This window comes from Candidatus Lernaella stagnicola (assembly GCA_030765525.1).
GTDB classification, from domain to species: domain Bacteria; phylum Lernaellota; class Lernaellaia; order Lernaellales; family Lernaellaceae; genus Lernaella; species Lernaella stagnicola.
The window spans coordinates 1-57671 of the sequence record JAVCCK010000045.1 but is presented as its reverse complement, the minus strand read 5'-3'; the positions used below and the strand labels follow the sequence as shown (position 1 = coordinate 57671).

At 61.0% G+C, this 57671-nt stretch carries 54 protein-coding genes (1 of these 54 running past the window's edge); 25 read left to right on the top strand and 29 right to left on the bottom strand.

Translation table 11 applies throughout. The features are described from left to right. The 9 genes from nuoH to P9L99_21300 all read left to right on the top strand — a co-directional run. On the top strand, nt 1–306 hold the end of the coding sequence (gene nuoH / locus P9L99_21340; GenBank protein MDP8225920.1) for an NADH-quinone oxidoreductase subunit NuoH. 753 nt of this gene lie to the left of the window's left edge; only the last 306 of its 1059 coding nucleotides appear in the window; the start codon falls outside the window, past its left edge; it ends in the stop codon at nt 304–306. 9 nt (nt 307–315) lie between these two features. Then, the gene (nuoI, locus tag P9L99_21335; protein ID MDP8225919.1) at nt 316–747 is read left to right on the top strand and encodes an NADH-quinone oxidoreductase subunit NuoI; all 432 of its coding nucleotides are present in this window, start codon (nt 316–318) and stop codon (nt 745–747) included. A gap of 13 nt (nt 748–760) precedes the next feature. Continuing rightward, complete coding sequence (locus P9L99_21330; GenBank protein ID MDP8225918.1) at nt 761–1336, top strand: NADH-quinone oxidoreductase subunit J; 576 nt, start codon at nt 761–763, stop codon at nt 1334–1336. Next, nucleotides 1333–1635, top strand: a complete 303-nt coding sequence (nuoK, locus tag P9L99_21325) for an NADH-quinone oxidoreductase subunit NuoK (GenBank protein MDP8225917.1) — start codon at nt 1333–1335, stop codon at nt 1633–1635. Before P9L99_21330 ends, nuoK begins: the two co-directional genes overlap by 4 nt. Before the next feature lie 10 nt (nt 1636–1645). After that, a complete protein-coding gene (nuoL, locus tag P9L99_21320) occupies nt 1646–3577 on the top strand; it encodes an NADH-quinone oxidoreductase subunit L (protein ID MDP8225916.1) in 1932 nt (643 codons plus the stop codon). Between the two features lie 8 nt (nt 3578–3585). Further along, nucleotides 3586–5139 (top strand): NADH-quinone oxidoreductase subunit M, encoded by a 1554-nt coding sequence (locus P9L99_21315; protein MDP8225915.1) that lies wholly within the window; start codon nt 3586–3588, stop codon nt 5137–5139. A 13-nt stretch (nt 5140–5152) separates the two neighbouring features. After that, nucleotides 5153–6625: an NADH-quinone oxidoreductase subunit N gene (locus P9L99_21310; GenBank protein ID MDP8225914.1), complete on the top strand. Its 1473-nt coding sequence runs from the start codon at nt 5153–5155 to the stop codon at nt 6623–6625. Nucleotides 6626–6755: 130 nt separating this feature from the next. Beyond that, nucleotides 6756–7904, top strand: coding sequence for a deoxyhypusine synthase family protein (locus tag P9L99_21305; protein MDP8225913.1), 1149 nt, complete (start codon nt 6756–6758; stop codon nt 7902–7904). A gap of 217 nt (nt 7905–8121) precedes the next feature. Continuing rightward, the gene (locus P9L99_21300) at nt 8122–10665 is read left to right on the top strand and encodes an alpha-galactosidase (protein MDP8225912.1); all 2544 of its coding nucleotides are present in this window, start codon (nt 8122–8124) and stop codon (nt 10663–10665) included. Between the two features lie 74 nt (nt 10666–10739). On the opposite strand, the gene P9L99_21295 is transcribed toward P9L99_21300, so the two are convergent. Continuing rightward, complete coding sequence (locus P9L99_21295) at nt 10740–10958, bottom strand: hypothetical protein (protein MDP8225911.1); 219 nt, start codon at nt 10956–10958, stop codon at nt 10740–10742. 235 nt (nt 10959–11193) lie between these two features. On the opposite strand from P9L99_21295, the gene P9L99_21290 reads away from it, so the two are divergent. Further along, a complete protein-coding gene (locus P9L99_21290; GenBank protein MDP8225910.1) occupies nt 11194–12792 on the top strand; it encodes a VCBS repeat-containing protein in 1599 nt (532 codons plus the stop codon). A gap of 8 nt (nt 12793–12800) precedes the next feature. Here the strand turns inward: P9L99_21290 and P9L99_21285 are convergent, their stop codons facing one another. From P9L99_21285 to P9L99_21250, 8 genes are all read right to left on the bottom strand, one after another. Then, nucleotides 12801–14183: a sulfatase gene (locus tag P9L99_21285; GenBank protein ID MDP8225909.1), complete on the bottom strand. Its 1383-nt coding sequence runs from the start codon at nt 14181–14183 to the stop codon at nt 12801–12803. A gap of 25 nt (nt 14184–14208) precedes the next feature. Then, entirely contained in the window at nt 14209–14472 is a 264-nt protein-coding gene (locus P9L99_21280; protein MDP8225908.1) for a hypothetical protein, read from the bottom strand. A gap of 111 nt (nt 14473–14583) precedes the next feature. Further along, the gene (locus tag P9L99_21275; GenBank protein MDP8225907.1) at nt 14584–16044 is read right to left on the bottom strand and encodes a radical SAM protein; all 1461 of its coding nucleotides are present in this window, start codon (nt 16042–16044) and stop codon (nt 14584–14586) included. Nucleotides 16045–16176: 132 nt separating this feature from the next. Next, nucleotides 16177–17043 (bottom strand): HDOD domain-containing protein, encoded by an 867-nt coding sequence (locus P9L99_21270; GenBank protein MDP8225906.1) that lies wholly within the window; start codon nt 17041–17043, stop codon nt 16177–16179. A gap of 38 nt (nt 17044–17081) precedes the next feature. Beyond that, complete coding sequence (locus tag P9L99_21265) at nt 17082–18173, bottom strand: GDSL-type esterase/lipase family protein (GenBank protein MDP8225905.1); 1092 nt, start codon at nt 18171–18173, stop codon at nt 17082–17084. Continuing rightward, nucleotides 18170–19228 carry an SGNH/GDSL hydrolase family protein gene (locus P9L99_21260; protein ID MDP8225904.1) on the bottom strand — a complete coding sequence of 353 codons (1059 nt, stop codon included), beginning with the start codon at nt 19226–19228 and terminating at the stop codon, nt 18170–18172. The genes P9L99_21265 and P9L99_21260 overlap by 4 nt, the downstream gene beginning before the upstream one ends. Continuing rightward, nucleotides 19225–20196 (bottom strand): biotin synthase BioB, encoded by a 972-nt coding sequence (gene bioB / locus P9L99_21255; protein ID MDP8225903.1) that lies wholly within the window; start codon nt 20194–20196, stop codon nt 19225–19227. The genes P9L99_21260 and bioB overlap by 4 nt, the downstream gene beginning before the upstream one ends. Before the next feature lie 5 nt (nt 20197–20201). After that, nucleotides 20202–21713: a hypothetical protein gene (locus P9L99_21250; GenBank protein MDP8225902.1), complete on the bottom strand. Its 1512-nt coding sequence runs from the start codon at nt 21711–21713 to the stop codon at nt 20202–20204. A gap of 48 nt (nt 21714–21761) precedes the next feature. Between P9L99_21250 and P9L99_21245 the strand changes: the two genes are divergently transcribed. Then, nucleotides 21762–22502: a glycosyltransferase family 2 protein gene (locus P9L99_21245; protein ID MDP8225901.1), complete on the top strand. Its 741-nt coding sequence runs from the start codon at nt 21762–21764 to the stop codon at nt 22500–22502. A gap of 6 nt (nt 22503–22508) precedes the next feature. Here the strand turns inward: P9L99_21245 and P9L99_21240 are convergent, their stop codons facing one another. After that, a complete protein-coding gene (locus tag P9L99_21240) occupies nt 22509–23921 on the bottom strand; it encodes a coproporphyrinogen-III oxidase family protein (protein ID MDP8225900.1) in 1413 nt (470 codons plus the stop codon). Between the two features lie 157 nt (nt 23922–24078). Here P9L99_21240 and P9L99_21235 point away from each other — a divergent pair, with 157 nt between their 5' ends. The 3 genes from P9L99_21235 to P9L99_21225 are packed head-to-tail and all read left to right on the top strand — an operon-like array spanning nt 24079 to nt 26600. Next, nucleotides 24079–25020 (top strand): hypothetical protein, encoded by a 942-nt coding sequence (locus P9L99_21235; GenBank protein ID MDP8225899.1) that lies wholly within the window; start codon nt 24079–24081, stop codon nt 25018–25020. 10 nt (nt 25021–25030) lie between these two features. Next, nucleotides 25031–26104, top strand: a complete 1074-nt coding sequence (locus P9L99_21230; GenBank protein ID MDP8225898.1) for a CapA family protein — start codon at nt 25031–25033, stop codon at nt 26102–26104. Nucleotides 26105–26108: 4 nt separating this feature from the next. Then, the gene (locus P9L99_21225) at nt 26109–26600 is read left to right on the top strand and encodes a DUF4442 domain-containing protein (GenBank protein MDP8225897.1); all 492 of its coding nucleotides are present in this window, start codon (nt 26109–26111) and stop codon (nt 26598–26600) included. A gap of 22 nt (nt 26601–26622) precedes the next feature. Here P9L99_21225 and P9L99_21220 read toward each other — a convergent pair whose 3' ends face one another. From P9L99_21220 to P9L99_21210, 3 genes are read right to left on the bottom strand one after another with little or no spacing between them, the layout of a single operon-like run. Further along, the gene (locus tag P9L99_21220; GenBank protein MDP8225896.1) at nt 26623–27855 is read right to left on the bottom strand and encodes a GNAT family N-acetyltransferase; all 1233 of its coding nucleotides are present in this window, start codon (nt 27853–27855) and stop codon (nt 26623–26625) included. Further along, nucleotides 27852–28454 carry a hypothetical protein gene (locus P9L99_21215; GenBank protein ID MDP8225895.1) on the bottom strand — a complete coding sequence of 201 codons (603 nt, stop codon included), beginning with the start codon at nt 28452–28454 and terminating at the stop codon, nt 27852–27854. The genes P9L99_21220 and P9L99_21215 overlap by 4 nt, the downstream gene beginning before the upstream one ends. Nucleotides 28455–28474: 20 nt before the next feature. Further along, nucleotides 28475–30652 carry a response regulator gene (locus P9L99_21210; GenBank protein MDP8225894.1) on the bottom strand — a complete coding sequence of 726 codons (2178 nt, stop codon included), beginning with the start codon at nt 30650–30652 and terminating at the stop codon, nt 28475–28477. 294 nt (nt 30653–30946) lie between these two features. On the opposite strand from P9L99_21210, the gene P9L99_21205 reads away from it, so the two are divergent. The 3 genes from P9L99_21205 to P9L99_21195 are packed head-to-tail and all read left to right on the top strand — an operon-like array spanning nt 30947 to nt 33604. Further along, nucleotides 30947–32113 carry a hypothetical protein gene (locus tag P9L99_21205; protein MDP8225893.1) on the top strand — a complete coding sequence of 389 codons (1167 nt, stop codon included), beginning with the start codon at nt 30947–30949 and terminating at the stop codon, nt 32111–32113. Further along, nucleotides 32110–33477: an MBOAT family O-acyltransferase gene (locus P9L99_21200; protein ID MDP8225892.1), complete on the top strand. Its 1368-nt coding sequence runs from the start codon at nt 32110–32112 to the stop codon at nt 33475–33477. Before P9L99_21205 ends, P9L99_21200 begins: the two co-directional genes overlap by 4 nt. A 1-nt stretch (nt 33478) precedes the next feature. Next, nucleotides 33479–33604, top strand: a complete 126-nt coding sequence (locus P9L99_21195; protein MDP8225891.1) for a hypothetical protein — start codon at nt 33479–33481, stop codon at nt 33602–33604. Between the two features lie 32 nt (nt 33605–33636). Here the strand turns inward: P9L99_21195 and P9L99_21190 are convergent, their stop codons facing one another. The 5 genes from P9L99_21190 to P9L99_21170 are packed head-to-tail and all read right to left on the bottom strand — an operon-like array spanning nt 33637 to nt 40699. Continuing rightward, nucleotides 33637–35811: a hypothetical protein gene (locus tag P9L99_21190; GenBank protein MDP8225890.1), complete on the bottom strand. Its 2175-nt coding sequence runs from the start codon at nt 35809–35811 to the stop codon at nt 33637–33639. A gap of 42 nt (nt 35812–35853) precedes the next feature. Further along, a complete protein-coding gene (locus P9L99_21185; protein MDP8225889.1) occupies nt 35854–36597 on the bottom strand; it encodes an ABC transporter ATP-binding protein in 744 nt (247 codons plus the stop codon). Between the two features lie 9 nt (nt 36598–36606). Further along, nucleotides 36607–37713 (bottom strand): (Fe-S)-binding protein, encoded by a 1107-nt coding sequence (locus P9L99_21180; GenBank protein ID MDP8225888.1) that lies wholly within the window; start codon nt 37711–37713, stop codon nt 36607–36609. Continuing rightward, on the bottom strand, nt 37707–39143 hold the full coding sequence (locus P9L99_21175; GenBank protein ID MDP8225887.1) for an FAD-binding oxidoreductase: 1437 nt from the start codon (nt 39141–39143) through the stop codon (nt 37707–37709). The genes P9L99_21180 and P9L99_21175 overlap by 7 nt, the downstream gene beginning before the upstream one ends. After that, nucleotides 39140–40699, bottom strand: coding sequence for an FAD-binding oxidoreductase (locus tag P9L99_21170; GenBank protein MDP8225886.1), 1560 nt, complete (start codon nt 40697–40699; stop codon nt 39140–39142). The genes P9L99_21175 and P9L99_21170 overlap by 4 nt, the downstream gene beginning before the upstream one ends. Before the next feature lie 244 nt (nt 40700–40943). On the opposite strand from P9L99_21170, the gene P9L99_21165 reads away from it, so the two are divergent. The 5 genes from P9L99_21165 (at nt 40944) to P9L99_21145 (ending at nt 45245) form a co-directional block, all read left to right on the top strand. After that, nucleotides 40944–41441, top strand: a complete 498-nt coding sequence (locus tag P9L99_21165) for a Fur family transcriptional regulator (protein MDP8225885.1) — start codon at nt 40944–40946, stop codon at nt 41439–41441. A 20-nt stretch (nt 41442–41461) separates the two neighbouring features. After that, nucleotides 41462–42280 (top strand): formate dehydrogenase accessory sulfurtransferase FdhD, encoded by an 819-nt coding sequence (locus P9L99_21160; protein ID MDP8225884.1) that lies wholly within the window; start codon nt 41462–41464, stop codon nt 42278–42280. Beyond that, on the top strand, nt 42277–42555 hold the full coding sequence (locus P9L99_21155) for a hypothetical protein (GenBank protein MDP8225883.1): 279 nt from the start codon (nt 42277–42279) through the stop codon (nt 42553–42555). Before P9L99_21160 ends, P9L99_21155 begins: the two co-directional genes overlap by 4 nt. A 75-nt stretch (nt 42556–42630) precedes the next feature. Then, a complete protein-coding gene (locus P9L99_21150; GenBank protein ID MDP8225882.1) occupies nt 42631–43494 on the top strand; it encodes an HIRAN domain-containing protein in 864 nt (287 codons plus the stop codon). Nucleotides 43495–43907: 413 nt separating this feature from the next. Next, nucleotides 43908–45245, top strand: coding sequence for a Wzt carbohydrate-binding domain-containing protein (locus tag P9L99_21145; protein MDP8225881.1), 1338 nt, complete (start codon nt 43908–43910; stop codon nt 45243–45245). An 87-nt stretch (nt 45246–45332) separates the two neighbouring features. Here P9L99_21145 and P9L99_21140 read toward each other — a convergent pair whose 3' ends face one another. From P9L99_21140 to P9L99_21100, 9 genes are all read right to left on the bottom strand, one after another. Beyond that, the gene (locus P9L99_21140) at nt 45333–45707 is read right to left on the bottom strand and encodes a hypothetical protein (protein MDP8225880.1); all 375 of its coding nucleotides are present in this window, start codon (nt 45705–45707) and stop codon (nt 45333–45335) included. Then, nucleotides 45707–46135: a hypothetical protein gene (locus P9L99_21135; GenBank protein ID MDP8225879.1), complete on the bottom strand. Its 429-nt coding sequence runs from the start codon at nt 46133–46135 to the stop codon at nt 45707–45709. The genes P9L99_21140 and P9L99_21135 overlap by 1 nt, the downstream gene beginning before the upstream one ends. A 12-nt stretch (nt 46136–46147) precedes the next feature. Continuing rightward, nucleotides 46148–46912, bottom strand: coding sequence for a DUF4198 domain-containing protein (locus P9L99_21130; GenBank protein MDP8225878.1), 765 nt, complete (start codon nt 46910–46912; stop codon nt 46148–46150). Nucleotides 46913–46986: 74 nt separating this feature from the next. Continuing rightward, nucleotides 46987–47880 carry a metal ABC transporter permease gene (locus tag P9L99_21125; GenBank protein ID MDP8225877.1) on the bottom strand — a complete coding sequence of 298 codons (894 nt, stop codon included), beginning with the start codon at nt 47878–47880 and terminating at the stop codon, nt 46987–46989. Then, entirely contained in the window at nt 47880–48638 is a 759-nt protein-coding gene (locus P9L99_21120; GenBank protein MDP8225876.1) for a metal ABC transporter ATP-binding protein, read from the bottom strand. Before P9L99_21120 ends, P9L99_21125 begins: the two co-directional genes overlap by 1 nt. Then, on the bottom strand, nt 48628–49551 hold the full coding sequence (locus P9L99_21115; protein ID MDP8225875.1) for a zinc ABC transporter substrate-binding protein: 924 nt from the start codon (nt 49549–49551) through the stop codon (nt 48628–48630). The genes P9L99_21120 and P9L99_21115 overlap by 11 nt, the downstream gene beginning before the upstream one ends. Then, nucleotides 49551–50231, bottom strand: coding sequence for a hypothetical protein (locus P9L99_21110; GenBank protein ID MDP8225874.1), 681 nt, complete (start codon nt 50229–50231; stop codon nt 49551–49553). Before P9L99_21110 ends, P9L99_21115 begins: the two co-directional genes overlap by 1 nt. A 10-nt stretch (nt 50232–50241) precedes the next feature. Beyond that, nucleotides 50242–51468 carry a hypothetical protein gene (locus P9L99_21105; GenBank protein MDP8225873.1) on the bottom strand — a complete coding sequence of 409 codons (1227 nt, stop codon included), beginning with the start codon at nt 51466–51468 and terminating at the stop codon, nt 50242–50244. 464 nt (nt 51469–51932) lie between these two features. Further along, nucleotides 51933–52367: a thioesterase family protein gene (locus P9L99_21100; protein ID MDP8225872.1), complete on the bottom strand. Its 435-nt coding sequence runs from the start codon at nt 52365–52367 to the stop codon at nt 51933–51935. Between the two features lie 296 nt (nt 52368–52663). Between P9L99_21100 and P9L99_21095 the strand changes: the two genes are divergently transcribed. Next, entirely contained in the window at nt 52664–52840 is a 177-nt protein-coding gene (locus tag P9L99_21095; protein MDP8225871.1) for a hypothetical protein, read from the top strand. A gap of 153 nt (nt 52841–52993) precedes the next feature. Here the strand turns inward: P9L99_21095 and P9L99_21090 are convergent, their stop codons facing one another. Then, nucleotides 52994–55126: a C25 family cysteine peptidase gene (locus tag P9L99_21090; protein ID MDP8225870.1), complete on the bottom strand. Its 2133-nt coding sequence runs from the start codon at nt 55124–55126 to the stop codon at nt 52994–52996. A 106-nt stretch (nt 55127–55232) separates the two neighbouring features. Here P9L99_21090 and P9L99_21085 point away from each other — a divergent pair, with 106 nt between their 5' ends. Continuing rightward, nucleotides 55233–56345: an EFR1 family ferrodoxin gene (locus tag P9L99_21085; GenBank protein ID MDP8225869.1), complete on the top strand. Its 1113-nt coding sequence runs from the start codon at nt 55233–55235 to the stop codon at nt 56343–56345. A 67-nt stretch (nt 56346–56412) separates the two neighbouring features. Further along, nucleotides 56413–56862, top strand: a complete 450-nt coding sequence (locus tag P9L99_21080; GenBank protein ID MDP8225868.1) for a zinc ribbon domain-containing protein — start codon at nt 56413–56415, stop codon at nt 56860–56862. Between the two features lie 10 nt (nt 56863–56872). Here the strand turns inward: P9L99_21080 and P9L99_21075 are convergent, their stop codons facing one another. Continuing rightward, nucleotides 56873–57481, bottom strand: coding sequence for a hypothetical protein (locus P9L99_21075; GenBank protein MDP8225867.1), 609 nt, complete (start codon nt 57479–57481; stop codon nt 56873–56875). Nucleotides 57482–57671 lie beyond the last annotated feature (190 nt).

Here is a 57671-nt window from a genome sequence, read left to right as displayed (position 1 = left end):
AACCTGATCACCGTTTCGGCACTGATCGTCACCTTCTATCTGGGCGGCTGGCAGGGCCTGCCCTTCGTCGATGTGGGCATCCCGGAGACGCTGGCACCCTACTTGGGCCTGGTGTGGTTCGGCATCAAGACCGCGATTCTCGTAGCGAGTTTCGTGTGGATTCGCTGGACCTTTCCGCGGCCCCGTTACGACCAATTAATGGGCTTCGGGTGGAAGATTTTCTTCCCGCTGGCTTTGTTCAACGTGTTTTTGGCCGGGGCGCTGATGTACTTCGGTCAGTTTTTCGGGTTCAGCTACTTCGGGTAAGGAGCGCATTTGGGTTTCTGGCGTAAAGTGCTGCTCGTGGATTTGCTGCAGGGCCTGGCCCTGACGCTCAAGTACGCCTTTACGAAGCCCATCACGTACCAGTACCCGGAGAAACGCCGGCCGCTGGCGCCGCTGTACCGCGGTCGGCATCGGCTTACGGTGCACGAAGACGGCACGCTCAAGTGCGTCGCCTGCGGATTGTGCGCCGCGGTGTGCCCGTCGCGCTGCATTTACATCGAACCGGGCGAGCGTGAAGATGGCGAGCGCTTCCCGCAGGTTTACGAAATCGAAGTCACGCGCTGCGTGTTTTGCGGCTTCTGCCAAGAAGTCTGCCCCTTTGACGCCATCGTTCTGACCGAGGAGTACGAACTGGCGACGACCCACAAGGCGGCGTTGCTGTACGACAAGGACGCGCTCATCGAGCGCACAAGCGAGGAGTAACGACGAGATCATGTTGCTGAAGGCGATATATCTTTTGTTCGCGCTGGGCGCCGTGACGGGCGCGGCGAACGTCGTCTCGCGCCGCAACCCGGTTAACGTGGCGATCTCGCTGCTGTTCACCTTCCTTTGCGTGGCTTCGCTGTACATTCTGCACGGTTCGCCGCTGCTGGCGATGATCCAAATCATCGTCTATGCCGGGGCGATTCTCATCCTGGTGGTCTTCACGATCATGCTGTTGTCGCTGCGGGAGCCCGGCACCGGTCTGGACGACTTCTGGACCCGGCCGCAAAAACTCGCCGCCGCCGCGGCCGCGACGATCTTGGGCGGGCAATTGGTCTACATCGCCTATCAGGCGCTGGACCAAGCGACGCCCGGCTCGGGAGCCGACCTGCGGGAACTGGCCGCGCCCGCCACCTTGGCCCACGTGCTGTTCGACAAGTACCTCCTGCCCTTTGAGGTGGCCAGCGTGTTGCTGTTGCTGGCCATCGTCGGCACCGTCGTGCTCACGCGCCGCCCCAAGGGCACCGCGGCGGCCATCGACGCGGATCACGCCGACGAAATCGCGCCGCCGGAAGGGGGGGATTCATGATTCCGGTCAGTTTCCCGCTGATCACCGGCGCGTTCCTGTTCGCCCTGGGCGCTTTCGGGGTGATCGTGCGGCGTAACGCGATCGTCGTTTTCATGTGCATTGAATTGATGCTCAACGGCGTCAATCTAACGCTGATCGGCCTGGCCGGGCACCAGCAGGTGGTCGACGGACCGGTCTTTGTGTTGTTCATCATGGCCGTCGCGGCGGCCGAGGCGGCGGTGGGTTTGGCGATCATCATTTCGCTGTATCGCCGCAAGGGGACCGTGGACGTCTCCTCGTTTGATTCGTTGAAGGGTTAGGAGCCGGAACGTGGCTGACTGGCTGTTCCTCATTCCGCTTTTCCCGCTGATCGGCGTGCTGCTTAACGGCGTCGTCTCGCCCAAGCTGTGGCCGAAAAGCGAGAAATTCACCGGCGTCCTGGCCAGCGCCATGGTTCTTGCCTCCTTCGCGGTGGGCTTCGCGGCCTTCCTGGAACTGCGCGGCGAACACGCCGAGGCCCTGCACCAGCAACTCTACACGTGGATCGCCGTCGGCTCGCTGAACGTGCCGCTCGGTTTTATGGTCGATCACCTGGCGGCGGTGATGGTGTTGGTCGTCAGCGGCGTCGGCTTCCTGATTCACGTCTACGCCATCGGCTACATGCACGGCGACCGCGGCTTCCGGCGCTTTTTCACGTACATGAATCTTTTCGTGTTCGCGATGCTGCTGCTGGTGACCGCCGACAGCTTCCTGGTCATGTTCGTCGGCTGGGAGGGCGTGGGGCTTTGTTCCTACCTGCTGATCGGCTTCTTCTACGAAAAGAAAAGCGCCGCCGACGCCGGTAAGAAAGCCTTCGTGGTCAACCGCATCGGCGATTTCGGTTTCCTGCTGGCGATCTTCCTCGTGTTTTACAACTTCGGCACGCTGGAATTCGAGGGCGTGGCCAAGCATACGGCCGGGGTCGGTTCGGGGCTCATCACGGTGATCTGCCTGCTGCTGTTTTTGGGCGCGACGGGCAAAAGCGCGCAGATTCCGCTCTTTTTCTGGCTACCCGACGCGATGGAGGGCCCGACGCCGGTCAGCGCCCTGATCCACGCCGCGACCATGGTCACCGCGGGTGTGTATATGATCGCCCGCACGCACTTCCTTTACGATCTTGCTCCGCTGGCGCAGGCCCTGGTGGCGTCGGTCGGCATCTTGACCGCGTTCTTCGCGGCGACCATTGCCTTTGCCCAGCGCGACCTCAAACGCATCCTCGCCTACTCGACGATCAGCCAGCTCGGCTACATGTTCGTGGGCGTCGGCGTCGGCGCGTACGCGGCGGGCGTCTTCCACCTGATGACCCACGCCTTCTTCAAGGCGTTGCTCTTTTTGAGCGCCGGCAGCGTCATGCACGCGCTGCAGGGCGAACTGGACATCTACAAGATGGGCGGCCTGCGCAAGCGTATGCCGGTGACGTTCTGGACCTTCCTGATCGCCACGCTGGCCATTGCCGGGCTGCCGCCGCTATCGGGGTTCTTCTCCAAAGACGAAATCCTGTGGAAAGCCTTCTCCACGCACCTAAGCGGCGTGCCGCAAACGATCAACTACATCGTGTACGGCCTCGGCCTGCTGACCGCGTGCATGACGGCGTTCTACATGTTCCGCGCCCTCTTCCTGGCCTTCTTCGGCGAGAGCCGCATGGAACCCGATATCGAGGCCCATGTCCACGAAAGCCCGAAGGTCATGACCCTGCCGCTGGTGGCGCTGGCGTTGCTGGCGATGGTCGGCGGCCTAGTGGGGATCCCGCACGTACTGGGCGGCGGTGCGCACTTCGAGAATTGGATCGCGCAAACCGTCGGTCACGGCGAGGGGCACCACGCGCCCGCGGCGCTGGAACTCGGCCTGATGGCGCTGAGCGTGGGCGTGGCGCTGCTGGGCATTTTCCTGGCGTGGATATTCTATCGCAAGCGGGCCGAACTGCCCGCGAAGGTGGTCAACGCCTACCCGCGGCTGTACCGCTGGGTGTTCAACAAGTATTACGTCGACGAGTTCAACGACGCGGCGGTGGTGATGCCCATCAAACGGGTATCGACGCACTTCCTGTACCGCTTTATCGACGAGTTGATTATCGACGGGCTGGTCAACGGCGTGGGGCGGCTGGCCCGTTTTTGCGGCGGCGGCCTGGCGAAAATGCAGACCGGGCACGTGTACACCTACGCCTTTTCGGTGCTGTGCGGCGCGGTGGCGTTGGTGGCCTTCATGCTGTGGCGTTTGGGATGAGGTAAGCGATGAGTTTTCGGTTGATCTCGCTCGTGATCTTCTCACCGCTGATTACAGTGGTCGTGCTGCTGCTGTGGCGCGGCCTCGGCGATGAGAAGGTGCGGCGGATCGCCCTGGCGGGCTCGCTGGCGACCTTCGTGCTCAGCCTGCCGCTGTTTTTCTTGTACCAACCCGCCCAAAACCTCTGGCTGCTGGAGCCGGCGGTGGATTGGATCGCCGCCTGGGGCGTCCACTATGCGGTGGGCATCGACGGCATCAGCCTGTTCCTGGTTTTACTGACGACCTTCCTGACGCCGCTGTGCGTTTTGGCCTCCTGGAAATACATCCAACAGCGCGTCAAGGCTTACATGATCGCCTTCCTGCTGCTGGAAATGGCGATGCTCGGCACCTTCTGCGCCCTGGACGTGTTTCTCTTCTACGTGTTCTGGGAGGCGATGCTCGTGCCGATGTACCTGATCATCGGCGTCTGGGGTGGGCCGCGACGGATCTACGCGGCGGTGAAGTTTTTCCTGTACACGATGGTCGGCTCGGTGCTGATGCTGATCGCCCTGCTGGCCACCTACTTCGCCCTGCCCGAGCGTACCTTCGACCTGTTCGCCTGGTACCAGACGGGCCTGAGCCCCTCGCTGCAATTGTGGTGCTTCTCCGCCTTCGCCCTGGCGTTCGCCATCAAGGTGCCGATGTGGCCGCTGCACACCTGGCTGCCCGACGCCCACGTGGAAGCGCCCACCGCCGGGTCGGTGATTCTGGCCGGCGTGCTGCTGAAGATGGGCACCTACGGTTTCATGCGTTTCGCGATTCCCATCTACCCCGACGCCGCCCAAACCGCCGCCCCGGTGATGGTCGCGTTGGCGGTGATCGGCATCGTCTACGGCGCGCTGGTGGCGATGGTGCAAAAAGACGTGAAGAGACTCGTCGCCTACTCCAGCGTCAGCCACCTGGGCTTCGTGATGCTCGGCCTGTTCGCCTTCAACGCGCAGGGTGCGGCAGGCGGCGTGCTGCAAATGGTCAACCACGGCATATCGACCGGCGCCCTCTTCCTGTTGGTCGGCGTGCTTTACGAGCGCCGTCACACACGACTGATCAGCGACTTCGGCGGCATCGCCAAAGTCATGCCGGCGTATGCGACGATTTTCATGATCACGACGCTCTCGTCGATCGGCCTGCCGGGCACCAACGGTTTTATCGGCGAGTTTCTCGTGCTACTGGGCGCTTTCGACCGCTGGATGCCGCTGGCGATCGTAGCCACCTCGGGCGTGATTCTAGCCGCCGTCTACATGCTGTGGATGGTGCAGCGCGTGTTCTTCGGACCGGTGAAGCACGAGGCGAACCAAGGCCTGGCCGACTTGAACAAACGCGAGTGGGCCTATCTGCTGCCGCTGGTGCTGCTCATCTTTTGGATCGGCGTGTACCCGCAGACTTTCCTGAACAAGATACAACCCAGCGTCGAGCGCTGGTTGACGACCGTAATACCCGCTAAGCAAGTCGCGGCCTACCAGCCCGCGGCCCTCGAGCGGGACATCGCGCCGCCCGGCGGCGTGTTCGATTGGGACGGGCAATGAAAAGAGCGGCCGAATGAGCAACATGAATTTCGGACTGCTGGCGCCTGCGCTTCTCGTGCTCTACGGGATGCTCACGGTGTTGCTGGTCGAAATCCTCACGCCCGGCGACACCCGGCCGCGCGCCCGCGACCTGCCCCCGGTGCTGGCGTTGCTCTCGCTCGCGTTCACCCTGGGCGCGATATTCGTCCGCTGGCCCGGCGCCACGGGTGCCGAGGGTTTCAGCGGCATGATCACGGCGGACCGCTTCGCGCTCTTCGGCCAGGGAGTGATCGCCTTGGCCGGCGTCCTGGGCGTGTTGACCGCCTGGAACTACCTGCGCACGGTCGGGGAAGATCACAGCGAATTCTACGCCCTGCTGCTCAGCGCGGTGTTCGGCGCGATGATCATGGTGGGCGCCGCCGATTTGGTGATGGTCTTCCTGGGGTTGGAAATTCTGTCCATCAGCGCCTACGTGCTGGCCGGCTTTCTGCGGCTGCGCACCGAGTCCGGCGAAAGCGCGCTTAAATACTTCTTCCTCGGGGCGTTTTCCACGGGCTTTTTGCTCTACGGCATCGCCCTGGTATTCGGCGCGACCGGCTCGACGCACCTGACGACCATCGCGACGAAAATCGACGGCGAAAGCGCCATGTTGCTGGTCGGGCTGGCCCTGATTCTGGTCGGCTTCGGCTTCAAAATCGCCGCCTTCCCCTTCCACGTTTGGACGCCGGACGTGTACCAAGGGGCGCCGAGCCCGGTAGCCGGTTTCATGGCGGCGGCGGTGAAAACAGCGTCGTTCGTCACAATGCTGCGCGTATTGATGGTGGCTTTCGGCGATTTGATCGGCGAGTGGGGATTCATCCTCTATTACCTGGCGATCGCCACGATGGTTTTCGGCAATTTCGGGGCGCTGGTGCAAAACCACCTCAAACGGCTGTTGGCGTATTCGTCGATCGCCCACGCGGGATACCTGCTGGTCGGCGTCAGCGCCGTCATGCGCTGCCCGTCCGAAGGCCTGGGGGCCGTGTTGTTCTACCTGCTGGCCTACACCTTGATGACCGTCGGCGCGTTCGCGGTGGTCGGCCACCTGTCGCGGCGCGAGGCCGACGCGGATCACCTCGACACCTATCGCGGCTTGGCCAAACGCCACCCCTGGCTGGCGGGCGGTTTGACGATTTACCTGATGAGCATGGCCGGGTTGCCGCCGCTGATCGGTTTCGTTGGCAAATTCGCGCTCTTTGCCGCCGCGGTGAAGGCCGAACTGGTCCAGTTGGCCGTGGTGGGCATCCTGACCAGCGCGGTATCCGTGTACTACTACATTCGGGTCGTCTACATCATGTATATGACCGAGCCCGAGGCCGACGCCCCCGTGGCGGTCGGTCAGCCGCAGGATTGGCCCGGCAAGGCGGCGCTGATCGTCACCGCGGTGCTGGTTGTGCTGCTGGGCATCGTGCCCGGCCCCTGGCTTGCCTGGGCCCGCGCGAGCGCCCGTTTTCTGCTGGGCGAGTAGTTCGCGCGTCTTTTCCCATGTAAAAACAGCCGCTTTTGACGCACGGGGTTGACATCTCGGCTCGCTTCCAAGAAATTAACCGCCGTGTTCAGCCCGGGCATCGCGGGTGAAATCGTGAAGGAGACGGCCGATGGAAAAGCGCAAAGCTCGCAAGAAAATCGAGAAGATGGAAACATACAAGCCCAAGTTGACCCCGCGGGCCCGCCAGCGAAAGAAAAAGGTGCTCGATAATCCCACGCGGTCGATGGAGCCGAAAAAAGGCATGCGCGTGGCCGATATGGTCGACGCGATGAAGGGCATGAGCATTCAAGCGCGGAACATCGGCAACTGCGCCCGGGTACTCGACGGCATGTACACCGACAAACGACGCCCAACGGTTTTTTTGGGCCTGGCCGGGCCGCTGATCGCCGCCGGGCTTCGCAACGTGATCCGCGAACTCATCGCCGGAGGCTACGTCGACGTCGTGGTATCCACCGGGGCGATTCTCTACCAGGACATCTACCAGGCTCGCGGTTACAAGCATTTTCAAGGCAGCCCGCTGGCCGACGATCGCGTGCTGCGCGAGATGTTCATCGACCGCATCTACGACACCTTTGTGGACGAGGAAGCCTTCTGGGAAACCGACATGTGGATCGGGAAAAAAGCGGGCGAACTCCCGCCCGGCATTTATTCCAGCCGCCAATTCATGGACTACGTCGGTTCGCTGCTCCACGACGAAAAATCCATCGTTCGCACCTGCCATAAACGCGGCGTGCCGATGTTCGTGCCCGCGCTCAACGACTCTTCGATCGGCATCGGGCTGACCGAGCATCGCCACCGCTGCCGGCTGCTGGATAAGCCGGGGGTCGTGATCGATTCCATCCAAGACAATTACGAACTGACCCAAATCGTGGTGCAATCCAACGCGTCGGCGGCGTTTTACGTGGCCGGCGGGGTGCCGAAAAACTACATCAACGACGCCGTGGTCATGGGCTACATTTTCAACCAGGAGCGCGGCCACGATTACGCCCTGCAGGTGACCACGGCGGTGGTCAGCGACGGCGGACTCTCCAGCAGCACGCTGCGTGAAGCCACTAGTTGGGGGAAAATCGACCCGCGGGCCCGTTACTCTATGGCCTGGGTCGAGCCGAGCGTGGCGCTGCCCCTGTTGGCGCAGTACACCTTCGACCGGCATCCGAAACGCAAGCCGATCAAGTACACCTGGGACAACGACATCTTGAAGGCGACCGAACTGCCGCCGGCGGCGAAGAAGCCAACCAAGCGCCCGCGCCGTCGTTAGATCGCCGAGCCCGCGCCGTCATGAAAGCCGCCAAAGAAGCGGCCTAAACCCGAATCCCCCCCATCAGCGGCAAAGCCAATCTGTCCAACCGCGGGATCCCATTGCGAAAATGTTTGCTTTCCGGGGGTCACGCGGTAAAATCCGCTATCGAAACACACAATAAATCCCGGCGGAATAAGTCGATACCGTTCTTTGTAGAACGCGGGGGGATAAATCCTTGACGCTCAAGACGATTCCATCGATTCTCGCCCTTTTCAGCCTGCTTTTTCTTCTGGTTTTCGGCCTGCCTTCCTGCGCGAGCGACGAGGACGACGACTCCTCGACGGAACCGGAACCGGCGACGGACGATGACGACGCGACCGACGGCCCGACCATCGACCGCCCGGTTCTCGAGGTCACCAACGACCACGTGACCGTCACCGTGGATCGCCGATACGGACTATTCCACATCGACATCGATGGGTACCGGTACGTCCGGGGAGCCACCAGCGCTATCGAGACCGGAATCACGGGACCGGTGATCCAGAAGCAAACGGTCCACGTGCCCAACCGAGCCCTCGCGGGGTTGTTGCCGGTGACGATTGAGGACTCCGTGGAAGGAACGAAGGTGACGCTTCGTTATCCGGAGACCAAACACGGACAAATCACCACCACGTTGACGCTGATGCCGGAGGGCGGCGGGCTGCTTGCCGAGATGCAGTTCACCTCGGCCGGTGTAAGCGACCTGGTCTCGTTGATCCCGGTGTACGTCGGGCCCGAAACGCGCGGCGGCCTGTTCATGAAAAGCGAGCCGGCTGCGGTTCAGGTCCTGCAAAACGGCTCCGCGCTCAGCTTCGATTTCTATGCCGACCTGCAGTATGCCGACTACGCCTACAGCCGGGGGATGCTGCGGCAGTACCTGACCAACAAGCCCTCCTCGGCCTCCAACTGGAACGCGCTTTTGTTCGACCGGGCCAACGCGGAAAGCCTTCACATGGGCTATCTCTCGTTCGAATCGGTGATCCCCGAAGTGGTCGTTGGCTTTGACTCCCAGAAGAACCCGCAGTGGAACGGGACCGAAGGCTGGTTCACCTTCCAGAGCCGGAACGGCTACCTGATCGCCCGGGCCGAGCCGCCGGGAAGCGTTCGCTCTTCGGAGCTTTTCTGGATGGACCTTTTCACCGGCCGACCCCACGAAGCCCTGGAGAGCTACGCCGCCCTGCTCGCCGACCGCCTGGCCATCGAGCTGACCCACGAACCGATGGCGGGCTGGGATTCCTGGTACGTCTACAGCGACAAGATCGACCAGCAGATCATCCTGGACAACCTGGCCGGGATCGTGGAGACCTTCGGCGATTACGGAATGAACACCATGCAGGTTGACCTGGGGTGGGAGAACACCTGGGGGGACTGGACCTCCGACGAACGCTTTCCGGACGGCGTCGATTTTCTGGCCCAGCAGATTCGGGACGAGGGGTTGATTCCCGAACTGTGGGTTTCCCCGACCAACGCGATGCGAAACTCCGAGGTGTTGGGGCTCCATCCCGACTGGGGGGGCCGGGTGCATCCCCTGTACAAGCTCCTGATGCAGTCGTTCGCTGTGCCGCTGGACCTTTCGCGCGAAGACGTGGTGGATTTCGTGGGCGGAACCGGCGAGCTGTTCGCCGGCTACGGATACGAATCGGTCAAATACGATTTTGCTTACTACCACATCATGCTGGCCGAGTTGCAGGACCCGTCGCGGACGCTGGTGGAGACCTACCGGGAAGCGCTGATCGCCTTTCGCAACGGCCTGGGGTGGGACAAGTTCTTCATCAACATTTTGCTGAACGGCATCAATTACGGCCTGTGCGACTCGATGCGCATCAGCATTGATTCCTGGCCGTGCTGGGGCGATACCCAGGGCGAGCGCTGCCCGGAGTCGTCCAACACCAGCGGGTACGACGGCACGGGTATCCGGATTGGGCTCAAGGCGTTGGCGCGCCGCTACTACCTGAACAACGTGGTCTGGGTTAACCATCCGGACCAGATCTTCTTCCGCGAGCACCTGGGCCTGATCCCGCACCGCTCCTGGGCAACGCTGGTGGCGCTTTCCGGCGCCGTGATGTCCCTGGCGGAAGAAATCGCCACGATGACCGCCGCGGAGGTCGAAACCTACCGGCGCATGATCCCCAACCTCGGGATCACGGGGGTGCCGTGGGATCTGTTCGACCGCGAGTATCCGGAAGTCTGGCTGACGCCGCTGACCGACCGAAACCCCGGCGGGTTCCTGCTTCACCTGTACAGTTGGGGCAACAACTGGGACCGCACGGTCAACCCGCCGGCCGAGATCCCGGAAGAAACGCGCCGTCACTCGATTTTGTTGTCCGACCTCGAGTTGACCGGCCCCTACCGGGCCTTCGAATACTGGACGCAGACGGACCTGGGCGTCGTCACCAGCACAGTGGAAATCGACGTACCGGCCCGCGACAGCCGGGTGATCGTGCTGCGTCCCGTGCAGGACCGCCCCTACCTGGTTTCCAGCAACCGCCACGTCAGCCAGGGTGGCGTGGACCTGAGCGCGCCGTCCTGGAACCCGGCGAAACGGGAGCTTTCGTGGAATCAGGAACTCGTTTTGGGGTTCGAGCACACGGTGTACGTCGATCCGGCGGGGATCGCCGCGCAGCCGACCGTCACGACCACCGGCAGCGCCGGGGCGAACGTTCGGGTCGATGGGGAGTTGTGGGCGGTCGAGATCACGCCGACCGGCACCGGCTCGGCAAAGATCACGCTGGCGTTTTGACGAGATAACCAGGGCTGCCGTAATAGAAAATGGCGCGGGTACGCCGTATCACGCCGCAGTCGACGCGGCCCGCCTCAGGTTGTTTCGAGTGAAGCCATGGCTGCGGTTTGAATCGGACTGACGTCCAACGACGGGACGGACTTATCCGCATCGTCGACGTAATCGATCGCCGCGGGGTCGGCCTCTTCCGGTTGGTCGGCTTGGTCGCTCCACCATCCGGGACTGCCGCAAACGACCGAGAGAATCGCCAGCACTGCTAACAAAACGCCGGTTACGATGATCTTACTTCTCATCCTTGAGACGCCACCGATCATAGAGACGATCGATGTATCGACCCATTGAACGCTCATCCTTGTGCTCCTGGGTAGGTTATTTTCCGCCATACAATACGCCGCTCAGTCTATTTTATCATCGGTAAATCGGTTTCCTTTCTTTTGCGTTATTTTCGTTTCGGCGCCGTTTTGGGGTCGATTTGCCGTTTTTTGCTTTCACTGGTACATACTCTCGATAGATTTGTGGAGGTCACGTATGAAATTCTCGCTGGTAATAATAAGCCTCATTTCGTTTTTGCTGGTTGCCCCCGCGGCGGCGCAGGTAGACATCGAACAATTGCCCGGTTGGCCCAAAAACGTGCCCGAAAACGTCACCTTCGCCCAATCCCGCGGTTTGGTGATGGCCGATGTCGACGGCGACGGGAATTTGGATGTCGTTGTCGGGACCACGGCGCAGAAACTTTATGCCTGGAACGGGGTGGGCACGAAATTGTTCGAATCCAACTTGACGGGCCTGGCGCAATATCCTGTTGCGGTCGGCGATGTGGTGGGCGACGACGCGCCGGAGATCGTCGTGGCGACCCGGTCGGGAGTCGGCGGCTCGCCCATTCCGAAATTGCACGTGTTTAGCGGCGGCGGAACCCTGCTGCACTCCACCACGCTGGCGCATGAGGGTTCGATGCACATGTCGCCCACGTTGGTCAACCTGGACGGCGATCCGAAGTTGGAAATCATTATCGGCGAGCACGGCAACCAAACCGGCTGGGTTTACGCCCTGAACGGCGATCTGACCACGCTGAACGGCTGGCCGAAAACCCTGGATTACGTGCCGGCCACCGGCGCCGCTGTGGGCGATATCGACGACGACGGCCAAGTGGAAATCGTGATTTGCTCCTTCTATAGCGTGTACGCCTACGAAATCGACGGAACGCTGCTGTCGGGGTTCCCGGTCACCTACAGCGGCCAGAGCCACAGTTATGATTCGCCGGCGCTCGCGCCGCTTTCCGGAAAGGGCGATCTGCAAATTCTCGTGGCGACCCACGGCGATTCCAACCAAGTGCACGCCATCAACCCCGATGGCACGGAACTGGCCGGCTGGCCTTACGACCTGGGCGACGCGTGGAGCTTTTCGGAGCCCGCGGTGGGCGATGTAGACGGAAACGGCGACCTGGAAGTGGTCGTCGGGCACGCGGGCGGTTCGATTGCCGCCGAGAACTTATACGTGATCAATCACGACGGCACGGATTTGGCTCCCTTCCCGCTTTTGCTCCAGAATTCCATTGAAGGCAACTTCGTTCTGGCCGATTTCACCGGCGACCTGCGGTTGGAAATTCTCTACACCGACAATAACGCCGAGGAGGGTCGCGGCAACGTGTTCGCGGTTAACGCCGACGGGGATGCGCTGGACGGCTGGCCCCTGCGCGTGGGCGGTTGGACGTACTTGAACGGCGCCACGATCGCCGATATGGACGGCGACGGCGTTCCCGAATTCGGCGTGCTCGGCTATTTCGAGTCGACCCTTTCGGTCAACCTGTTCCGGACCGACGACTACTTCCTCGGTCAGGGCGGCGTGCACTGGCGCACCCATCAAGCCGACAGCCGTCACACCGGACGCTACCGGCCGGTCATGGCCGATGACGACGACGACGATACGACCGGCGACGACGATACGACCGGCGACGACGATACGATCGATGACGACGACGCCGATGACGACACAATCAATGACGACGACGCCGCCGATGACGACGCAACCGATGACGACGACGACACAATCGATGACGATGACATGGACGATGACACAAATTCGGATGATGACGATAACGATAACGACTCGGGAAGCTGCTGCGGCTGAGGGTCTTCCTAGCGGACGTATCCGAGCTCTTTGAGCTTCTGCTGCATGTGGTCGTCCAGGACGACTTTCTCGGAAGCACCAAAATCGTTGCGTGCCAGTTCGCGGTCGAGCATGGCGGTCAGTTCGCCGCTGAGTCGCGCCTGCTCGGCCGGTGTTCCAAAAAAACGGCTCTCGCCACGCGGCCCCAGATACGCCAGTTTCGTTTTCCCCGTGCCCGAAGCGCGATAGAGCTTGTACTCGCCGGTCCGCAGGCAGGAAAGCAGCACGTGCTCGGTGTCCAATTGGCTGACCGCCGCCAGATCATCGCGGCGCGAGTCGCCGAAATGCGTCACCAGGTCCACGCCCGTCGCGTAGTCCGGCGCGTCCAGTCCAATCGCCGCAACGATCGTGGGCAGCACGTCGATCAGGCGCACCTGTTCGGGCACCCGCGTCCCGCCGAAGCGCCCCTTGGGGAATTTCACCAGCAGCGGCACGTGCAGCAGTTCGTCGTAGAGGGTGTGCGAGTGCAGCGCCCACTTGCCGTGTTCGCCCAGTTCCTCGCCGTGGTCGGAGGTCACGACGATCAGGCTGTCGTCGTAAAGATCGCGGGCGGCCAAGCCGTCCAGAAAGCGGCCCACGCCGCGGTCGGCGGAGATCACCTCGGCGTCGTAGCAGTTGATCACGTGCTGCTGGTCGGCTCCAGACAGCTTGATTTTCTGATAGTGAATGTTGACCAGGTCCTCGCCGTCGATGCGCGTTGGATCGAGCGGCCCCTCATACGAGCCCAGGCGCGCCAGGTCATCGGCGGGCGGACGATAAGGCGCGTGAATTTCGTAGCTGTGCAGGAAAAAAAAGAAGCGGTCCTTGGTCAGTTTTTCCAGGGCCAGGCGGCTGGCTTCGTCGAAGCGGCGCTCGGTATCACAATCGTAATCGGCAAAGCCCCGGTCGAATCCGAAGACCGGCGACACTTGCAGCCCGCCGTTGACCGAAGCCGTCCGGTAGCCCGCCTGCTGCATCATTTCGGCCGCCGTGCGCACGGCGCGGTTGATCTTCTCGCTCATCTGCACGGTTTTTTGGCCGCGGCGCAGAAAGCAGCCGTGGTCGCTCGGGATCACGCCGGTGAACAGCGAGGCGTGCGACGGCGCGGTGTAGGGGGCCGGGGCGATGCATTGCTCGAACAACACGGCCTCGGCGGCGAACTTGTCCAGATGGGGGGTCAGGCCGCGGGGGTAGCCGTAGGCGCCCAGGCGATCGGCCCGCAGGGTGTCCAGGGAGATGATCACGACGTTGGCGGGGGCCGGCTCCGGCGGGGCGGCGAAGTAGACCGGGCGGCGCGGCCGTCGGTTATAGCAGCCGGTCGTGCCGGCCAGCGTCGCGCACATGGCGGCTTGGAGGAACTCGCGTCGGTTCATGCGGCCTTCCGTTCGGGCGATGGGCTTAGGCAGAGTGTTCGAACACCATCTTTTTCACGTCGACGCCCTCGATGGCGGCCAGGGCCTGCTCGCACTCTTCGACGAGATCTTCGGTGCCGAACATCTCCAGGAGGATAACGCCGCTGGGCGCGCATTCGGCGTTGGCCACATCGTGCAAGCCGATGCGGGTTTTGATGTTGCAGCCGAATTCCGATAGCACTTCCTGCACGTCGCCGGCACGCTCGATACGATCGATGACGTGAATGCCGAGGATGATGTGGTGGTCCACCGAATTACTCCTTTTTCCGTTGAACGTTGGTTAAGGTCGGCGGCCGGCCCCATGGGTCGAACGGCAGCCGGCATCGCGGGTACGAGCAAGCGGGCATCGGCCGCGCGCCGCTCAGCCTGAATGATAGGCTTCGAAGCGGCGTTTTTTGGCGAGCCAATCCTCGCTGTGGTCTTCCTGCTTCAACATCATTTCCAGGAAGCCGACGAATTTGCGCTTGAACTCGGCGAACGAACGCACCCGCAGCGTATGCTTGAGCAAAAAGCTGGGTCTTGAGTGAAAGTGAATGTAGGCGCGTTTGGTGATCTCGTCGATTTCCTCGTTACTAAGCTGCGTCCACGGCCGATCCAGGGCTCTTTCCTCCACCAAGCCCAGTACGTAGTCGCGCCAATAGTCGTTGCCGGCGGCGGCCATGTCGCGCCACATACTCGTGAGGGGTTTGGCGGTCAACTTCGAAAACTGCACATAGTCCAAACCGAGGCTCTTGGCGAATTTGACGGTCTCGGCGAAGGTCTGTTTCGTCTCTCCGGGCACGCCGACCAAGAAGAAACCCAGCGTGCGGATTCCCTTTTCCTGGGTCAGCGCCACCGTGTCGCGAATTTGCCCGATGGTGATTTTCTTGTTGATCGCGTCGAGCACCGACTGCAAGCCCGACTCGATGCCGAAGTAAATGCGGCGGCAACCCGCCTGCTTCATCTTGCGCAGCAATTCCTCGTTCACCGAGTCGATGCGCGAGCGGCAAGCCCAGGTGATATCCAGTTTGCGCCGGATGATTTCATCGCATATCGCCGCCGTACGCTTGCGGTTGATGGCGAATTCATAGTCGAAGATATCGATTTCGCGCACGCCGTATTGGTAGTAGCAAATTTCCATCTCGTCCACGACCTGCGTGACGGTCCGCGGGTTGTAGGAAGTGCCGCCCGCCTCGCAGAACGTGCAACTCATCGGGCACCCCTTCGAGGTGACCATCACCGTGAAATTCTTGCGCTCGGTCGGGAACTCCTCGTACAGGTCGTTGGGCAGGCCGCTGCGCCACGGGAAGGGATAGTCGGTGAACTTCTCTTCCTCGGCGGCGCTGGGCGTCTGTACGATCTCGCCGTTGTTGCGCTTGAACACCAGGCCCGGCACGTCGTCGAAGCGCCGCGCGCCCTCGAACTCCTCCAGCAGACGCGGCACGGTGACCAGCGCGCTGTTCACGCAGCCGAAATCGACCACGTCGTTCATCAGGCTTTCTTTGGGATACACGCGCAGGTTGTAGCCACCCACGACGATCGGCACGCCCAAAGCTTGTTTGATGTGCCGCGCCCATTGGAGGGTTTCGCGGAACATGTAGGTGGTCATCATGAAGCCGACCAGGTCCGGTTTCCATTCGCGCAACCGGTCGACGACATCATCGGGCGAGAGTTGCAGGGTGCGGGCGTCGATGATCGTGGCTTGGTGGCCGTGTTGCTCGGCAATGGCCGCCACCCACGCCAGACTCAGCGGGGGGAACATCCCAAAGAAACGCTGGACGACACGCAGGTTTTCCTCGTGCAGCTTGTAGGAAAAGGAATTGAATACCAGCGCTAGTCGCACACTTATCTCCTTCGCAGTGGCCCGGGTGAAAAATTCACGCCGGGCACCTGTTCCCCCATAGGACTTTTTATTGTCCATCTGAACAGGGGCAATGTCCAGCCGGAAAAAAGTGTCAATAAGAGTTATTTCGAGTTACATCAGCATCGCGGCTTGGCCGGATATCTGTTCGGCGTCCTTAACGAGACGCTCGAGCACCTCGGCCGCCAGCGAGGGGTCGGGCAGGCGACCGGCGGCCCGCAGTGCGGCAACCTCGGGGTGATTCAAGATACGTTCCAGCGTTAAATTGCGCTCGATACCGTCGGAGGAAAAGCCCGCCGCGTGCGCGAGCTGATTGGCCAAATAGGTCGTTGTAGCCAGCGGGCCGCTGTGGCCGGTCGGCACGTGATGACCGCCGACGCCGGCCACGAGTTCGTCGGGCAGTTCCCAGCGTTCCAGCAAATAGCCGCCCATATCGGCATGGGTGCTTTGTTCGAGTTGGCGCTCGATGGCGAAAAAACTACCGCCTTTTTCCCGCCCGAGTCGCATGATGCGCTCGAAGTCTTCAGGGAAAAAGCGATCGAGCAATACCTTGCCGATGTCGTGCAGCAAGCCGGCGGCAAAGGCGTCGCCGTCGCCCAAACCCGTCCCCGCGGCCAATTCGCGCGCCGCCACCGCCACGGCAAAGCTGTGCTCCCAAAACGCCGCGCGGTCGAACAGGTCGCCGGCCGTCGGCCGCATCACCGACTCGAACGCCCCGACCGAAACGGCCAGGGAGCGCACTTCGTCGAAACCGATCATGGCAATGGCGCGATCGATGCTGTCGATTTCGCGGGCGCGGCGATAAAAGGCGCTGTTGGCAACGCGCAAGAGTTTGGCGGCCAGGGAGGGATCGGCGTGAATCACCTTGCTCAAGTCTGCCAAGCCGGCGTCTTCATCGGCGGTGACTTGCAGGACCTTCGTCACCGTGGTGGGAATGGTCGGCAGCTCGCTTACGTCATCCAATCGCTTGAGCAAATCCAACTTTGCGCGCTCCGCAGGAAATCGTGATTGTCGCCAGCCTACTGAGCGGCCGGTTCTTTGGCAATCTTTTTTTCGCCCACGGCGTCCAGCAGACCTTGTTTCGCGATCGCCGCGTCGATCAACTCGGCCATCAAGCGGTGCCCCACCACGGTGAAGTGCACCTCGTCACGGAACTGCCGTTCCCGGTACGAGGCCTCCAAGAAAGCCGGGGCGGCGTCGAGGGTGACGATGCCCGCGCGCCGGGCCGCTTCGCCCACACGAACCGAGCTGTTGTTGCGGCGGTGCCAGTCGTAGAAGTCGGGCCCCGGCCGCATGCCGCGCGCCACGGCTTCGTCGAAGGTATAACGCGACAACAACGGCACAACCAACAACGCGCAGCCGTCGGCGCGACACGCTTCGGCCACGGCGTTCAGGTCTTGATTCGTGTAGGCGAGCACCTGCCGGGTTACTTCGGGATCGGCGTCACGCACGACAAAGCGCTGCAAGTCATATTGACTGGGTGCGACGGCTTCGGCGAAACGCGGCGGGCGCAGCCACAACCGCAGCAAGCGGTAGATATGCGACCGCGCGGCCAATCGCCGCACGCTCCACTTAAGCGGGTCGCGTTCCATATCCAAGCGCAGGCGCAGGTAGTCTTCGCGGTAGCCGTAATTCGTGTAGAGCACGAGCAGATCCGGATCGTAGGTCCGCAGGTAGTTTTCGTAGATGACCCGCTGCTTCCACAGCGCCGAACCCGGAATCCCGGCGTTCATCACCTCGACCGACATCCCCCGCGCCCCAAGCAACGAGGCCAACACGGACGGATAGGCTTCCTCGTACGCCACGCCCGCGCCGAAGGTCGTGGAGTCCCCCAGGCACATAACACGCACCACGCCGGGGCGCCGCTCGCGAGGCGTGTCGGGGCCGCGAAAACCCGCCGCGTTGAGAAATTCGATGGCGTCGGTCCACGGATTGGCCGCGCCGGGCCGCATGGTGTAGCCGATGTCGTAGGCGTCGGTGAAAAGCTCTTCCGCGGGCAGCGTCGCCCAACCTCCGAGACGCAACACGGCTTCGATCAAGGCGAAAAACAGACCGACCGCCACGAGCGCAAAAAGGACATGGCGGCGATGGCGGCCCCAACGGCGTCTCACGGGGCCGTCTCCGCCGATCCCGCGCACTTGGGTATCCAACCGCGGCGGCACAACTCCGCGGCCAGCGTCTCGGCCACGATGCGATGCCCGCCCGAGGTGAGGTGGGACTCGTCGAGGAAACAATTCTGCTCGTACGAGGCCTTCAGCAGCGGGCCGCTAAGGTCCAGGCGCGGCACGTCGAAACGTTCGAGGGCATCGAATAGCGCGACGGTGCCGTTGTCGACATGCACCTTGTGCCGCCAGTTCAAGTCGCCGAACCGCATGCCCTCTTCGTGGGCGATAAGGTAGGTGTCGCGCGCCTGTCGCGGCACGACCAACAAGCGCGCCCCGGCCTTGCGGCAGGCGGCGGTCATGGCCTGGATATCCTCGCGGGTATCGCGCGCCACCCTTTCTTCGGGCAGGAAGATTTGATCGCTGCCGGTGTATTGGTTCGCCAGGTCGTCAAACCGCGGCGGGCGTATCCAGCGCCGCAGCAGGCGATACAAGTGCAAATGCGCCAAGCCCTTGCGCAAGGGGGCGAGGACATCGCGTCCGCGCTGCGCTTCCCGCAATACAAAGTAATCGGCGCGGTAGCTCGGGCCGGTGTAGACCACCACGATATCCGCCGCCCACTCGTCGACTTTTTTCTCGATCAGCAGGCGATGCTGCCACAAGGCGGTTCCCGGAATGCCCCCGTTGAGCACCTCCACCGCGTGGTGCTTACGCAACAAAACCTCGATTTGGTACGAGTAGGTTTCGTGCGCCTCGACGCCGACCCCGAAAGTCGCCGAATCGCCCACGCTGAGAATGCGCGGCACGCCGGGTTGCTTGGCGGCTGTCGGCGCGCGACCGCGGAAACCCTCGTCGTTCAACACCTCGCCGAGTTCCGAATACGGATTGGGCGCGCGCGGCACCATCGTGTAACGCGGGTCGTAGACGTCGGTGAAGAACTCCTCCTGCTTCAGCAGCGCCCAACCGCCCCACCGCACGACGAGCTCCGCCGCAACGAACACCAGCACGACCGTCACGAGGGCGAAAAGAACACGGCGGCGATAGCGGGCATAGGCGCGTTTCATAACGGCTCGACGACCGGCAGCCCCAACGCCGCGAGCAGTTGACGGTCGCGGTCGGCCGAGGGCCCTTTGACGGTCAGCAGATCCCCGATCATCAATCCCGAAGCGCCGGCGCGAAACATGTCCGCTTCCAAGTCGCCCAGGTTCTCGCGGCCGCCGCAGATGCGGATCTCCTGCCGGGGCAGCATCAGCCGCGCGACGACCAAGATGCGCAGACACTCCACTGGCGACAGGCGCGGGCGACCCGCCAGCGGCGTGCCGGGGATCGGTATCAGGAAATTGATCGGCACGGAATCGACGCCCAGCCGGCGCAGGTCGAGCAGCAGGTCGACGCGGTGCTGCCAACTTTCGCCGAGGCCGAACAGGCATCCCGCGCACACCTCCAGCCCCACGCGTCGCGCCGCGGTCAACACCGCCACATTGTCGTCGTAGGTTCGCGTCGAGCACACCTGCGGGTAGAAGTCGCGCGCGGTTTCCAAGTTGTGGTGGTAGCGCACCAGGCCCGCCGCCCGCAGCGCCGCCAAGGCTTCCTGCTCCAGCACGCCGAGGCTCGCGCACGGAATCAAACCGACTGCGGCGATCGTCTCGACGCCCCGTACCGCGTCATCCACCTCCGCTTGCGTAAGGCCCCGCCCGCTGGTGACGAGCGAGAAATGCCGCGCCCCGCCGGCCTTAGCACGCAGCGCCGTTTCGCGGATCGTCTCGGGGTCGAGAAAGGCGTATTCGGGTGACGAGGTTTCGTACCGGCCGCTTTGCGCGCAGAACGAGCAATCCTGGTCGCAGCCGCCGCTCTTGGCGTTGACGATGGCGCACAAGGACACCGCCGGTCCGGCAAAACGCCGGCGCAGAAGGTCGGCAACTTCCAGCCACGCGGCGAAGTCGGTCTCGGGCAGGATTGCGACGGCCAGGGCTTCGGCGGCGGTCAGCGCTTCGCCGGCGAGCAGGCGGTCGATTCGGGCGGCGTCCATCATGGGCGTCATTCTACGGGGGGCGTGAGGGTTGTGCCAAGCTGCGCCGCTCGACGGGTGAAGACCGCCAGCGGCGTGCGATATTGCCCGACCCGCTCGTAGCGCCGCGCCAAGCGGTAGTTGTCGCGCAGCGCCGCGCCGGCTGCGACGCGCGAACCTTCATCGAGCGAAGCCAGGTCGCCCGAATGCACGGCAACGACGTCCCACCGCGCTGCGGACAACCCTTCGACGACGTCGGCGGCGGTCAGCAGGCCCAAGTGGCGGGCGGTCGTTCGATCCCAGCGGGTGGTCAGCGAGAAAGGACCCATCTCGAGGCCGGGCGGCAACGAGAAACCACCCTCCACGGCCAGCAGGGGCTCGAAGAGAAACACGTCGCCGCTTCCGGCAAGGCGGCCGATTTCGCGGCCCACGCGTCGTTCGACGGCAGGGGGCGGCTCGTCGAATTCGAGATGCCGTTGGAAGAACCAATGCAACCCGGCTTGCGACACCAGTAGCAACGCGAAGATGGCGATGCGCGTCAGGCGGGAGACGTTCACGCGCGGCAGGTGTCGCGCCGCAAACAACGCGAGCAGCATCGTGGGGACGACCTGGTATTTGGGATACGGCGTGGCCGGCAGAGTGTGGACGAGGCTCAGCAGCAGCGCGCCGCCGAGCAGCAGGGCGTCGTGGATGTCGCGACGTTGCGGCTGCAGTCGCCAAGCGGCAAGAGCGGCGGCCAACACCGGCGCGGCGAAGACGATCCACCACAGCCAAAACCATGCTTTGAACTTGAGGACGGCGACTCCGGTCACCGCGCTTTGTCCGCCGCCGAGGTGGTAGCCGACAAGGCCGGCCCACGTGCGCTCCGGGGCGAGCAGAAAAAACGGCCCGACCAGCAACGCGAAAGGCAACAGCCCGGCCCACGCGCCGCGCCACGCCTCGCGCAGCCGCGTTCCCCGCAACGCGGTCACGACGGTGAAGACCCACAAGAAGGCGGTCCACGGCGCAAGGCTCACGCGCATTGCCGCCGCGACGGAGGAAACGGCCAGCGCGCCCCCGACCCGCCCGCGCCGCCACAACAGCAAGGAGGCGATCACGGCGAGGCACTCGTACGCGGGGGTCATTGCCAGGGTGTTCATGTTGGCCATGAACGAGGATGCCCCGGCCAGCGCAAGCCACCACCAGCGTCCGCCGGACAGGCGGTCAGCACGCAACCAGACGGCGCCGAGCCACAAGGCGAACAGCCAGGCCAGCGCGGCTTGCAGGCGGGCGGCGATCAGCGTGGGCACGGCGGCGACAATCGGCGCATGGACCAGGGCGGCCAGCGGGCCTTGCGTGAAAAACGAATGGAGATACGGCAAATGCCCCTGCCCGATGCCCCGGGCCGCGGCCAGATACCAGCCTTCGTCGCCGCTGGGGATGGCGAAAAACACGTGCACCAGCGTCCACAGGACGACGAAAACGGCGGCCGTCGCAGTTAGGCGGCGATCCCAGGGATCAGCGTTCATCTTGCGGTCGTTCTTTCGATTTTGGTCCGGCATGGAACACGGCCATGCTACACTGAGTGAAATCTATTGCCAAAGCGAGTTATGAAGCTATCGATTTTCGTTCCGGTCTACAACGAGGAACCGACGGTACGGCTGCTGTTGGAGAAGGTGGCGGCTGTCGATCTGACGCCCCTGCGCCTGACGAAGGAAATCATCGTCGTAAACGACGGCAGCACCGATCGCACGGCCGCCCAGGTGCGCGCTTTTCTCGCTGATCATCCCGACGAGCCGGTACGCCTGATCGAACTGAGCGGCAACCACGGCAAAGGCTACGCGGTGCGCCAGGCGTTGAATACGGCCACCGGCGAGTTGTGTGTCGTGCAAGACGCCGACCTGGAATACGACCCCGCCGACTGGTCCGAGCTACTGGCCCCGCTGGCGGCGGGCGAGGCGCCGGTGGTATTCGGCAGCCGGGGCCTGCCCTTGGGTGCGGACCAATCGCGCCGCCGCTTCTACCAGATCGGACTGGTCATCGCGCACTTTTTCATCCGCCTGCTCTACGGCTACCGCTTTACCGACGCGGCCACGTGCTACAAGGCGATGGGCACCGAACTGATGCGCCGCCTCGATTTGAAACACCGGCGTTTCAGTTGGGACATGGAACTGGGGTGCAAGCTGCTCAACCGGGGCGTGCCGATTCTGGAACGCCCGATTTCGTACCGCCCGCGTTACAAGAGCGAAGGCAAGAAGATCCGGTGGCGCGATTTCGTCTCGTCGATGTGGGCGATTTTCCACACGCGCTTTTTCGATCGCGGCGCGCGCGAATTCCGCCTGCCTACCTGAGGCTTGTTATTCCGGCATGAGGTCGTGGCCGACCTGCGGGAAGGGCAAGTAACGCTTCTGGAAAAGTTGCATGACCGTTTCGTCGGCGAAGAACCGGCCGCGCTCGGACAACCAAATTTGGTTTTCGTCCTCTTCCAGCAGGCCGAAACCTTGGAGGCGGTCGATCTCCGGTCCGAAGTGCTCCCGCAAATCCATACCGGTTCGCTTCGCAAAGGGCCGCTTGCCAACCCGGCAGTTTTTGAGCGGGCTGATGAAGCTGCGCCGGGCCTCGGTTTCGGTGTCGCGAAGCAGGGCGCGGTCGGCCGGCAGCTTTCCGGCCCGGACCAGTGCGTAGTAGCGATCGAAATCGTCGGCGACGTTCACGGTGAAGGTGCGGTGGTAGTTCGACCACGCCGAGGGTCCCAGGCCGATCACATTGTAGAGCCGGCAGCAATAATCGACCATGAAATGCGTAACGTGTTGGGGTCCGCGCGCGAAGATGCGGGTGAAGTGCTGCTTGTAACCGGCGTCTTCGGAACTGATCGCGGCGACCATTTTCATCAGGCGGATTTCGTCGTCGCCGGGGAATCGCCCACGGTTCTGTTCGAATTCGTTGAGGATCGCCGCCTGTCGTTCGCCGTGACGCAGGATGCGCAGGCGGTATAGCTGCCAAGCGTCGACCTCCAAGTCGATCGCGGTTTGCATGGAGTCGAGCCAATCACTGTGTTTTTGGCCCGGGTAGCCGTAAATCAGGTCGATGGAAAGGCTTTCGAAATCGGCGTCGCGAATCGCGGCGATCGCCTCCCTGGCTTCGTCGCCGGAATGTTGCCGCCCCATGTGGCGAAGGATGTCGTCATTGAAGCTTTGCACGCCCATGCTGATGCGGTGCACGCCGTGATCGCGCAGCGTGCGCAGCCTGGCGGCTCCGACTTCGCCGAGTAGGGAACGGGGTTCGGCCTCGAAACTGAACTGGCGGCATCCCCGCAGATCGAAGTATTTGTGCACCGCAGTCAGGACGCGCTCTAGTTGGGGTGGCGTCAGATAGGTCGGCGTGCCGCCGCCGAAAATCGCCGTTGTGATCGGGATGCGTTCGCCGCCGAGTTTGTCGACCGCGAGGCGCATCTCTTCGATCAACACGTCGAGGTATTCTTCGACAAGCGCCGGATCGGGATTGATGGTTTTCACCCAATGGCAGTAGGTACAGGCGAAAGCGCAAAAGGGGATGTGCACATACAGGGTGAACGGAATGCTGGGCGGAAGCGTGTCTTGGGCCCGCAACGCGTCCACGTCGGCCGGTTGGTAGAACTGAATATGGGGGTATATCACCACGGGCAGGAATTCGTCTTCGCCCGGCAAAATATGCGCCGCCAATAGCTCGGCAGCGTTGAGGTCCTCAAGCTTTTCTTTGGCTCGCGCAATCAAGTTGTCGTAGCTCGGCATCTTTTTTCCTATATTGTTCACGTCAACCTTCTATGGATGGGGTAAAGCGCGGGGAAAAACAAGTGTCGGCGTCATTTTTAACCTGTGGATTTGCGTCTTTCGCAGGTGTCCCGTACAATCGGCGCGGCTATCGAAGCCCGAAAAAGTGAGGTTTTTCATGCAACGAACTCTCCTGTCGATTGTGGCGATCTTCCTGCTGGCCTGCGGCATGGTTTGTCTCACGGCCTGCTCCACCAGCGAGGAAGAGGACCCCTACGCGCCCTCCGATACCCTCGATGAGGGCGACGACGACGATATCGATCCCGGCCCGGGCGGAGGCGACGATGACGACGATACGTCCGGCGACGACGACACCGCCGGCGACGACGACTCCGCGGGTGGCGACGACGACGACTCCGTGGATAGTTCCGGCCCGTGCGACGGACTGGTCGAATCCCGGCGAATCGTCTACACGACTTGGGAAGACCTATCGACCACGGTACGCGCCGATTTCATCGGGGCCTTTGGCGAGGAATTCGCGGCGAAGATTTTCTACGCCCGCTTCGTGTACTGGTACGCCGTCGCCCGCGAATTGATGGACGCCTCGCGCGCCTTCTATCGTTTCGACGACGACGACTATCCGCAGGAGCGTTGGGACGCGGAAGTGCTGGCGGCGGAAATGACGGTTTCCTATTACCGCAGCCGCGGTGAAACGAACAACATCGCCGAATTTCACGCGGGCACGGTCACGATGCACGGCTCGCTCACCGCGCCGCCGATTCCCGGTACCAGCGATCCGGAAACCTTCTTCCGCAACAACGAAGAATCCATCCTGGGTAACGCGCCGGTTCTTCTTTGGTACCAGACCTATTGGGCCAAAGAGGCGGTCACCACGCAGATGGACCCCAATTTCAACGCCATGGTCGACGAGTATTTGTGCGAGGCGATCGACGAAAGCGTCGCGCTTGCTTTCCAGCAGCCGCACGTCAGCTTCGATGAAAACCTGCCGCCGCTCGTGTGGGACGCTTTCGAAAGCGACCTGGCGACCTGGAGCATGAAGCTCAATCCCTCTCTGGAGCTAAGCACCGGGACGCCGACCGGCCTGGCCGAATTCCGGTAGGCGCCGGTTCATGCGACGCGCTGGGGTACTTGTCATTGGTTGCCTGTTGTTGGGCCTGCTGGTCGCCGCCTGCGGTGAGACGCCCGTCGAGTTACCGGAACCCAAACGTGTAACGCTGGCGCCGCAAAACGAAAACGAACTGCACTTGGTTTTCGGCGGCGACACGATGATCGACGATCTGGCCCTGCCGTGGTTGCTCGCCCACGGGTGGGATTACACGCTGCGGGGCCTGAAACCGCTTTTCGAACGCGCCGACCTGGTCGGGTTGAATCTCGAGGTTCCCGTCGCGCGTGCCTGCCGTCGCTCGAAGACTAAGAAGTATTCCTACGTGATGATGCCGGAGGCTTTGGCCGGGCTAAAAAATAACGGCGTGGACGTGGTTAACCTGGCCAACAATCACTATCGCGATTGCGGCCCAGCGGGCAAGGAATCGACGGTCCGCTTTCTCGACGAGTGGGGCATCGAACATATCGGTGGCGGCTTAACCCCGGCCGAGGCGGGCCGGCCACTGATTGTGCAGTTCGGGGAGACGACCGTCGGCCTACTGGGATTTTACGGATACAGCGGCAACCACGCCAAGCACGGCACGGCCCAGCTCACTGAGGCATCGGTGCGCGGACTGATCGGCGGTTTGCGACCGCTGGTGGACGTGCTGGTCGTCAATGTCCATTGGGGAAAAAACTACGTGGTGGACGTGGACGCCAAGCAGCGGCGATTCGGCCACTTGATGCTCGATCTGGGCGCGGATGCGATCGTCGGCCACGGGCCGCATATTCCGCAGGCGATGGAACTATACAGCGGCAAGCCGCTGGTGTATTCGGTGGGCAACGGGGCGTTCGCCACGGGCAACAACCGGGCGCACGAGAGCCTGCTGGCCGAATTCATCGTGCGCGACCGGCGCATTCGCAACGTGGTGTTTCATCCGATATGGAATCAAAACCGGCACGAGGGCGTTCGTTGGCAACCGCGGCCGGCCAAGGGCAAGCGCGCGGCCCGCACGCTGCGGCGTTTTGCGGCCGCCTCGGCGCAATTCGGCGCGGCATTGACGATTCGAGACGATACGGCCGAACTCCCACTGAGGTGAATCCATGCCCGAGTCGTTGCGAACCCGCATGACACGACTGCTTTACAATTTCTTCCCCGCCTATCGCGGCACCGGCGCGCGGGTGACGTACATTGCCGATGATTTTCGGGAGGTGCGCGTCAAGCTGCCGCTTTCGTGGCGCACGTACAATTACGTCGGCACGATCTACGGGGGCAGCATGTACGCCTCGGTGGACCCGATGTTCATGATCATGCTGATCAAGAATCTGGGGCCGGAGTACGTGGTGTGGGACAAGGAAGCGACGGTTCGCTTTCGCCGGCCGGGGCAAAGCACGCTGACGGCGCGTTTCACGATCGAGCCAAGCGATCTGGATGAGATTCGGCAGACGCTGGAAGCCGAGAGGTCCGTCGACCGTTCCTACCACGTCGAGTTGATCGATCGCGAGGGCCGGGTCTGCGCCGAAGTGGACAAGGTGATTTACATCCGCAAGGCGCGCGGGCAAGAGCAGCGCGCGGGCCTGCGATTGTGGGAGTAAGCGCTCGTTCCCACCCGGGTCGCTAGAAACCGTCGAGTTCGTTGACGTAGGGGCGCAGGGCCGGAAACAGCGTCGAGACGACGGGGCGCAATTCCGGCGGGCAGCGCATATCCGGCGTCGTGTCCAGCATGTCCGGAACCGATTTCACCCCGAAAAGCATGCGCATCAGTGATTCGCGGCCGCCGCGCAAACAGAGCACGACCGGCGCGTCGTGCGGCGGACCGACGCCGGCGAAACGCCCGTTGCGAATCTCCAGCGTGAAGGACTGCGAGTCCATTCGGCACGGCAGCGACAAGGTGAGGTCGCAAAAAGCGCTTGCGGCGAGCCGCCGGTCGAAGGCGGGTTTCAACGCGGCAATCATGCGGCGCCAGTCGAGCATTTTGACCTGCAGCGCGTAGGTGAGCATGGGGTCGACCGGGTCGGCGCCCCAGTATTGCGCCGCGGGAAGCAGCGGATCATCGCCGGGCAGCGCCAAGTCGAAATCGGGGAGATCCTCTTTCATGGCGCGGCGGCCCAGGTATCGCAACGCGGCGGGCAAGGTGGCCGCCGTCCACCCCCCGGCTTCCATCACGAGCATGCCGGTGGTTTGAAAGTTGACGCGCAAGTACGCCGCCACGCGCCCGTCACGCGTAAACACGTGCGTCTCGATATCGCCCGCTTTTTCGTAGTGCTTCAACCAGGTTCGCAGCGACGCGCGGTCTCGCGAAAAATGAACCTGCTTACCGGCTAACGAGCGGTGATAAAGATTCATGAGGCGCGGGACGTCGGCCGCTGTGGCGCGACGGCGATGAAGGCCCGGCACCGGGTGAAGATCGGCCGCGACGTATGCCTCCATGCGGCAGCGGGCGTAGAAGGGCGTGGCAAAGGCGTAGCCCAGGCGGCGGTAGTAAGTCGGAATGCCGAACAGAAGCGCAAAGGGATAGTGCTGGTCGGCGACTTGGTCCAGCAAGTCGGCGTGGATGCTGGGAAACAGGCCGCGGCCCCGCCACGATTCAGCGGTGGCCACAGCTTCGAGCAAGCCTGCGTCCATCGTCACGCCGTCCACGACGAAGCGTTCGGGCAGCATCATGGCGTAAGAGACCAAGCGCCCCGCGGCGTCGAGGTGTCCGGCTTCGCGGAGGAGGTCACGCCGCGGGTGGTGCTTGAGAATCGCGGTGAAGAAGCGGGCGACCGAGGCGTCGAAAACTTCGTGAAGCAGCGAGCCGACGGCGGTGGTTTTCGGGTGCCGTGTGAGGGTCGGTTCGGCGGATTTCATGCGCGGGATTTGCGTACGAATTCTTCGCCGGCGGCACCGCGGCCGTTGCCGGTTTTTTCCTTGGCGACCAGTTGCTGCATTTTTTCGGCGCCGACGAGTTTTTCGACGGCGACTTCCAGGGTTTTGAGGTCGTCGTAATAATGGTGGGACCAGGCCATCTCATCGGCCAGTTCCTCGAGGCGTCCGGACAGTTCAGCGAGGTGTGCGGGGTCGAGGCCGCTGGATTTACCTGCCGCGCTGGCGACGTACTGCTGCAATTCGATGATTTGTTCGCGCAGCATGCCGGCCATTTGGTCGATTCGGCTGGACACGGAGGCGGTTTCGGCGAGGTTGGATTTTTGTTTCGCCAGGCTTTCCTTGAGGGCCTTGATAATCGCGCCGGACTGCTTGGTTATCAGATGCCGCTGCTGGGAGCCGATTTCGTCGATTTTAGCGCGCAGCAGGTCGAAGTTCATCGACGCGAGCTTGGTCAACTTTTTGACCTTGCGCTGCCGGAACACGGTCCACAGCGCGAGCAAGGTCAGAAACGCGAGCCAGCCGAAGATCACGTAAATTTGGTAGACAACTGCCTTGGCGAGGATTTCCTGCAGATGTTCCATGGTGGGCCTCTATCGCTTCGTTATTTCTTACGCGCAAACGGGTTGATCTTCTCAAACCACGTCTGCTTTTGCGTCTGCTTTTGTTCCTGCAACTTGATCAAGCGCAGTTCGCGCAAAGCTTCGATACAATTGGGATTGCAGATCAGCGCCTTTTCGTACTGCTTTTCGGCGAATTCCCGGAGCCCCTGCATCTTGTAGATTGCGCCGAGGAAGAGGTAAGCGCGCTCCGAACGCGGATTGATTTGAATCGCGCGATTCAACGCCTCGCGACCGTTGAACTGCATGTCGCTGGGCGTTTGGTCTTCAAAGAGCTTGGCGTCTTCCTCGTTGATGTCTTCCTCGCGCGGCACGTTGTAGATCGCCCAACCGTAGTAGGCAATGTACTCCGCCTCGTTCGAGCTGATTTCCATGGCTTTGTGAAACTCCCACGCGGAGCGGGCGTAGCGCTTTTCCTTGAGGTATTGCTTGCCGTTTTGGAAGTGCTGCTCGGCCATGATGATTTTCTTGACGCCTTCGATGCGCGCGTCGGTTTTCGGGCCTTCGCTCTCGCTTTCCAAATGTTCCTTGTACTTGACGATTTTTTCCTGCGTGTTGAGTTTCTCGTACGCCTCGGTCGCGCGGCGAAAGATATCTTCGACCCGGGCCCGAACTTCCTCGCTGGCCTTGCCGAAAAAGCGGTCCGGGTGAAATTCCTTGGCGATCTTGTGATAGGCGATCCGCACTTCGTGTTCGGTCGGGTTGTCGCCAACTCCAAGCACCTGGAAGTAGTTGCCTTCCGACATGCGGTTGAACACACGCATGACCCGCGCGCGCAGTGCGGCTTCCCCCCCCTCGCCGGGCTCGATGGGCGCGTCGGTTTTCGGCGGGGCCTTCTCTGCCGAGGCTTCCGACGCTTTGGCAACCGGTTCGGATTCGTCGGCCGGGGGGCCGCCTTTTTCACCGGCCATTTCGAATTCAGCGTCGATGTCGATATCGACGTCGGTCTGCCGCTCCATGATGCTTTCGGGCATCTCCAGCGGCTCGGGAGCCAGCTCGGCCATTTCGCACACGACGAGCGTGTAGATGATCTGGTAGGCGCGCTCGGTATCCAAGTCCAACTGCGGCATTATCTGGTCGACGGTGCTGGTGCCGTCAATGACATCGAAGATCGTCTCTTCGCGCCGCGTGAAGTCGGTGTCCTGGTAGCGGTAATGCAGGTTCGCGCCCGGCCGCAGGAACTTTTCGCGCCAGTCTTCCATCAAGGGCAGCAGGCGGTCGAGATCGTAATGGTCCTTCACGCCTTCGTTAATGACGTTGGCGGTACTCATGTCCAGCGTGGTGATATCGCCCTGGACTTCGTCGTTTTCCGTGAATTTGTAGAGGCCTTCGAGCCAGCTAAAGATCTCGAAGATTTTTTCGCGCATCTGCAGCTTCAGGTACTTGACCAGTTCGTGGGGCGTCAACGCGTCCATTTCGATCAGAATGGTACCTTGCAGGCGCTTGGATTCCTTCATGCGCTCGACCGATTCATCACGTTGTTCGGACGAGATCTTGCGCTTGCGCACCAGGAAATTGCCGAAGTATTCCTCTTCCAAGGTCGTGCGCACACTGACCGGATACCCGGCTTTGATCGCGATTTCTTTTTCCACCTCGCCGCGGCGCACCAGCAGGTAGCCGCTTTTACCCATGACGTAGAGGTTGTGGAGCAGTTCGGCGAAGCTGATTGACGATAATTCGCCTTCCATGCTGATGGGCGCGGGCGGCGCGGCACTCACGACCGTGTCACCCTCGATTTCGATCTCTTCGCCCTCGGCGGCGTCGGCTTTCACCGCGGCGACCGGTTCGCCGGGGCCGATAAGTTTCTCGACCAAGTCGAGCAATTTGGATAGTTGGAAGGGCTTTTCGACGAAGTCATCGGCGCCGTATTTGGAGATGGCGTCCTGCTGCATTTTGTAGTTTTTGTATACGGCGCTCATCAAAATGATGGGGGTTTGGGTGCCCAGTTCGGTGTCTTTGAGTTTGCGGCAGACTTCCCAGCCGTTCATTTTGGGAAGCAGTACGTCCAGCAGCACGAGGTCCGGTTTGACTTCCTCGAACTTGGTCAGAGCGTCTTCGCCGTTGCGGGAGACGATCGTTTCGTAGCCCTTGGAACTGAATGACGCGTGCAGGATTTGCCCGATGTTGCGATCATCGTCTACCACGAGAATTCTCTTGGGCATACTGTATTCCCCCGTTGGTGCCGGCCGGCACGATAGTCGAATGCGTCTACATATCCATGTAGAATGGCGGGGCTGCCCAGCCCGACGCCAAGTGTATGTATTGGTCGGCCGTTTCGCAAGGTGCCGAGCCGTAGTTTCGGCTGCGCGGGCCGATCGAGCGTGTTAAGCGGCATGATCGCGTAACTCCGCTTTTTTCCGAGCGAAGGTTGTGCTACAAATTGGCTACTTTTTGCTCGACATTCGGGCACCCGGGTTTGGCGTGAGGAACAAGAGGGCTAGAAAGGCGGCTGACATTTGCGCTTCTGGCGAATGGATTTCTGGACGGAGAAGAAGAATCGCCCCTATCGATTGATTTTCTTTTTCGTAGTGCTGGTGTTGGTCTCCGAACTCGGGGTGCGCCTGTACTTTACCCAGTCGAATTTGATCGACCGCAATCCCGGCAACACGACCGCGGCGATGCACTACCTTCTCGAACAATTCAGTCACGCCACGCGGCCGCGCATCGTGTTTTGCGGCAGTTCGGTGACCCAGGGTTACGGCAACTGCCCCGACGGCAAACACTTTCCGGCTTTGGTCGCCGAGAAATTGCGCAAGATTCGCGCTTATCGAAAAGCATCGGCCTATAACCTGTCCAGCGCCGGCAACCGGTACGGCGACCACTTCGCCAACCTGGTGGCCGTCATGCCCGATGAACCGGATCTGGTGGTCACGGCCATCCACATCAAAATGTTCTCGGTGCACAGGAGCCTGATCGAGCCGATGAGCCATCCGGAAGGAATCTACCATTTCCGCAACTACCCGGAATATTGGAAGGGCGGCCAAAACGATCTGTTTGCCCGCTTCCGCATGACCGACCAAAAATACCGCGAAATCTATTTGGATCACAAAGTCGCCGCCCTCTCCGGCTTGTACCGCTATCGCCGCCTGCTCGGCTACTTCACGACCGGCAATTTCCGCTACCCCGCCGCTGCCAGCGCCGACCGCATCATGGCGTGGCTGGGCATGATGGACCCCATCATGGTCGAAGCCGCCGACACGACTTTCGTCGAACGCAACGCCGACTACTTGTGGAAGGTGATTCCCAAACACGTGATCGCCCTGCAATACATGCACTGCGAAGCCTTCGACTTCTCCGAGGAAAACGTCAACTGGCTGACCTTCAAAAACTATTGCGAGTTCGGCCAGCGGCACGGCATACGCATGCTCTTCTTCCTCAACCCCGTCAACAAAGCCTTCGTCGACGACAAGGAATTCTTCGACTGGGATGAGGTGATGCCCATCTTCCGCCAACGCACCAAAGCGCTGGTGCGCAGTTACGGGCACCGCTTCGTGGATATGACCGAGCGTGTCGACTACCGCTTCTATTCCGATTTGGATCACCTCAACATGAACGGCCACGAACAAACGGCGCGCTTGATTCTGCCGCACGTGAAAGCCGCCCTGCGGAGCAAAAAGAAATGACGACGCCGATGCAAAGCTGGTCCTTCGTCATCTTCGCCGCCGCGGCGGTGCTGCTCTACTACGGCCTCTCGTGGCTCGTCGACAAACTGAAATGGCCCCGCAAATTGCTGTCGCTGGCCCTGCTGGTAATGTCGCTCGGGTACTTTTTCGCGGCGTCCCTGCCCGAATGGGCCGAGCGCCCCGGCATGGCCCTCATGCGGGCCGCGGTGTTGTTGGTCGCGTTGTGCCTCTACCTGTGGTGGATCTACATCGTCGGCATCATGATCGACATCTCGGAGTCCAAACGCGCGAAAACCATCTGGTTGGTGCTCGGCGTGGGCACGGCGCTGTTGCTCCTGTTCACTTTCAAAACCATCGACCCCATCCGCAAGCTGACCTTTGCCCTGCTGGGCATGGAAACGGCGGCTTTCGTGTCGGGATCGTTTCTCTGGATCGGCGTGCCGCTGGGCATCAGTTACTTCTCGTTTCGCGCCATCCACTACATCGCCGAGATCTACCGCGGCAACGGCGCGCGGGCGACGGCGCTGGAGTTCTTCCACTACGTCACCTTCTTCCCGACGATGGTCTCCGGGCCGATTCACCGCTTCTACAAAATCGGGCGCGAAAAGCCCGAAGACGCCTTCGGTCGCCAGATGCAGCTCAACGGCGGCGCGCCGCGGATCGGCGTGGAAGACATCAACTACGGCATGTGGCGGTTGCTGCAAGGCTTGGTCAAGAAATTCGTGCTGGCCGATTTCCTCTTCCGTCTCGCCGGGCCGATGATGAAGATGCCCCTGATGCTGGGCTCATCGACCGGGCAGTTGTGGCTGGCCTCGCATGCCTACTTCGCCTACCTGTACGTCGAGTTTTCCGGCTACTCGGACATCGCCATCGGCCTTTCGCGGCTGATGGGTTACCGGGTGATGGAGAACTTCAGTTGGCCGATCCTCGCCCCGAACCTGCAAGAGTTCTGGCGGCGCTGGCACACCAGTTTGACCGGCTGGCTGATGAACTACATCTACTTCCCGCTCGGGGGCGGCCGTAAAGGCAATTTCCGCACCGACGTCAACATCATGATCACCATCATCGCCGTCGCGCTTTGGCACAAAGTGAACATGAGCATGTTCCTGTGGGGCTTTTTCGAAGGGCTGGCGTTGATCACCTTCCGCCATTGGAACCGCTTCAAGCAGCGCGCCTTCCCCAATCGCAAGCCGACGTGGTGGGGACGAGTCATCGGCATTGTCATGGTGTGGCACGTCCACGGTCTCCTATGGCCGCTGTTCCATCATAATTTCAAGATCGCCCTGCTGTATTACGTGAAGATGATTCCCATCCTGCCCCTTTTGACTAAGGGTGCCGGCCCCGCCGCGGGCCTGGGAGGCTGATATGGAAAAGGAACAAAAGAAAAACCTGCTCAAGGAATTCGGCATCGCCGGAACGGCATGGCTGCTCTTTTTGCTGGCCGTTCTTTTTGCCACCGCCGCCGAGGAATTCACCTACGCCATGTTCTAGCGCCGGATCGTCCGGCAACTCCAATCATTCCATCACTTCGCTGTGAACGGGCGGTGCTCGCCCCGCTCGATGGCCGTGATCGTCTCGTCGAGCCACCGGACGCGGACGGGATCGGTCGCCATGCCGCGCGCCTGCCGGAAAAGAGTCAAGGCGGCCTCGTCGCGCCGGGCGTCAAGTTCCAACTTGCCCAAAGCCATCACCAATTCGACGGCGGCCGCTCCCTGCAGCTTGCCTTGGTAGGCGGCGATCAGCGCGCGGCCCTGATCGCGGTCGGCAAAGCGGCGGGCCGCCTCACCGATGGTCACGGCCAGCGACACCGGGTCGATCTTCGTTTCGTCCACCGCGGCCAGCGCCTCGCGAGCGCCGGGGGCGTCGCCAAGTTCGGCACGCAGGCGGGCCAGCAACAAGGCCGATTCCGCCCGCACGCGCCCGGCCGGGGCATGTTGCAGATTTTGCTCGAGGAGTTGCGCGGCGCGGCTTTTGTCGTCCACTTGCAGCGCAATGTGCGCTTCCTCCAGGTTCAAGCCGGGCTCCTGGTCGGGCACGGCGACACGGCGCAGTTGCCGCATCGTCACATCGGCGTCGGACCAACGCCCGGCTTGCTTGTGGTTCAGTAATTCCGCCGTATATTTTTCGTACAGTCCCAGCCCGTTGACGCGGTAGGTCTTGCCCGGCTCGCGGTTTTCATAGACGTAAAGCGTGTGCCCTTCCGGCAGCGGCTCGCGCCGTTGCAGGCGCCAATTTTTCTCCTCGGCCGCCAGGCGGGCTGCAAGCCCCTGGTAGTCGAAACCCGGCAAAGGGGCGGGAATGTTGTCGGGGTCGATGACCGGCCAGCCGCGGTCGATACCATACAAACGCGTGGTCTTCGCCAGTGTGTCGACAAACTCGTGCGTCACGGCGAAAAAGGGATCGACGACGAAAACCTGGTTCGTGAAAAACAACCGGCGATCCATCACGGGCAGGATGTTGGACAACCGAAAGCCGGCATCCAGTTCGGGCAGGCTTACGATCATGGTGCGCTTCGGATCAGCGTAGAGGTCGTCAAGGATCCACTGCGCGGCGGCGGTTTCCACCTCGGTGGGCGGTTGCGGCCTTTTCATGCCCCAAACGCGGTGCGTTCGTTCGGGCGTCTGGGCGGCGTACAGTTCCAGGCCGATGTGTGCCGCGGCCGTCACGAGATAGAAAGCCGTCACGACGCCGGCCAGGATTCGACCGCGTTTTTCGCCGATGAAATCGTGCACCGTGGAAATGAACCAAACGGGTGCCGCCAAGTAAGCCGGCAAGATGTACCAATCGCGCTTCGTGTCGACCAGAAAGTAGAAAACGAGCGGCGCCAGAAACCAAAGGGCGTAGACGGCATCGATCCGCCGCCAATTGCGCTCGCGCCAACGCCACCAAAACACGACCGCCAACGCGGCAAATAGCGGTAGGCCGTGATATCCGAAAAGCAGCAAACGCGGGTAGAAAAACGCGCCCGGGTCGTAGGTTGGATTGTACAAGTCGAGCGTGAGTTCCGGCTGCACCAAGCCGACATGGAGGAGAAACCACGTTCCGGCAAGCGCCGCGACGCCACCGAGCAAGACCGCGCGGGGTCGGCGCAGTTCCGGCTCGCCGAGCAGTATCAACGCGAAGCCGGCGGGTATCGTGAACACCAAGAACACGCCCTTGGAGAGCGACAACGCCGCCACGACGAGCACGGCCGGAATCAGCAGCCACCAGCGTTGTAGACGCTTGGCCGCCAGCATGGCCGAGAAAAAGGTTGCGACACCCGCGAAAAGGCCGGCTTCGAGATTGTAGTCGCCGCCGATTTCCCAAAAGGTGGGCACGGATAAAAGCGCCGCCACCGGCAACAACGCGCGCCATGAACGCGGCGCTTCGCTTTGCCCGAGCAGCGTCAACGCAAGCAAGGCCACCGCCATGAAAAGCATCGTTGTCGCGGCGTAGAAGAACGTCCACCAACCGGTCAGTTTCGCGACGACCGCAGCCACGAAGTAAGTAAGCGGCGGGTAGCGGACCGGTTGGTTTTCGAGCAACAGCGGCAGGTCTACGGGCTGATCGAAAAGCGCCCGTGCGTACGAGACGGTATACGGCTGGTGCATCATCGCGTCGTGACCGTACGGCAGCACGTTCACGGTGTGCCAATAGCCCAGCGCGATGAGGGCGAACGCCGACAGCAAAAGCGTCAATATTGAGGAGATTCGCGACATCGGCTGATTCTAGTGCGCCGCCGGGCGTATCACAATTCCCGGCTACTCGACTTCAAACTCGCCCTGGCGTTTGTTGACGAAGGCCTGCACGTAGGGGTGGCCGGAAAAGCGGATTTCGTCCGGGGTGCCTTCGACGAGAATCTTCCCCTCGTAAAGCACGGCGACCTTGTGGGCGATGCGCAGCGCCGCGTCCACGTCGTGGCTGATGATGAAATTCGTCAGCTTCAACTTTTTCTGCGTGTTGACGATGAGTTGATTGATGCTGTCGGTCATCAGCGGGTCCAGTCCGCTGGTGGGCTCGTCGTACAGGATGATGTCCGGGTTATTGACCACGGCGCGCGCGAGGCCCACGCGTTTGCGCATGCCGCCCGACAACTCGGAGGGCAGCTTGTGCTCGACGTTGGCCAGCCCCACCGCGTCCAGCGCGTGTCCCACCCGCTCGGCGATTTCCGCCTCGCTTAGTCTCGTATGCTCGCGCAGCGGAAAGGCGATGTTCCCGTACACGTCCATCGAATCGAAAAGCGCGCCATCCTGAAACAGAATGCCGAAGCGCTTGCGCACCTGGTTGATTTCGGAGTCGCCCAGATCGGTGATGTCCTGGCCGTCGACGATCACGCGGCCCTCGTCGGGCTTGAGCAAGCCGATGATGTGCTTGAGCGTCACCGATTTGCCGCCGCCGCTGCGACCGAGCAGCACGGTGATTTTCCCCGATGGGATGTTGAGGTTCACGCCGTCGAGAATGACTTGCCCGCGAAAGGATTTATGAATGTTGATCAGCTCGATCATGCCGCAAGGTTAAATGCAGCGGGCCAGTACGTCAACGATATCTAACACGTCAAGTTTGTCGTCGGCTTTTTCGAACGCGCGCATGCAGGTCGGACAGGCGGTCACGAGGCTTTTCTTCTGGCCTTCGTACACTTCGCGCAGCCGCTCGCGGGCAATATCCAAAGCCATGACGGGGTTGGTCGTGGGGATGCCGCCGCCCGCGCCGCAGCAGTACGAGTGGTTTCTGTTCCAACTGAACTCGCCCAGAGGCTCGCGGCACACTTCGTTGAGTAGCTTGCGCGGTTGATCGTAGACGCCCAGGTAGCGGCCCAAAAAGCAGGGGTCGTGGTAGATCAACTTGCGGGAGTAAGGGCGGCGAATGGGCAGCTTGCCTTCGCTGACCAGCGGCGCGAGAAATTCGGCAATGTGATAAACGCGCTCGGTGAGCTGCACGCCCGCCTCGGGAATTCGCACCTTGAGCATGTAGGCGCAAGTGGGGCAACCGGTGATGATCACCTTCGCCTTGGCCAGCTTTTTCTGCAGCCGCAGGGCGTTTTCCTTGAACTCTTTTTCGTACCCCATGTCGTACAGGGGCAACCCGCAGCAGGGTACTTCGGCGCCATAGCAGGCGACGTAGTTGATATCCATCGCCTCGAACAGCCGGAACGTGTTTTTGATCGTCTGCGGGTAGTTGTAGATCATCGCACAGCCCGGGAAGTATATAACCTGCGCGTCGTCGTTGAACATCGAAGAGGGCAGAATGGTCCGCAGCCGCGCCGCCAGGTCGTCGCCGTAGGGGTTCTTTTCCGCCTCGAAGAAATGATGGAAATCCGTCACTTCCTGCGGGTTCAAATTTTGTTCGACGGCCTCGACGCGCGCCGCGTGCATCACCTCCGGCACTTCGATTTCGTGGTCGCAGAATTCGCGGCACAGCATGCATGTGGTGCATTTGTAAAAGGTGCCGGCGGTTTCGCGGTTGAACTGCAGGGTTTCTTCGTTGATCAAGTGCAAGAGAGTCTGACGGCCCCAGGGCGTGTAGGTTTCGTTGCTGCTGGCGTTGCCCACCGGACAGGAAAAACGACACAACTTCGGACAATAAGTACAATACTCGATTTCTTTGTGGAAACGCTTCAGCATGGTGCCTCCGTATCGGTGGCGAATTTTCCGGGATTGAGAATGTTGTTCGGATCCAGGCGCCGTTTGATGCCGGCCAGCAACGCGTGACCGGGTCCCGCCTGTTCCTGCCACCAATCCGCCTTATGCAGGCCGATACCGTGTTGATGGCTGATCACCGCGCCGCTTTTCTGCACGGCGGGCATGATTTTCTTCCACATCTGATCGTACAGTTCGACATCTTTACCCGGCGTCGCCTTGCCCCGCAACATAAATTGCAGGCTGCACCCCTCCGGGTAGGCGTGCGAGACGTAACCGGCCGCGGTGACACGCTTGGGTACCGCGGCCTTCACCATTTGGTAAGCCTGCGGGACGTGCTTCCAAGGCGCGGCGATCTCCAGCACGTCGAATACCGTGTCGGGTTGACCGAACCACGGACTCTGCTCGTAAAACTCGCTGAATCGGTTTTCGTACCAGATCCGCGCCGGCTCCTCACCGTGGTCTCGGCCGCGGGCGCTCCGGGCGATTTCCGTCGCTTTGCGCAACGCTAAATCCACCAGCGATTCCCGTCCGGCGAACACGAGCGAGAGCAGGCAGCCGCTGATCGACAACCCCGCTTCGCTCAACGGCCCGGCCGTGTCGGCGCTGTCGGAAAGCCGCACGTAAGCCGGCCGCAACCCGGCTCGCAGAATGAGGCGCACGGCCTTCAAGCCGTCTTCAAACTTCTTGAACGCGAGACCGCGATAGCCGTACATGTCCGGCAGGGCGTGAATGCGTAAATGCGTGTGGGTGATCACGCCCAGCGTGCCTTCGGAGCCCAGAAACAAGTGGTTGAAATCCGGCCCGGTCGCCCGCCGCGGCGTGGTGCGTGTCTGCACGACAGTGCCGTCGGGAAGCACGACCTGCAGGCTGATGAGAATCCGCTCGATGCCGCCGTAGTAGGTGGCGGCCATGCCCGCCGAGCGCGTCGCCAGGTAGCCGCCGAGAGTTGAAGTGCCCAGCGAGCCGGGGAAGTGGCCCAAGGTGTAGCCCTTGGCGTTGAGTTCGCGTTCCAACAACGCGCCGAGAATGCCCGGTTGCACGACGGCGATATTGCTTTGCTCGGAGATTTTCTCGACGCGGTTCATTTTTTTCATGTCGAGAATCACGCCGCCGCTCACGGGCGTCGCCGCGCCGCACATACCGCTGCCCGCACCGAAGGGCACGACCGGCACGCACATTTCGTTGCACAGGCGCAGCACCCGGCTGACGTGATCCGTGGTTTCCGGCCACACGATAAAATCGGGTCGATGCGGCACGCGGCCGCGGCGAATCTCGAGCAGCGAGCGCGGCCACATGTCGCGCCCGTAATTGATCGCGTCGGTTTGGGCGTGGCTGACGCGGCGCCCGCCCAGCACGTCGCGCAGACGGTTGAGCAACTCCACGTTGATGCGACGTGACCTCTTCGCGCTCATGCCAACCCCATCTTTCCAGGATTGAGAATGCCGTGCGGATCCATCTCTTTTTTAAGCGCGTCGTAGACCCGCATCATTGCGCCGTGCTCTTCGACCATGTACGGGGCCTTGGTATAGCCCACGCCGTGGTGGTGGCTGATCGTGCCGCCCACCTTATGGCACGCCCCGACCGCCGCGTCCCACACGGCCCGGTGCTGCGCCGCCGCCTTCTCAACCGTCGGCGCCGCCGTCACGAAAGTGAAATACACCGAACAGCCGTCCAAGTAGACGTGGGAAAAATGCGCCATGATAAACGCCAGCGAACGCACCGCGTTTCGCACTTCGTGATACAGCGCCGGAACGCGACGCCAGGAAGCCGCCATTTCGATCGTGTCGACCAAGGCTCCGTGGTAGAACACCTTCGACTGAAAATACGACACGTGATAGCGGTTCTTGTGCCAGCGCATCGCCGGCTGCGGGCCGCGATTAACACCACCGAGCTTCTCGCAAATCAGCGTGGCCAGGTTTTTCTCTTCCCGCGAAAGTTCCTCGTCACCCTCGAAGGTCGCGACCATCAAGCAACCGTTGGCGAAACGCTCCAACGCGTTAATCAAATCGGCGCGCTGTCCCAAAAAGCGCTTGGCCATCTTCAGTGGCCCCGGCAACGCCGATTGCACCAGCTTGCCGAACTGCGACAACGGGATCAGGTTGAGAAAGCTCTCGTCGCTCTCACCTTCCCGACTGGAATTGGCGATGATCGCCGTGTCGAGTTCGTCGTACAGCCGCATCGCCGCGGGCTCAAGCTCGTGACTCATGAGCTGCCGCATGGCGTCGGTGCCGGCCTCGATATCTGGAAACTCGAACGACACGAAACGCCGCACGGCCGGGGCGGGCCGAATGCGGCACGTCGCTTCGGTGATCACGCCCAGCGTGCCCTCCGAGCCAATCAGAATCTGGTTCCAATCCGGCCCCAGTGAGGCGCGCGGCGTCACCGGCGTACGAATCACATCGCCGGTGCCCAGCACGGCCTCAAGGCCCTGCACCATGTCTTCCATTTTTCCGTACTTCGACGAACACTGCCCGGCGCTGCGGGCGGCCAAGTAACCGCCGAGCGTGGAGCTGTAAATCGAACTCGGAAAATGGCCGAGCGTATACCCGCGCCGGTTCAATTCCATCTCGAGCAACTGCCCGAGAATTCCGGCTTCGGCCGTGACGGTCAGGGATTCCTCATCCAGTTCGAGGATGCGCTTCATGCGCTTGAGGTCCAAGATGATGCCGCCGTGCAGCGGCACCGTACCGCCGCACACGCCGCTGCCCGCACCGTAGGGAATCAGCGGGGTCTTCGTTTCCGCCGCGAGTCGCACGATTTGCTGCACGTGCTGGGTGGTGCTGGGCCAGACAATCACGTCCGGCAGCGGGCCGGCGCGCCCCTCGTTGATCGACATATTCGACACGGGATTGTTATCGTGACAGTAGGAAAGGCGATCGGTGTCCGACAACGACACGCTGCCCTTACCGACAATGGCGCGCAATTGATCGAGCAATGCATGATTCATATGGCTGGGCGCGAGGCTCATGATGACGTCCCAAGTCCCTGCTAAGCGGGCGCGGCGACTATTTCCGCCCGAAAAAGTTGTTCATCAGGGTATTGCCGCAATGCGTCGTGAGTCAAGAGAAGAAAATTATTGGCTTCGGTCTCAATTTTCTTGACTTAACGCATAAGGCTGATTTTAATTGAGATTCAGTCACTCGCTGCCGCCGTGATGGTCAGGGCGTCAGTGAGATAGAAAAAAACAGACCAAATGGAATGGAGCAAAGAAAATGCGAGATGCCGTAGAAGTTTTCCGCGATTACCTTCGCAGTAAGTCGATGCGATGCACCAGTGAACGGGACGAAATCGTCCGCGCCCTGGCAACGTCCAAAAAGCACTTCCGTATCGAAGACCTGGTCAAAGACCTCTCCGCCCGTGGGATGGTGGCCAGCCGCGCCACTGTGTACCGCACGATTCCGCTGCTCGTGCAAGCGGATCTGGTACGCGTTGCCGAGTCGACGCCGGGGGCCGAGTACACCTACGAGTACGTGTACGGACAGGAGCACCACGACCACTTGTTCTGCGTGCGATGCGGTCGTCACATCGAATTCGAAAACGACACCATCGAACGTTTGCAGGAAGAGGTGGCGGGAGTCAACGATTTCATCCTAGTGGGGCACCGTCTCGACCTGTATGGTGTTTGCCGCGAGTGCTCGGACAAACTCGAGCGCGGCGAAACTCCGTCCCTGCATCACGAGATCCAGCCCGAAGAGCATACGATCGAATAGGGCGCTCCGGGGAGTAGCGAATGAGTGATTCTACCGTCACGCGGCAGGTATTAATCTGTCGGCAGGGATTGGTGCAGACCGCCGCGGGCCACGTGGTCCGCGAAACGCCCTTGACGGTACGGTTGGGTGATCGCGAACTCGTCACGCTGTTGACCGACGGCACGCATCCGGATGAATTGGCGGTGGGCTTCCTGTTCAACGAAGGACTACTCGACGAAGCCTCGCAAATTCGTTCGGTACGTGTCGATGAGAAACGCGGCGAGGCGCTGATCGACGCCGTCGTCGACGAGAAACTCATCGACAGCGTATACGGCAAACGCCTGGTCACCTCCGGCTGCGGCAAGGGCAGAATTTTCTACCACGTGCTCGATGCGGTGAAGGCCGGGCGGGTGCGCGTCATCGGCGACCTTGTGCTGCCGCTGACTTTCATCTACGAAATCGGCGCCTCGCTCGCCGGCACGTCCGACACCTACAAACGCACCCGCGGCGTGCATGGCGCCGCCTTGCTCGACAATGAGGGCGTTGTCTGTTTCCGCGAAGATATCGGCCGGCACAACGCCTTGGACAAGCTGGCCGGGTGGTCGCTGCGTGGCCCGGGCATCGGTCGCGGCATGGCGCTGTACACCACCGGCCGCGTGACCAGCGAGGTAATGCTCAAAGCCGGACGCATGCGCCTGCCGATCATTCTCTCGCGCAGCATGCCCACCGACATGGCGCTGCAGTTGGCCGAGCAAATCGGCGTCACGGTCGTGGGCGGCCTGCGAGCGGGTTCCTGCACGATCTTCACGCGCCCGGAGCGTATCGCCAACGCGATCCCCGAACCGGAAGGTTTGCCATGACGAAATTGACGATCGACGGGAAATCCGTTGACCTGAACGAATTCACCGCCGCCGTTCTGGCCGGCGCGTTGCGTGGGGCCGTCGGCGCATTGCACGGCATCGGCGCTCCTGATCACGTCGTGCTGACTTCCACGCCGCCGCGTCTTGAAGTCGACGGCACGGACGTGACGGTCAACGCCTTCGCGCGCGCCATGCTTTTCGGTATCGTGCGCGGTGCGTTCGGGCCGTTGAAAGGCGTGGCTCCGGACGCCGATTTTCGTCTCGAAGTTTCCTGAGAAAATTCGCCCGCGACTGTGACCCATCCTGTCACACCCCTCCTTTACCTTGTAGATGCGAAAGGAGGGGAAAAGATGAATGCGTTTCGTTACTACACGGTGCAATTGGCCCTGGCCGCCGGGGAACAAAGCTGGACCTTCGCCGAAAGCGCCGGCCAACTGGCCTGGGTCGACGCGTCGCCCGCGTTGCCGCGTTTACTGGAACACCGCGTGCTCGACGAGGTATCTGGCGCGGATATCGACATCGTGCTGCACGGCGATCCCTACGCCCGGCGCATGCTGCCCGCGCCCTGCGACCCGCTGCTGCGCTTGACCCGTCTGTTCATTGCGCAAGCCCGCATTCGCGCGGGAGTCATGCTTTCGGGTCTCTACAAGATGCGTTTTTTCCGTTACGCCGACGAACTCGACGTCAGCGTCACGGCCCAGGCGCTCAGCGAAGATCAGCGCATGAACCTGCTGGCCGAAGCGATGCTCGGCGCGTGGCAGGACCTGTACGTCGAAAGTCGCCCGCGTTTGTTGGCCGTGGCGGGCATCGACCCGCGCATCACCGAACTCGAACTGCACCAGAAGCTCGGCGCCTGGTATGGTCGCGCCGCGCAATGGTCGACACGGGTGGTGGGTTTTAAATTCCGCGCTCATCGTTTTTTGCCGGAGGAGGCCGGGCGGGAGACCCCGCGGCTGCACGTCGGCGACGCGTGCCTGCTGGTGCGGGAACACCACAACCGCCACGATCCCAACGCGGTGACGATCATTCACCAGAACGGCGAAAAACTCGGCTACCTGCGTTGCGACATCGCCGCGCTTGTCGCGCCACACATCGATCGCGGAGCGGTGTTCACGGCGCACGTTGGTGCATTCCTGCCGCGCGGTTTCCATCCCGACGAACGGGTTTACCTGGTTGTCGAGCGCGCCAGCACGCAAGCGGCGATGGCGGCCTAGGCGAGGCGGTGCTGAAAGAATTTCACACTTCCATGTAAAAATTGCTGTGTTTTTCCCCGCGGTGTGGCCGGCCGCGGGCCACGCCTTTTTCAAAAAGGCTCAATAACAACCGTTTAGGTGGAATTCGGGGCGGCCGGCACTCCGGCATCGGTCTTGCAGATTAACATAAGCAAATCGAATCTGCGACGGCGCCCGAGCGTATAAACGAAAACAATTGGTTGCAACAATTCTTTTCTTCGGGCGCCGTCGTCATATCTCCTCCTCTTTTTTTCCCCGTGAGCGCGGTCCCAGCGCGAGACAAGCATAGGGAGACAGGCGCGTTCGATGTTGCCCCGCGCAACCGGGTGTTCTATCTTCGAAATGTCTCTTTCCCGCCTGGGGAATTCGAACGAAACGTAAAACGGAGTCAAGCTGTGGGCCGCGACATCACGCACGATCACATCACGCGTTTCACCCGCCGACTGGGTGAGGACGATTTCCGCGTCCGACAAAACTACTTTCGCTGGTTGGAATACCCGTTAGCCCTGACCTTGCTGCAGGCGGAGCGGGACATGGACGTGCTCGAGGTCGGCATGGGCTACCTGTCGATCCCGCCGTTGTTTCTCGCCTCGGAAATCGGTTGCCGCGTCACGGCCGTCGACAAGGCCGCGTACGACGAAAAAACCCGGCGCTACTGCGAAGGCCTGATGGACAAAGCGGGGATCGCGGCGAGCCTCTTGAAGATCCTGTCCGGAGACGCGCGGCGCTTGCCCTTTCCCGACGACTCGTTCGACCGCGTGCTGACGATCAGTTTTTTGGAACACCTTCCGGTTTTTCAAGACGCGCAAGTCATGGCCGAGTTGGGGCGGGTTTTGAAGACCGGCGGTCGAATGGTGATCACCGTGCCCTTTAACCTGGGGCATCATATCGAAGTGGAATCCGATGGCGGCGAAGAGTATGAACAGCGCCATTACAACGAATACACGTTGCGGCAGCGAGTGATCGCACCGTCCGGTCTGCACTTTGTGGCGGCGGCAGCGTTCGGCGAAGTGGATGACGCGGTAGGCAAAAGGTACATCGAATTCGACCCCGACGAGCGCGTGGCTTTTTGCCTGGACAATCAAGACCGCGCGGAAGAGTACTGGCGCGAATTCTACCGCGTCCGGAACGAAAAATTCGAAGTGCCACGTGCCGACTTGTCCGACGAAGTGAAAAAGAAGGCCGGGTTGATCGCTCTTGTTTTGGAAAAGCGCGACCAGCCGTTACCGGCCGGCTATTTCCGATACGACCCCCTGGAAAGCCACCTGGAAAACCGCGAACTGTGCAAAACCCGGCAGAACTCGGACCAGGGTGTGCAGATTCAAAACGTGCGGATCACCGACGCGCAGGGGGCCGAGGTCTCGACGTTGCGGGCGGGCGAGGGTTTGCGGCTGGTCATCGAATTCCACTGCGAAGGAGAGATATTCGAGCCGCATTTCCGGATCTTTTTTCACGATCGCTTCGGCAACGTCGTGGCCGGGTTGAACGTTTACGCCGCGCAACCTCTTGGTACCCTCTCGGGTCACCACAAACTCACGGTAGACTTCGACAAGCTCAACCTTCTGGCCGGGCCCTACGACATCACCGTCGGTGTGTGGGAATACGAGATGCCCAATCCGATCGCGCCCTACGCGTTCGACGTCCACTACAAGAAGTACCGTGTTGAAGTGAACGATCCGCCGCCGGGTTTGTTGGGTTCGGTGTACCTGCCGTATCACGTGGAAGTGGATTAGAGCCGCTCCGCGCCCGGCCCGCCGGAGCAGCACGCCGACGGTGTTTTCACCCGGTCCTATTCGCGCGTTGACGGCGCCGCGGCTGGTCTATTTTGGTGTGTCGTCGGTCGCCGGCGGCGTCTTGGCTTCGTCGAAATCCGACTTTTTAATTTTCGCTTCCGCGGTGTGCTCGTGCTCGCCCGAAGCCCCGCTTTTCACGATGATCGTCATGTCGTCTTTCGCCGGCGGGTCGAAGACGAAACGCCCTTGATCGTCGGTTTTGCCTTGCAGCAACATTTCGCCTTTGGCGTCCAGGACATACACCTTGATGTTCTTCAACTTGGCGCCGCCGCTGCCGTAGGCGTCCACCACAACCTTCCCGTTTTCCACGCTGGCCCAAACGGAAATGCTGTGCGCGAAAACCGGCGCGGCCACGAACGCGATCCACACCGCGATCAGGATGCCTATCGTCTTTTTGTTCATCATTTTACCCTTTGGACAGGGGCCGGATCGGCGGCGGGCGTGGTTTCGGGTTCCGGCTGCGGGGTGGGCGTCGACGTTCGCTTTTTCTTCTTCGCCTTCAGCACATGCTCGATGCGATGGCCGTCGGTCGTTTCCACCAGGATGATCATGGTGTCAAAAATCGGTGGTTTGTACGAAAACAAGCCGTATCGATCGGTTTCCCCTTCCAACAATAGATTGCCGTTTTCATCCAGGATGAACACCTTGGCACCTTCACATTTTAGACCGGTGCCGTGGTAGGCGGTAACCGTGATGAGTTTGCGGGTTGGCTTCACATCCAGCCACATGCTACCGCCGACGCCGTGAGCCCACGCGACACTTGCGCCAACGACCACTGCTATCGCGACGATCCAGCCCGTCGCGCATGTCCGCCACACGGTGAATGACATTGCGACCCCCTTCTATTTCATTTCATTCGCGCATACCCAGATCACGGCTCCGATTTCGATGCTCTTAGGTTTGCCGTCAGGGCCGATCTTTTTGTTTTCGTCTTCGGATAACGCGGCAAACCCCCACCAGCCGGCACGCGGCATGGCGTAGGTGAACACGCCGTTTTGATCGGCGTGGACAACCTGAATATTAAAGACTTCCGCCGGGGATGTCACGCCGTTCTTGTTATCGTAGCCGACTTCCACTTCAGCGTGGGGCACCGGTTTGCCCTCGAGTAACACCTGCCCCTGAAAGACGTTGCCCGCCCACAGGCCGTACGGCCGGGTGAGGGGTTTGATTTCCGTTTTCAGGCCGACCAACTCGTCCCACCCTTCCTGCAGACCGAAGCCGTGCACGACAGTCTTGGTGTAATGCACGATAAATTTCTCTTCGGCCGGTTCGTAATACGGCGCGGGCGCAACGTAAAACACATGATCGCCGGGCTGTGCGATTTTGTAGGTCGCGCGGTAGGTTCGCATACCGTTGGTCTTGATGGTTTTCACTACGGGCAGCAGGTCGTGTTTTTTACCCGCAACCATGACGCCGAATTGCGTGGGCGTGTCGTTGTCCATCAGGCTTTGTTCAAAAGGATGAGCGAAGCGCATGTCGACCGTCACGATTTCGTTGTCGCGCTCGATCACGATATTGGCCGAGGGTTGTAACACCATGAAATGCGCCAACGCCGCCGCGGGAAGTAATAATGCCAGCACGAAAAGGCCGATCCAGATGTTTTTCATGACCGCCACTCCCTTTTGTTTCGTGTTACGTTTTTTATAATCATATACGCTTGGCCGAGAAAACGCCACTGCCGTCAACTTTCGCCTTGTTTCACGCCTCCGAAGCCGAAGACGGAACGCGTCACGAGTGTTCCGTAGAAAAGCACGCTCGATACCAACACGATCGCTGCACCGGTCGGCACCGGCCAAAAGCCCGACATCAACAGCCCGGCGAAGGTGCTGGCGGTAGAAAAGACGATACTCAACCAGAAAAACTGCCGCAGATTGCTCGCCACATTCTGGGCGCCCGCCGCCGGTACGACAATGAGCACCAATACGAGCAATGCGCCGATCAGCTTCAAGCTGGCCACGACCACCGCCGTCATTAACACAACGAAGAAATAATCCAAGAATATCGGTTGCGACCCGCGCGCCTTGGCCAGCACCGGGTTGAACGCCACCAACATCGTGTTGTTGAAGATGCGCCAAAGCAAAACGCTCGCCACCACGGCAACGACCGACAAGATCAGCAAATCCATATCGGTCAATGTGATCAGGCTACCGAAAAGCACGCCTTCGACTTGGTGGATATTGAATTGTTTGGTCACCAGTACGAGCATGATGATGCCGATGCCCAGCACCTGCGCCAACACCACGCCGATCACCGTATCGGTGGAAAGCCGCGTCCGGTGCCGCACGTAGGTCATCAGCAACGCGACGATCGTGCAAAAGCCGAACAACCCGGCATAAGTCCCCTCAATGGGCTCGCCGAACAGCAACCCGAGCGCCACGCCCGTGAGCGCCGCGCTGCCGATGGTCTGCGTAAAAAACGACAGCTTTTTGGTTACCACGACCGTGCCGGTGGCACCCAGAATCGGCCCGATAATCAGCGCCGCCAGCAGGCCGCGAATCATGAACGCATGTTCGAACATGCCGGGCAAGTAGCCCGCCTTCGCCCACCCGGTGACGATGTTGTACAGAACTTCCATCAATCGCACCCTGCAAGACGGTCGGCGATCGAAAACGCGACGGTACCGAACAATTTGCCCAGGGTTTGCGGATCGCGCAATTCCTGTGGCACGCCCTCAAAAGTGATATCGCGGTTGACGCCGGTGACCCAATTGGCCACCCGCATCACCATGGAAATGTCGTGCGCAACCATGAAAATCGTGATGCCTTGTTTGACGCTCAGATCGGTAAGGATTTCTTCAAAAAGGGCGGCACCGGTTTCGTCGACGTTGCTGGCGGGTTCGTCCAGCAGCAGCAGTTCCGGCTTGGGGATGAGCGCTTGTGCCAGTAGGACGCGCCGGAATTCGCCACCCGACAGGTTGCCGATAAGACGATCAACCAGGCGCTCGGTTTTGGTCACGGCCAGCATTTCTTCAATGCGCGCCCGGCGTTTTTTCGGGCTGACCCAAAAGGCCGGTGTTTTTTCAATCATAATCGTAAGGAAGTCGGCCACGGTGATCGGCACCGAGTGGTCGAAGTCGAGAAACTGCGGCACGTACCCGATACGTCCGTCGGCTCGGAAGTTGAAGCGAACCAAGCCCTCGTGAGGCATGCCGCCGAGAATTGCCCGAATCAACGTCGTTTTTCCGCCGCCGTTGGGGCCCATCAGCACGTGAATCGTACCCGGCAACACCGCCAGGTTGATATCGTGCAAAATGGACGCGCCGCGCAATTCGACTTTCAGGTTTTCCACCTGTAGAAGCGGAACGGTGGCGGCGGGTGTGTCGTTATTGTGCATCCCGCATGGCCTGTACGATAGCATCGAGGTTTTTCTGCATATCGGCTTCGAACTTGTTCAAGTTGTAAGGGCCGCCGGAGACGTGCGTGAATTGATAGACCCGGCAGCCGGTTTCTTCGTAAATGATCTTGACGTACTTCTTCTGAAAGTCCATTTCGGTGAACAAAGCCGTGACACCGGCTTCTTTGATTTGGTTGATGGTGTCCTGCAATTGCTTGGCGCTGGGTTCGATGCCGTGGCGCGGCTGAATCACCGCCGAGGCCTCCACGCCTAACTCCTGCAGCAAATAGGCGTAACCGTCGTGCACCGTGGCGATTTTCAGCTTGCCGCTATCCAGTTCGTTGATTTTGTCGAGCGCGTCACCCAGCATGAGGCGCAGTTTTTTTGCATATTTTCTCGCATTCTTTCGATACAACTCGGCGTGCTCCGGCCGCAGCTTGCCCAACTCCCGCGCCAAGGTATTGATCTGCTGAATCGCGCCGGTGATGGCAATGTACGTGTGGCTGTTGTAGCTGACCTTGGTCCCCGCATTACCATTGTTCTCAAAAGCGTAAACCTTCCGAAAAACCGGTATCAACGGCAATCCCTGATTCGGATTGATCTGCTTGATGTTTTTGTCGTCCGCAGCCTTAAGCATCGACCTGATGAATTCGTCGTGCCCCAAGCCGTTGACCACCACCGCATCCAGCTTGGCGAAACGCGCCAGATCCTGTGGCCGCGGTTGGTAGGAATGCGGATCGGCCTCCGGCGGCACCACCGGCACGACCTCCGCCGTGTCACCCACGATGTTACCCACCCAAGAATAGTACGGGTGCAACGTCACGCCGATGCGCAGCTTGTCGGCCGCGAAACCGGGCGCGGCGATCATGACGGTTAATGCAACGACGATTAATAGCAAAACTCTGCTTTTCATCACGTTCCTCCATTGGGGGATGGGCCAGGTGTTGTTTGCACGGCGTCCGGCGACAGCGACGGGTCGTTCGGACCCACCACCCACCACCACCCGGCTTCCGGCAAACGTTCACCGGGATAGGGGCGCGCCGGCTGCGGAAAGACCCATACCTGCACGGCGACCTTTTGATTCGGGTCGTAGTCGAGGCCGGGGTGCGGGTGCGGATGGTACTCGGCGTGCAGGTCGATCACGCGCAGGATGTAGGTGATGTTCTCCTGGTCGTCCTGATTGGGGTCTTGACCGATATAATCCACCCATGAATTGCCGTCGTGCTCCGTCCAGGTAAGTCCACGCAAGCTCGGCGGTAGGAATTTCTCGTCAAAGGGCGGCACGGTTTCGATCTCCAGCAGCGCCGCCTCGGGCCACTGCCCTTCCCGCTCGCGCAGCTCGATGACGTCTTCCGTGGAGGCCAACATCGATTGGTAAAGCGTGCGCTGTTTGCCGCTCAGGATGCTGTCGAGACGCTGGTAGGGACGTATGTACTGCGTTTTATCGTCTCCGCCGACGGCGGCAAAACGCAGCGCCATCAGCAGCACGATCACGCAAATGGCCGCGAGCACAAAGAACGTCTCACGACGTGACGCCAGCGGCTCAACGATCTTCACCTTCAGATCGGCGGACGGTGCGGTGGCGGCGGCCATAACGGCTCTCCTAGAAGTAACTCGCTTGCTCGGGTGTGTATGCCGGTTCGACAATCCACGCTAAGGATGTCAGATAATCCTTGTCGATCCACAGCTTTTGGCCGGCCGGTAAATTGCCGCTTTTTTCGACGAAAAACTTTTCGAATTTTAACAAGTTCGGGAAGTAAACAATCTTCCGGTAAAATGCGAAATTGATTTCCGGCGTCGTTTCGCCCAATGTTGCCGGACCAAACTCGCGGATTATCTGTCCGGCCGCTAAGTACATTTTTTTCGAAAGCGCGATCTTTGCTTTAAGCCATTGCGGCACGACGCCCAAATGGTCGGCCTCGTCGGCCATCGCGTAAGCGAGCATCATCCCCGGTACCCGCGACTTTTTGACGTTGTTCCAGTTCGTGTCATTGACCATCGGCCCGTAGATGCTCAGAAAATCGCCCATGGTAATCACGTGGTCGTTCACCTTGGCGATGGGTGTAGCCGGCGGCACCGACATACTCTGGACCTTCAAGTACAACCGCGCATTGGGCGTGTTGGCCAACAAATCCCTACGGTACTGAATCCAACGCCGTTTCGTTTCCTTCACCTCGAAGGGTTTGATGTCTTTGGGGTCTTTGTAGTGGCGCTCGATGTGCGCACGGTCGTCGGCCGACAACGAAGCCGCGAACTTTCGCACCCCCATACGGCTCGGTGGCATCGCGCCGTACTTGATCACGTCTTCCATCAAATCGGCCTTTTGCTTTTGCGCGAACATTTCCAGCACCGGCGAGATTTTTCCCGCCTTCGACCACGGCTGCCGCTTCGCCTTGGCGGCATAGTGGCTCAACCGCGCAAAAAGATCGGCCTGGGCCAGAATCCACTCGTTGAGCCGCGGCGCGAACTCCGGCGATTCCGGTCCCAATTTCTCAAGCCGAGCAAACAAGTCATTGATATCGGTGGGGTAATACCGTGACACGCCCTCGATGACCCAAAAGTGCAGCAGAAAATCGCGCTGGATCAAATCGGCGCGCATCTGAAAGGCCGCGGTGTTGCGAATGTAGTCGAAAAATTCCTGGCGGCTGATGGTGATGCCGCCCATTTTGATCACCGATGCGCCCGGCGATTCGACGTTCTTCGGCACGACCTTGAACTGCAATTCGGTTTTGCCGTGGCCGCCATGCGCCCACACCAGAGCGGCCGGCAACGCCAGCGCCATCACCAAAAACAAAACGGCCCATCGGCCGGGATGATTCAATGTTTTCATGAGATCTCTCCTACCTCGCCTGCTGAGATTGTTAATCTCTATATCTATATATACGAATATAGAGGCTGTCCAGTCATCGCCGAGCGCGCAATCAAAAAAAGGCCTTTTTTGTGCCAGACCTGTAATTTTCGCAATGTTTCGGACGCTCCTTTTACTCGAATTTTCAGTATTAGCGCCCCTTGATGGCGTTGTAAAGATACGAACTCAACCGGGCGTTGACGTCTTTTTCTATAAGAAACGCAATATTAAAGCCGACTTCGGAGACATCTGCACACCCTTGCGCGACCTTTATCACCTCAACCATCGGACACTTTGGCACCTTTTTCCGTGTGCGCCGCTCTGAGAATCAAGCCGGAGCTTTCGCGGAGAGTTCACCGGTACCTTTTCATTGGAGAAACTTGCATCGCAAAAAATTTCGGCGAAATCCTTAGGCAAAAGCGTTTCGCGATTCGTATGGGTGAGTGTCAGCAGTTCTCGAGGCAGTCGCGCCAGGAATCGGGCAGCGTGGCTTTGGTGTTGTTCCGATAGTCGTAGGCCACGATGGTCGCCTCGCCCACGGCGGCGATGCGTTCGAGCTTTTCGCTGTACACGACGTGCTCGACGGTGAAGCGGTCGTCCTGGATGTCGGTCACGCGCGTGGCCGCCCATAGGGTGTCGGGGAAGGTCAGCGGCGCTTTGAAGCGACAGCTCGTGTAACCGAGGATCGGCCCGATGGCGCGCGGCATTCCTCTTTCGGTGATGTCGAGCGTTTCGAAGAACACGATGCGCGCACTCTCGAAATAGCGAAAGTAGATGGTGTTGTTCAGGTGGCCGAAGGCGTCCATCTCGCCCCAGTGCATCTGGAAGCGGATCGCGCCGGTGTACTCGGCCAACGCCGTTGGTTTGTCGGTCTGGCTCATGTTTCTCCTCGACGGTTCTCGATTTTGCCCACCATACATAACCATTTTCGCCGAACTCGGCACCCCCCTCCGGCCCACGGTGTATTCCATTTTGAAACGCGGCATTTCAAATTAGAACATCAAGCAGACGCTTTTGCGACGCGGAAAAACGCGACGATACAGAGCCCGGCCCCTTGCCCGGCCGCTTTTCCCGGTTACGTTGTGATTGGCACGACGCTTGCTAAATAAAACAACGACGGGGGGAACCCGACGCGAGAAACGGCGGTCTTCCCAAGTATCAGGAAACGAGGAACCCCATGATTTGGATTGTCAGCTTGATCGGCCTGGTCGCTTTTATCCTGGGCACGACGATGCTCTTCTTCAGCCGTTCGCTGCTTCCCCGCCTTCAGAGGCGTGACACCGTTATCCGTTTTGAACATTTCGGGGGTGCGTTGCTGATTCTGAGCATGAGCATGTTCATCGCCGGGATGTAAACCACCGCCCTAACGCAGCGTGAAAATGCGCGGCCGATTCGCCGCGTGTTTTGTTTTAACCCGTCAAGCCCACCGCTTCGTACCGGCCCCGCGACCTCAGCATTCTGAGACTTGTTATCGGCTTTCTGAGATAAATGCGCCTCGCCGGCGGCTTTAGTTGCAGCCGCCGCTGTCGTCGTTGTCATCATCGTCAGCCGCATCGTCGTCGGTGACGTCGTCATCGATTGTGTCGTCGTCGGTCGCATCGTCGTCGTCGATGGCGTCGTCGTCGGTTGCATCATCGTCATCGATTGCGTCGTCGTCACTCGTATCGTCATCGATCGCGCTGTCATCATCCGCCGCGGCACAGGCCGGATCTTCTTCGTCGGTGAGGCCGTCGCAGTTGTTGTCGAGGCCGTCGTCGCAGATCTCTTCCGCACCGGGTAGAATCGCCTCGTTTTGGTCGTCACAATCCTCGCCGCCGCAGTAGGTCCAATCCACGCCGTCGCCGTCGTTGTCGCAGTTAAGCCGCATCGGCGTTTGCGGATCGCCGAACAGCAGCAGCGTATACCACGCCCAGCGCATCATCGTGTTGGGCGACAGCAGCCCGATGCAATCTTCCTTGCCCTTGTCCATCGCCGCGCCGATGTTTGGGACGCCGTCGACAAAAAACGCCTCGGCGAGTTCCCAGTCGTACACGTTGCTGGGTCCGTCGTTGCGCCCGGTCAGGTAGAAACCGTAGCGCGTGTTCATGAAGTAGGCGAAGGCGCCCGTGCGCCGTTGATTGGTGAACTGCTCGGCCATGCAATCTTCCCAACTGTGGCCGCCATAGGATTGCACGCCGTCCACGCTTCCCGAGTAACAGCCTTGCGAAAAACCGAGATAAGGCCGCTCGTTCTCCAGCGACGCCACTTCACTCGGATAAAAGCCCATGTTGGACGTGACATCGGCGTGGCCGAGGTGATTGAGCCACTGGTGCGCGTCGCTATTGATGGCGCCGATCACGCGCCGGTGGGTGTTGGTGCCGTCGCGGTCGTAAAGCTTCGTGATGGGAATCGTCTGGTCGCCGCAATGCGTGAAAACCTCGTCCTTGTTGTCGCCGCCCCAGGTTTGGGAATCGGCGTACTCACCCACAAACAGCACGCGCCACGGCGTGGCGTCGTCGTTTTCGAAGGCCATCGTTTTGCCGCCGATCATCGACAGTTCCCACGGTTCGTCCACCGCAAAACGCCCCACGTGGACGTCGAAGAGCAAATCGACATCGCCGCCTTCGTCGCCGTCGGTCGTCTCGCCCCAGTGCCAATCGCCGTCCCCGTTGTAGGAGCCGTCGAGGCAACCGTAGTACTGGTCGGTGGCCATCGTGGGATCGGTGAAGGTACTGCCGTCATCGGGGTCGACGCCCGTCACGTACAACGGGCGCAGCGGCAGCACTTCGCTATCCCGGTCCGCATCGCCGACCAGCAGCACCCATTGCAGGCCGTCGTCGTAACGCTGCCGAATGTAGTTGCGCACCTTGGCCGGCTCGTTGGCGCCGGGCGTCTCGGCCAGGATCTGTTCGTAACTCGCCACTTCGCAACGCAGGCCGAAAAGCTCGGTTTTGTGCGCGAGGTACGTTTCCAAGTGACCGTGGAAACTCTCGGGAGCAATCGCCAGGTAGTCGAGCGGCTCGCCTTTGCCCGCGGCGTCCGGATGATAGCTATCCACGATCGCCGGGTTGTCGACCCGCGCCCGCAACTCACGCAGATCCGCCGGCAGGCCGCGGTATGGCATCACCGCCGCCGGCTTCGTCGCCGGGCGGGTTTTTACGCGCACGACCAGGCTGCCTGCGAACGCGAACGCTTCCCGGTTCGGCAGGTATTGCACGGGATAGAGCGCGACGGGTTGAATCGCCACGCCACGTTTGTATTGCAGCGTCAACGTCCGATGCCGCGCGGCCGGGTACGGTGTTGCGCCCCCGTAAATGGCGGCGCTGGGGCGGGCTTGGGCGAAGGTCGGCCGCGACAGGGGCGCGAATTTCGACCCCCAGGCGGCGCGTCCGGCAAACACCTGCTGCGTTTTGTTTTCGTCCACCACGACTGAAACCACTTCGTGCCCTTGCGGGATCGCCACCCATGCCGTGGCCACCGGCACGACGGGTTCGCCGGGGATCACCTGTTGGCGCAATCCGGCCAGGCGCGGTTCGACGGTGTTTTCGAGCCCGCTTATCCATGTCGGGTCGTCGAAGTCGTAGGTCAACTCGATTTCCTCGGCGAACGCCGGCCAGGCCAGCGCCGCAATCAATAAAAACGCAACGAAAACCTTTTTCATCATCCAACTCCTTACGCTCAAGACCGAGAAAGTGTAGCCGATCGGCCTCACCGCGCCAAATGCCCGGCGCGTTGAAAATTCGGCGCTGCGGCGGTACAAATCGTTCATGGCATACACCGATCTGCGCGTCTTTTTCATGAGCGGCACCGGCAATTCGCAACGCGTCGCTCGTTGGCTTGGCGAGCATGCCGCCGGCGCCGGGTGCCGTGTGGCCGTCGCGCCCATCGAAGAGCCCGTACCGGAAGAGCAACTGGGTTCCGACTCCGAACAACTCGTCGGCCTCGTGTTTCCCACCCACGCCTTCACCGCCCCGCTGCATATGATTCGCTTCGCCCTGCGCCTGCCGCGCCGCCGCGCCCACGCCTTCGTGTGCGCCACGCGCGCCGGGGCGCGTTACTGGCCGCTGCCGTACATGAGATGGGTGCCGGGGTTGGCGGGGACGGGGCCGTTTTTGATCGCCCTCATCCTGGCGTTAAAGGGATACCGCGTACGCGGTGCGATGAGTGTCAACATGCCCTCGAACTGGATCGCCGTGCATCCGGGCATGGGGCCGGACACGACCCGCCGCATCATCGCCGACGCGCAACCACGGGTCGCCGGATTTCTGGAAACGATCCTCGGCGGTCGCCGTTGCTGGCTGACGTGCAACAACGCGTGGGAACTATGCACCGGGCTGGCGTTGCTCTATGTCTCGCTGCTGTACCTGGTGATCGGCCGCTTCTTTCTGGCCAAATCGCTGATCGCCAACGAGCGCTGCACGGGCTGCGGTTTGTGCGCGGAAGCCTGCCCGGTCGGCGCCATTCGCTTGTGGGGGCGCGGCAGCAAACGTCCATTCTGGACCTACGACTGCGAGAGCTGCATGCGCTGCATGGCGTTTTGCCCCGAACGCGCCATCGAGGGCGGGCACTCGTGGATCGTGCTGGCGTATTTCCTGACGACGGTTCCCGCCGCGACGTTTCTGCTAACCCGGCTCGACGATTTTCTGCCCGGTATGGCGACGCTGCAGGGCACGTGGATCGCCGCGGTGCTGAATCTTTTTTACCTCTACGGCGCCGTCGCCGCGGCTTCGTATTTGCTTTGGTGGTTGTTGGGTTTCCGGTGGATCAACCGGGCCTTTACCTATACGACGCTCACCCGTCTGTACCGCCGCTATCACGAACCCGATACGCTGTTGCGCGACCTGCGACCGGCCAAAAAGAACCGTCCCGACCTCTCGTGAAGGCGCGGCATATGTTATATTGTAGGTAGTGGCATTGCATCGACTTACGATCACACAGGAGAACACGATGGGAAGCGATTTCGATCCGAAAGACGAACGCGGCAAACCGATGAATCACGCGAAGCCCGAGGAAGTCCTCGAACAGGCGAAAACGGATGACGGTGATGTCGAGCTCGACGACGATCACCCGCGCATCGAGTTCGTGCTTCTGTGTGAATCCCAAGGCCCAATCGCCACGCGGGTATTGAAAGCGGCGCTCGACGATGCCCAAATCCCCGCCGTGCTGGCCGGCGACGCGCTGGATGTCGTGCACATTTATCCGGCCCACGACTCGCGCATCTTGGTGCCGCGCATTCGGTATGCCGAGGCCAACCGCATCATGGAAGTCGTTCTTTCACCGCCCGACGAGGAAGAGTTGGCGCGCGAGGCAATGGTCGAGACGCGGTGCGAGTCCTGCGGCGCGCCGGTGCCGGAAGACGCCACCGTGTGCCCGGAATGCGGGGAGAAATTCGAGTAGGCCGCCGGAATCAGTCGTCCTGCAAGTCCTTGAGCAGCGCACCAGCCACATCGTGCAGGTTTTCCACTTCGACGATGCGGTAGTGGTCGCCGACTTTTTTCGCCCGTAATTCCAGTGGCAACCATTCGCCGTTGTATTTGACCTTGAGCTTGAGCGACTCGCCGTTTTTCGTCTCGGTCACTTCGCCGATTTCGTATGTGGAAGAATCCGTGTGCGCCACGCCGAACAAGCCGACAAGATTGAACATCAACCGGCTCGACGGCAACTTATCCAAGCCTTCGATCTGCTCGGCTACCGTACCGTCCTCGACCGCGCGGCGAAATTGCTCTTTGGTCATTTCGACCAAGTGCGGCCGGGCGAACTTCTCGCCGAGCTTCCACAACTTCGGGCGCGGTTTTTTCGTGTAGGCCTTGGCCTCCTCAAGCAGCAAGGTCACGCACTGATCGACAATGCGATCGACGTTCACGTACTTGTTGAAGGTTTTGTAATCCTTGTCGTCCAACGCTTTTGCCGCTGCCAGCAACGCATTAAGCGTATTGGATTTGACGGCGCAACCGGCCGCCGCGAGCACTGTGACAAGCACCACCAACGCGAGATAAACATGCCAACTTTTTCGCATAAACCGTAACTCCTGCATAACATCGACGCCCGCCCGGCGCCGTTTTGACTATCGTTCCGTCGTGACAGTGATGTTCCCGTTTTTGATCAGGAACGTAACGTCGCCGTCTTCGGCGGTTTTGTAAATCGCCGCGCCGACATCTTCCCACTCTTGCACCACGTTGGCGTTCGGATGACCGTAAGGATTGTCG

What these genes read in the sequence shown, in the direction of transcription:
- nuoK (MDP8225917.1), top strand. Translation starts at nt 1,333, where the DNA reads ATGATTCCGGTCAGTTTCCCGCTGATCACCGGCGCGTTCCTGTTCGCC.
- P9L99_21315 (MDP8225915.1), top strand. Translation starts at nt 3,586, where the DNA reads ATGAGTTTTCGGTTGATCTCGCTCGTGATCTTCTCACCGCTGATTACA.
- P9L99_21310 (MDP8225914.1), top strand. Translation starts at nt 5,153, where the DNA reads ATGAGCAACATGAATTTCGGACTGCTGGCGCCTGCGCTTCTCGTGCTC.
- P9L99_21305 (MDP8225913.1), top strand. Translation starts at nt 6,756, where the DNA reads ATGGAAAAGCGCAAAGCTCGCAAGAAAATCGAGAAGATGGAAACATAC.
- P9L99_21295 (MDP8225911.1), bottom strand. Translation starts at nt 10,958, where the DNA reads ATGAGAAGTAAGATCATCGTAACCGGCGTTTTGTTAGCAGTGCTGGCG.
- P9L99_21290 (MDP8225910.1), top strand. Translation starts at nt 11,194, where the DNA reads ATGAAATTCTCGCTGGTAATAATAAGCCTCATTTCGTTTTTGCTGGTT.
- P9L99_21285 (MDP8225909.1), bottom strand. Translation starts at nt 14,183, where the DNA reads ATGAACCGACGCGAGTTCCTCCAAGCCGCCATGTGCGCGACGCTGGCC.
- P9L99_21260 (MDP8225904.1), bottom strand. Translation starts at nt 19,228, where the DNA reads ATGAAACGCGCCTATGCCCGCTATCGCCGCCGTGTTCTTTTCGCCCTC.
- bioB (MDP8225903.1), bottom strand. Translation starts at nt 20,196, where the DNA reads ATGATGGACGCCGCCCGAATCGACCGCCTGCTCGCCGGCGAAGCGCTG.
- P9L99_21250 (MDP8225902.1), bottom strand. Translation starts at nt 21,713, where the DNA reads ATGCCGGACCAAAATCGAAAGAACGACCGCAAGATGAACGCTGATCCC.
- P9L99_21245 (MDP8225901.1), top strand. Translation starts at nt 21,762, where the DNA reads ATGAAGCTATCGATTTTCGTTCCGGTCTACAACGAGGAACCGACGGTA.
- P9L99_21240 (MDP8225900.1), bottom strand. Translation starts at nt 23,921, where the DNA reads ATGCCGAGCTACGACAACTTGATTGCGCGAGCCAAAGAAAAGCTTGAG.
- P9L99_21235 (MDP8225899.1), top strand. Translation starts at nt 24,079, where the DNA reads ATGCAACGAACTCTCCTGTCGATTGTGGCGATCTTCCTGCTGGCCTGC.
- P9L99_21230 (MDP8225898.1), top strand. Translation starts at nt 25,031, where the DNA reads ATGCGACGCGCTGGGGTACTTGTCATTGGTTGCCTGTTGTTGGGCCTG.
- P9L99_21225 (MDP8225897.1), top strand. Translation starts at nt 26,109, where the DNA reads ATGCCCGAGTCGTTGCGAACCCGCATGACACGACTGCTTTACAATTTC.
- P9L99_21220 (MDP8225896.1), bottom strand. Translation starts at nt 27,855, where the DNA reads ATGAAATCCGCCGAACCGACCCTCACACGGCACCCGAAAACCACCGCC.
- P9L99_21215 (MDP8225895.1), bottom strand. Translation starts at nt 28,454, where the DNA reads ATGGAACATCTGCAGGAAATCCTCGCCAAGGCAGTTGTCTACCAAATT.
- P9L99_21210 (MDP8225894.1), bottom strand. Translation starts at nt 30,652, where the DNA reads ATGCCCAAGAGAATTCTCGTGGTAGACGATGATCGCAACATCGGGCAA.
- P9L99_21200 (MDP8225892.1), top strand. Translation starts at nt 32,110, where the DNA reads ATGACGACGCCGATGCAAAGCTGGTCCTTCGTCATCTTCGCCGCCGCG.
- P9L99_21195 (MDP8225891.1), top strand. Translation starts at nt 33,479, where the DNA reads ATGGAAAAGGAACAAAAGAAAAACCTGCTCAAGGAATTCGGCATCGCC.
- P9L99_21190 (MDP8225890.1), bottom strand. Translation starts at nt 35,811, where the DNA reads ATGTCGCGAATCTCCTCAATATTGACGCTTTTGCTGTCGGCGTTCGCC.
- P9L99_21185 (MDP8225889.1), bottom strand. Translation starts at nt 36,597, where the DNA reads ATGATCGAGCTGATCAACATTCATAAATCCTTTCGCGGGCAAGTCATT.
- P9L99_21180 (MDP8225888.1), bottom strand. Translation starts at nt 37,713, where the DNA reads ATGCTGAAGCGTTTCCACAAAGAAATCGAGTATTGTACTTATTGTCCG.
- P9L99_21175 (MDP8225887.1), bottom strand. Translation starts at nt 39,143, where the DNA reads ATGAGCGCGAAGAGGTCACGTCGCATCAACGTGGAGTTGCTCAACCGT.
- P9L99_21170 (MDP8225886.1), bottom strand. Translation starts at nt 40,699, where the DNA reads ATGAGCCTCGCGCCCAGCCATATGAATCATGCATTGCTCGATCAATTG.
- P9L99_21165 (MDP8225885.1), top strand. Translation starts at nt 40,944, where the DNA reads ATGCGAGATGCCGTAGAAGTTTTCCGCGATTACCTTCGCAGTAAGTCG.
- P9L99_21160 (MDP8225884.1), top strand. Translation starts at nt 41,462, where the DNA reads ATGAGTGATTCTACCGTCACGCGGCAGGTATTAATCTGTCGGCAGGGA.
- P9L99_21155 (MDP8225883.1), top strand. Translation starts at nt 42,277, where the DNA reads ATGACGAAATTGACGATCGACGGGAAATCCGTTGACCTGAACGAATTC.
- P9L99_21150 (MDP8225882.1), top strand. Translation starts at nt 42,631, where the DNA reads ATGAATGCGTTTCGTTACTACACGGTGCAATTGGCCCTGGCCGCCGGG.
- P9L99_21140 (MDP8225880.1), bottom strand. Translation starts at nt 45,707, where the DNA reads ATGAACAAAAAGACGATAGGCATCCTGATCGCGGTGTGGATCGCGTTC.
- P9L99_21135 (MDP8225879.1), bottom strand. Translation starts at nt 46,135, where the DNA reads ATGTCATTCACCGTGTGGCGGACATGCGCGACGGGCTGGATCGTCGCG.
- P9L99_21130 (MDP8225878.1), bottom strand. Translation starts at nt 46,912, where the DNA reads ATGAAAAACATCTGGATCGGCCTTTTCGTGCTGGCATTATTACTTCCC.
- P9L99_21125 (MDP8225877.1), bottom strand. Translation starts at nt 47,880, where the DNA reads ATGGAAGTTCTGTACAACATCGTCACCGGGTGGGCGAAGGCGGGCTAC.
- P9L99_21120 (MDP8225876.1), bottom strand. Translation starts at nt 48,638, where the DNA reads ATGCACAATAACGACACACCCGCCGCCACCGTTCCGCTTCTACAGGTG.
- P9L99_21115 (MDP8225875.1), bottom strand. Translation starts at nt 49,551, where the DNA reads ATGAAAAGCAGAGTTTTGCTATTAATCGTCGTTGCATTAACCGTCATG.
- P9L99_21110 (MDP8225874.1), bottom strand. Translation starts at nt 50,231, where the DNA reads ATGGCCGCCGCCACCGCACCGTCCGCCGATCTGAAGGTGAAGATCGTT.
- P9L99_21105 (MDP8225873.1), bottom strand. Translation starts at nt 51,468, where the DNA reads ATGAAAACATTGAATCATCCCGGCCGATGGGCCGTTTTGTTTTTGGTG.
- P9L99_21100 (MDP8225872.1), bottom strand. Translation starts at nt 52,367, where the DNA reads ATGAGCCAGACCGACAAACCAACGGCGTTGGCCGAGTACACCGGCGCG.
- P9L99_21095 (MDP8225871.1), top strand. Translation starts at nt 52,664, where the DNA reads ATGATTTGGATTGTCAGCTTGATCGGCCTGGTCGCTTTTATCCTGGGC.
- P9L99_21090 (MDP8225870.1), bottom strand. Translation starts at nt 55,126, where the DNA reads ATGAAAAAGGTTTTCGTTGCGTTTTTATTGATTGCGGCGCTGGCCTGG.
- P9L99_21085 (MDP8225869.1), top strand. Translation starts at nt 55,233, where the DNA reads ATGGCATACACCGATCTGCGCGTCTTTTTCATGAGCGGCACCGGCAAT.
- P9L99_21080 (MDP8225868.1), top strand. Translation starts at nt 56,413, where the DNA reads ATGGGAAGCGATTTCGATCCGAAAGACGAACGCGGCAAACCGATGAAT.
- P9L99_21075 (MDP8225867.1), bottom strand. Translation starts at nt 57,481, where the DNA reads ATGCGAAAAAGTTGGCATGTTTATCTCGCGTTGGTGGTGCTTGTCACA.